Origin of the sequence: Nocardioides sp. cx-173, from assembly GCF_021117365.1 — a bacterium.
In the GTDB taxonomy this organism is placed as follows: domain Bacteria; phylum Actinomycetota; class Actinomycetes; order Propionibacteriales; family Nocardioidaceae; genus Nocardioides.
On the sequence record NZ_CP088262.1, the window covers coordinates 2,345,610 to 2,401,620 of the forward strand.

The 56,011-nt window shown below is 71.5% G+C and carries 57 protein-coding genes (2 of these 57 only partly in view); 23 read left to right on the plus strand and 34 right to left on the minus strand.

Annotated elements, in window-relative coordinates:
* Together LQ940_RS11380 and LQ940_RS11385 are read right to left on the minus strand one after the other, a co-directional pair.
* Positions 1-280, minus strand: partial view of a metallophosphoesterase family protein gene (locus LQ940_RS11380; protein ID WP_231243571.1) — the 5' portion only. It extends 227 nt beyond the left edge of the window; only the first 280 of its 507 coding nucleotides appear in the window; the start codon lies at positions 278-280; its stop codon lies beyond the left edge, outside the window.
* The gene (locus LQ940_RS11385; protein WP_231243572.1) at positions 277-900 is read right to left on the minus strand and encodes an acVLRF1 family peptidyl-tRNA hydrolase; all 624 of its coding nucleotides are present in this window, start codon (positions 898-900) and stop codon (positions 277-279) included. The genes LQ940_RS11380 and LQ940_RS11385 overlap by 4 nt, the downstream gene beginning before the upstream one ends.
* Before the next feature lie 57 nt (positions 901-957).
* On the opposite strand from LQ940_RS11385, the gene LQ940_RS11390 reads away from it, so the two are divergent.
* Together LQ940_RS11390 and LQ940_RS11395 are read left to right on the plus strand one after the other, a co-directional pair.
* A complete protein-coding gene (locus tag LQ940_RS11390; RefSeq protein WP_231243573.1) occupies positions 958-1,470 on the plus strand; it encodes an RNA polymerase sigma factor in 513 nt (170 codons plus the stop codon).
* Entirely contained in the window at positions 1,467-2,537 is a 1,071-nt protein-coding gene (locus tag LQ940_RS11395) for a hypothetical protein (RefSeq protein ID WP_231243574.1), read from the plus strand. The genes LQ940_RS11390 and LQ940_RS11395 overlap by 4 nt, the downstream gene beginning before the upstream one ends.
* A gap of 149 nt (positions 2,538-2,686) precedes the next feature.
* On the opposite strand, the gene LQ940_RS11400 is transcribed toward LQ940_RS11395, so the two are convergent.
* The 10 genes from LQ940_RS11400 to LQ940_RS11445 form a co-directional block, all read right to left on the minus strand.
* A complete protein-coding gene (locus tag LQ940_RS11400) occupies positions 2,687-3,073 on the minus strand; it encodes a metal-sulfur cluster assembly factor (protein WP_269214789.1) in 387 nt (128 codons plus the stop codon).
* Positions 3,073-3,540 (minus strand): Fe-S cluster assembly sulfur transfer protein SufU, encoded by a 468-nt coding sequence (sufU, locus tag LQ940_RS11405; RefSeq protein WP_231243575.1) that lies wholly within the window; start codon positions 3,538-3,540, stop codon positions 3,073-3,075. The genes LQ940_RS11400 and sufU overlap by 1 nt, the downstream gene beginning before the upstream one ends.
* Positions 3,541-3,543: 3 nt before the next feature.
* On the minus strand, positions 3,544-4,800 hold the full coding sequence (locus LQ940_RS11410) for a cysteine desulfurase (RefSeq protein WP_231243576.1): 1,257 nt from the start codon (positions 4,798-4,800) through the stop codon (positions 3,544-3,546).
* 64 nt (positions 4,801-4,864) lie between these two features.
* Positions 4,865-5,620 (minus strand): Fe-S cluster assembly ATPase SufC, encoded by a 756-nt coding sequence (sufC, locus tag LQ940_RS11415; protein ID WP_231243577.1) that lies wholly within the window; start codon positions 5,618-5,620, stop codon positions 4,865-4,867.
* A 36-nt stretch (positions 5,621-5,656) separates the two neighbouring features.
* Positions 5,657-5,992 carry a non-heme iron oxygenase ferredoxin subunit gene (locus LQ940_RS11420; RefSeq protein WP_231243578.1) on the minus strand — a complete coding sequence of 112 codons (336 nt, stop codon included), beginning with the start codon at positions 5,990-5,992 and terminating at the stop codon, positions 5,657-5,659.
* Entirely contained in the window at positions 5,992-7,224 is a 1,233-nt protein-coding gene (gene sufD / locus LQ940_RS11425) for a Fe-S cluster assembly protein SufD (protein WP_231243579.1), read from the minus strand. Before sufD ends, LQ940_RS11420 begins: the two co-directional genes overlap by 1 nt.
* Before the next feature lie 128 nt (positions 7,225-7,352).
* Entirely contained in the window at positions 7,353-8,771 is a 1,419-nt protein-coding gene (gene sufB / locus LQ940_RS11430; protein WP_231243580.1) for a Fe-S cluster assembly protein SufB, read from the minus strand.
* Positions 8,768-9,493, minus strand: coding sequence for a helix-turn-helix transcriptional regulator (locus tag LQ940_RS11435; RefSeq protein ID WP_231243581.1), 726 nt, complete (start codon positions 9,491-9,493; stop codon positions 8,768-8,770). The genes sufB and LQ940_RS11435 overlap by 4 nt, the downstream gene beginning before the upstream one ends.
* Positions 9,494-9,541: 48 nt before the next feature.
* Positions 9,542-9,949: a hypothetical protein gene (locus LQ940_RS11440; RefSeq protein WP_231243582.1), complete on the minus strand. Its 408-nt coding sequence runs from the start codon at positions 9,947-9,949 to the stop codon at positions 9,542-9,544.
* Complete coding sequence (locus tag LQ940_RS11445) at positions 9,942-10,307, minus strand: hypothetical protein (protein ID WP_231243583.1); 366 nt, start codon at positions 10,305-10,307, stop codon at positions 9,942-9,944. Before LQ940_RS11445 ends, LQ940_RS11440 begins: the two co-directional genes overlap by 8 nt.
* 23 nt (positions 10,308-10,330) lie before the next feature.
* Between LQ940_RS11445 and LQ940_RS11450 the strand changes: the two genes are divergently transcribed.
* From LQ940_RS11450 to LQ940_RS11460, 3 genes are read left to right on the plus strand one after another with little or no spacing between them, the layout of a single operon-like run.
* A complete protein-coding gene (locus tag LQ940_RS11450) occupies positions 10,331-11,266 on the plus strand; it encodes an ABC transporter ATP-binding protein (RefSeq protein ID WP_231243584.1) in 936 nt (311 codons plus the stop codon).
* Positions 11,263-12,027, plus strand: a complete 765-nt coding sequence (locus tag LQ940_RS11455) for an ABC transporter permease (RefSeq protein WP_231243585.1) — start codon at positions 11,263-11,265, stop codon at positions 12,025-12,027. Before LQ940_RS11450 ends, LQ940_RS11455 begins: the two co-directional genes overlap by 4 nt.
* Complete coding sequence (locus tag LQ940_RS11460) at positions 12,018-12,944, plus strand: COX15/CtaA family protein (protein ID WP_231243586.1); 927 nt, start codon at positions 12,018-12,020, stop codon at positions 12,942-12,944. The genes LQ940_RS11455 and LQ940_RS11460 overlap by 10 nt, the downstream gene beginning before the upstream one ends.
* On the opposite strand, the gene LQ940_RS11465 is transcribed toward LQ940_RS11460, so the two are convergent.
* The gene (locus tag LQ940_RS11465; protein ID WP_231243587.1) at positions 12,874-13,221 is read right to left on the minus strand and encodes a winged helix-turn-helix transcriptional regulator; all 348 of its coding nucleotides are present in this window, start codon (positions 13,219-13,221) and stop codon (positions 12,874-12,876) included. The two genes, LQ940_RS11460 and LQ940_RS11465, sit on opposite strands and share 71 nt — an antisense overlap.
* Before the next feature lie 64 nt (positions 13,222-13,285).
* On the opposite strand from LQ940_RS11465, the gene LQ940_RS11470 reads away from it, so the two are divergent.
* Entirely contained in the window at positions 13,286-15,532 is a 2,247-nt protein-coding gene (locus LQ940_RS11470; RefSeq protein WP_231243588.1) for an LLM class flavin-dependent oxidoreductase, read from the plus strand.
* A 6-nt stretch (positions 15,533-15,538) separates the two neighbouring features.
* On the opposite strand, the gene LQ940_RS11475 is transcribed toward LQ940_RS11470, so the two are convergent.
* The 4 genes from LQ940_RS11475 to LQ940_RS11490 form a co-directional block, all read right to left on the minus strand.
* On the minus strand, positions 15,539-16,033 hold the full coding sequence (locus LQ940_RS11475; RefSeq protein ID WP_231243589.1) for an SRPBCC family protein: 495 nt from the start codon (positions 16,031-16,033) through the stop codon (positions 15,539-15,541).
* 135 nt (positions 16,034-16,168) lie between these two features.
* Positions 16,169-17,119 carry a class II glutamine amidotransferase gene (locus tag LQ940_RS11480; RefSeq protein ID WP_231243590.1) on the minus strand — a complete coding sequence of 317 codons (951 nt, stop codon included), beginning with the start codon at positions 17,117-17,119 and terminating at the stop codon, positions 16,169-16,171.
* A gap of 201 nt (positions 17,120-17,320) precedes the next feature.
* Positions 17,321-18,823 carry an amino acid permease gene (locus tag LQ940_RS11485; protein WP_231243591.1) on the minus strand — a complete coding sequence of 501 codons (1,503 nt, stop codon included), beginning with the start codon at positions 18,821-18,823 and terminating at the stop codon, positions 17,321-17,323.
* Between the two features lie 61 nt (positions 18,824-18,884).
* Positions 18,885-19,841 (minus strand): heme o synthase, encoded by a 957-nt coding sequence (locus tag LQ940_RS11490; protein WP_231243592.1) that lies wholly within the window; start codon positions 19,839-19,841, stop codon positions 18,885-18,887.
* A 181-nt stretch (positions 19,842-20,022) separates the two neighbouring features.
* Between LQ940_RS11490 and tkt the strand changes: the two genes are divergently transcribed.
* The 6 genes from tkt (at position 20,023) to pgl (ending at position 28,088) form a co-directional block, all read left to right on the plus strand.
* Complete coding sequence (tkt, locus tag LQ940_RS11495; RefSeq protein ID WP_231243666.1) at positions 20,023-22,077, plus strand: transketolase; 2,055 nt, start codon at positions 20,023-20,025, stop codon at positions 22,075-22,077.
* Between the two features lie 37 nt (positions 22,078-22,114).
* Positions 22,115-23,221 carry a transaldolase gene (tal, locus tag LQ940_RS11500; RefSeq protein ID WP_231243593.1) on the plus strand — a complete coding sequence of 369 codons (1,107 nt, stop codon included), beginning with the start codon at positions 22,115-22,117 and terminating at the stop codon, positions 23,219-23,221.
* On the plus strand, positions 23,218-24,864 hold the full coding sequence (locus LQ940_RS11505) for a glucose-6-phosphate isomerase (protein ID WP_231243594.1): 1,647 nt from the start codon (positions 23,218-23,220) through the stop codon (positions 24,862-24,864). The genes tal and LQ940_RS11505 overlap by 4 nt, the downstream gene beginning before the upstream one ends.
* A complete protein-coding gene (zwf, locus tag LQ940_RS11510) occupies positions 24,861-26,384 on the plus strand; it encodes a glucose-6-phosphate dehydrogenase (protein ID WP_231243595.1) in 1,524 nt (507 codons plus the stop codon). The genes LQ940_RS11505 and zwf overlap by 4 nt, the downstream gene beginning before the upstream one ends.
* Positions 26,385-26,454: 70 nt before the next feature.
* A complete protein-coding gene (locus LQ940_RS11515; RefSeq protein ID WP_231243596.1) occupies positions 26,455-27,360 on the plus strand; it encodes a glucose-6-phosphate dehydrogenase assembly protein OpcA in 906 nt (301 codons plus the stop codon).
* Positions 27,357-28,088: a 6-phosphogluconolactonase gene (pgl, locus tag LQ940_RS11520; RefSeq protein WP_231243597.1), complete on the plus strand. Its 732-nt coding sequence runs from the start codon at positions 27,357-27,359 to the stop codon at positions 28,086-28,088. Before LQ940_RS11515 ends, pgl begins: the two co-directional genes overlap by 4 nt.
* An 82-nt stretch (positions 28,089-28,170) precedes the next feature.
* Here the strand turns inward: pgl and LQ940_RS11525 are convergent, their stop codons facing one another.
* From LQ940_RS11525 to uvrC, 9 genes are all read right to left on the minus strand, one after another.
* Positions 28,171-28,530, minus strand: a complete 360-nt coding sequence (locus LQ940_RS11525; protein ID WP_231243598.1) for an RNA polymerase-binding protein RbpA — start codon at positions 28,528-28,530, stop codon at positions 28,171-28,173.
* A gap of 15 nt (positions 28,531-28,545) precedes the next feature.
* A complete protein-coding gene (gene secG / locus LQ940_RS11530) occupies positions 28,546-28,782 on the minus strand; it encodes a preprotein translocase subunit SecG (RefSeq protein WP_231243599.1) in 237 nt (78 codons plus the stop codon).
* A gap of 31 nt (positions 28,783-28,813) precedes the next feature.
* Complete coding sequence (gene tpiA / locus LQ940_RS11535; protein WP_231243600.1) at positions 28,814-29,620, minus strand: triose-phosphate isomerase; 807 nt, start codon at positions 29,618-29,620, stop codon at positions 28,814-28,816.
* Positions 29,621-29,623: 3 nt separating this feature from the next.
* Positions 29,624-30,847 carry a phosphoglycerate kinase gene (locus LQ940_RS11540; RefSeq protein WP_231243601.1) on the minus strand — a complete coding sequence of 408 codons (1,224 nt, stop codon included), beginning with the start codon at positions 30,845-30,847 and terminating at the stop codon, positions 29,624-29,626.
* A 1-nt stretch (position 30,848) separates the two neighbouring features.
* A complete protein-coding gene (gene gap / locus LQ940_RS11545; protein ID WP_231243602.1) occupies positions 30,849-31,844 on the minus strand; it encodes a type I glyceraldehyde-3-phosphate dehydrogenase in 996 nt (331 codons plus the stop codon).
* Positions 31,845-32,002: 158 nt separating this feature from the next.
* Positions 32,003-32,989, minus strand: a complete 987-nt coding sequence (whiA, locus tag LQ940_RS11550) for a DNA-binding protein WhiA (RefSeq protein ID WP_231243603.1) — start codon at positions 32,987-32,989, stop codon at positions 32,003-32,005.
* Between the two features lie 56 nt (positions 32,990-33,045).
* Positions 33,046-33,999: a gluconeogenesis factor YvcK family protein gene (locus LQ940_RS11555; RefSeq protein ID WP_231243604.1), complete on the minus strand. Its 954-nt coding sequence runs from the start codon at positions 33,997-33,999 to the stop codon at positions 33,046-33,048.
* A gap of 6 nt (positions 34,000-34,005) precedes the next feature.
* Positions 34,006-34,893 carry an RNase adapter RapZ gene (gene rapZ / locus LQ940_RS11560; protein ID WP_231243605.1) on the minus strand — a complete coding sequence of 296 codons (888 nt, stop codon included), beginning with the start codon at positions 34,891-34,893 and terminating at the stop codon, positions 34,006-34,008.
* Positions 34,893-36,899 carry an excinuclease ABC subunit UvrC gene (gene uvrC / locus LQ940_RS11565; RefSeq protein ID WP_231243606.1) on the minus strand — a complete coding sequence of 669 codons (2,007 nt, stop codon included), beginning with the start codon at positions 36,897-36,899 and terminating at the stop codon, positions 34,893-34,895. The genes rapZ and uvrC overlap by 1 nt, the downstream gene beginning before the upstream one ends.
* Positions 36,900-36,980: 81 nt before the next feature.
* Here uvrC and LQ940_RS11570 point away from each other — a divergent pair, with 81 nt between their 5' ends.
* Positions 36,981-38,279, plus strand: a complete 1,299-nt coding sequence (locus tag LQ940_RS11570; RefSeq protein ID WP_231243607.1) for a pyridine nucleotide-disulfide oxidoreductase — start codon at positions 36,981-36,983, stop codon at positions 38,277-38,279.
* On the opposite strand, the gene LQ940_RS11575 is transcribed toward LQ940_RS11570, so the two are convergent.
* Positions 38,276-38,710: a Rieske (2Fe-2S) protein gene (locus tag LQ940_RS11575; RefSeq protein ID WP_231243608.1), complete on the minus strand. Its 435-nt coding sequence runs from the start codon at positions 38,708-38,710 to the stop codon at positions 38,276-38,278. The two genes, LQ940_RS11570 and LQ940_RS11575, sit on opposite strands and share 4 nt — an antisense overlap.
* 25 nt (positions 38,711-38,735) lie before the next feature.
* Positions 38,736-39,209 (minus strand): Rieske (2Fe-2S) protein, encoded by a 474-nt coding sequence (locus LQ940_RS11580; protein ID WP_231243609.1) that lies wholly within the window; start codon positions 39,207-39,209, stop codon positions 38,736-38,738.
* Between the two features lie 114 nt (positions 39,210-39,323).
* Here LQ940_RS11580 and LQ940_RS11585 point away from each other — a divergent pair, with 114 nt between their 5' ends.
* The 3 genes from LQ940_RS11585 to LQ940_RS11595 are packed head-to-tail and all read left to right on the plus strand — an operon-like array spanning position 39,324 to position 42,381.
* Positions 39,324-40,532 (plus strand): hypothetical protein, encoded by a 1,209-nt coding sequence (locus tag LQ940_RS11585; RefSeq protein WP_231243610.1) that lies wholly within the window; start codon positions 39,324-39,326, stop codon positions 40,530-40,532.
* Positions 40,529-41,176 carry a hypothetical protein gene (locus LQ940_RS11590; RefSeq protein ID WP_231243611.1) on the plus strand — a complete coding sequence of 216 codons (648 nt, stop codon included), beginning with the start codon at positions 40,529-40,531 and terminating at the stop codon, positions 41,174-41,176. The genes LQ940_RS11585 and LQ940_RS11590 overlap by 4 nt, the downstream gene beginning before the upstream one ends.
* Positions 41,173-42,381, plus strand: coding sequence for a hypothetical protein (locus tag LQ940_RS11595; RefSeq protein WP_231243612.1), 1,209 nt, complete (start codon positions 41,173-41,175; stop codon positions 42,379-42,381). The genes LQ940_RS11590 and LQ940_RS11595 overlap by 4 nt, the downstream gene beginning before the upstream one ends.
* Here LQ940_RS11595 and uvrA read toward each other — a convergent pair.
* Positions 42,378-45,404 (minus strand): excinuclease ABC subunit UvrA, encoded by a 3,027-nt coding sequence (uvrA, locus tag LQ940_RS11600; protein WP_231243613.1) that lies wholly within the window; start codon positions 45,402-45,404, stop codon positions 42,378-42,380. The genes LQ940_RS11595 and uvrA overlap by 4 nt on opposite strands.
* Positions 45,405-45,560: 156 nt before the next feature.
* Between uvrA and LQ940_RS11605 the strand changes: the two genes are divergently transcribed.
* Both LQ940_RS11605 and LQ940_RS11610 read left to right on the plus strand, forming a co-directional pair.
* On the plus strand, positions 45,561-46,265 hold the full coding sequence (locus LQ940_RS11605; RefSeq protein WP_231243614.1) for a maleylpyruvate isomerase family mycothiol-dependent enzyme: 705 nt from the start codon (positions 45,561-45,563) through the stop codon (positions 46,263-46,265).
* Positions 46,259-46,939 carry an MBL fold metallo-hydrolase gene (locus tag LQ940_RS11610; protein WP_231243615.1) on the plus strand — a complete coding sequence of 227 codons (681 nt, stop codon included), beginning with the start codon at positions 46,259-46,261 and terminating at the stop codon, positions 46,937-46,939. Before LQ940_RS11605 ends, LQ940_RS11610 begins: the two co-directional genes overlap by 7 nt.
* Positions 46,940-47,223: 284 nt before the next feature.
* On the opposite strand, the gene LQ940_RS11615 is transcribed toward LQ940_RS11610, so the two are convergent.
* From LQ940_RS11615 to LQ940_RS11635, 5 genes are read right to left on the minus strand one after another with little or no spacing between them, the layout of a single operon-like run.
* Positions 47,224-48,327: a 2Fe-2S iron-sulfur cluster-binding protein gene (locus LQ940_RS11615; RefSeq protein ID WP_231243616.1), complete on the minus strand. Its 1,104-nt coding sequence runs from the start codon at positions 48,325-48,327 to the stop codon at positions 47,224-47,226.
* A 5-nt stretch (positions 48,328-48,332) separates the two neighbouring features.
* Positions 48,333-48,635, minus strand: a complete 303-nt coding sequence (locus tag LQ940_RS11620) for a hypothetical protein (protein ID WP_231243617.1) — start codon at positions 48,633-48,635, stop codon at positions 48,333-48,335.
* A complete protein-coding gene (locus LQ940_RS11625; protein ID WP_231243618.1) occupies positions 48,635-49,798 on the minus strand; it encodes a Rieske 2Fe-2S domain-containing protein in 1,164 nt (387 codons plus the stop codon). Before LQ940_RS11625 ends, LQ940_RS11620 begins: the two co-directional genes overlap by 1 nt.
* A 51-nt stretch (positions 49,799-49,849) precedes the next feature.
* A complete protein-coding gene (locus LQ940_RS11630) occupies positions 49,850-50,710 on the minus strand; it encodes an SDR family NAD(P)-dependent oxidoreductase (protein ID WP_231243619.1) in 861 nt (286 codons plus the stop codon).
* Complete coding sequence (locus LQ940_RS11635) at positions 50,707-51,471, minus strand: SDR family NAD(P)-dependent oxidoreductase (RefSeq protein ID WP_231243620.1); 765 nt, start codon at positions 51,469-51,471, stop codon at positions 50,707-50,709. Before LQ940_RS11635 ends, LQ940_RS11630 begins: the two co-directional genes overlap by 4 nt.
* A 57-nt stretch (positions 51,472-51,528) precedes the next feature.
* On the opposite strand from LQ940_RS11635, the gene LQ940_RS11640 reads away from it, so the two are divergent.
* The 5 genes from LQ940_RS11640 to LQ940_RS11660 all read left to right on the plus strand — a co-directional run.
* The gene (locus tag LQ940_RS11640) at positions 51,529-52,863 is read left to right on the plus strand and encodes a flavin-containing monooxygenase (protein ID WP_269214791.1); all 1,335 of its coding nucleotides are present in this window, start codon (positions 51,529-51,531) and stop codon (positions 52,861-52,863) included.
* Positions 52,860-53,471: a TetR/AcrR family transcriptional regulator gene (locus LQ940_RS11645; RefSeq protein WP_231243621.1), complete on the plus strand. Its 612-nt coding sequence runs from the start codon at positions 52,860-52,862 to the stop codon at positions 53,469-53,471. Before LQ940_RS11640 ends, LQ940_RS11645 begins: the two co-directional genes overlap by 4 nt.
* A complete protein-coding gene (locus LQ940_RS11650; protein WP_231243622.1) occupies positions 53,468-54,400 on the plus strand; it encodes an alpha/beta hydrolase in 933 nt (310 codons plus the stop codon). Before LQ940_RS11645 ends, LQ940_RS11650 begins: the two co-directional genes overlap by 4 nt.
* Positions 54,401-54,410: 10 nt before the next feature.
* Positions 54,411-55,598, plus strand: coding sequence for an acyl-CoA dehydrogenase family protein (locus LQ940_RS11655; RefSeq protein ID WP_231243623.1), 1,188 nt, complete (start codon positions 54,411-54,413; stop codon positions 55,596-55,598).
* 76 nt (positions 55,599-55,674) lie between these two features.
* A protein-coding gene (locus tag LQ940_RS11660; protein WP_231243624.1) for an acyl-CoA dehydrogenase family protein crosses the window boundary here: on the plus strand, positions 55,675-56,011 show its beginning. 767 nt of this gene lie beyond the right edge of the window; the window shows 337 of its 1,104 coding nt (coding positions 1-337); it begins with the start codon at positions 55,675-55,677; the stop codon falls past the right edge of the window.

Consider the following 56,011-nt stretch of genomic DNA (forward strand, 5'->3'; position numbering starts at 1 on the left):
GGGCGCTCCCCGTCTCGTGGACCACAGCCAGGCGGACGCCGTCGACGACGGCGCGGGCGACCTCGGGCAGCCGGCGACGCAGCTCGACCCCGTCGTTGTTGCCGTAGCACGCCAGCAGCCGGCGCGACCGCGCCTCGAGCGCGTCGAGCAGGGACGGCTCCACCCAGTCGCCGGCGTGGACGACCAGGTCGGCCGCCTCGACCTCGGCCCACACCCGCTCCGGCAGGTCGCGGGCCCGCTTCGGGACGTGGGTGTCGGCCAGCAGCAGCAGCCGGGTCACGGCTCCTCCCCCGCGTTGCGTACGTCGAAGCGCGCGGCACAGGCGTCGCGCACGGCCTGCTCGAGGATGCCGCGCCGTGGGTCCGGCACCGGCAGCCACGGCTCGACGACCGTCAGGCCGCGCAGCCGCGGGTCCGCCAGCACCTCGTCGACCGCCGCCCGGTCGCCGCCCACCACCACCGGCCGCGAGCCGGAGCCGAGGATCCGGGCGGCGTGGTCGGCGGCCGCCTCGTAGGCCTGCCGCGCCTGGTTGTCCCGGCGACGGGCGAAGCGCTGCTGCGACTGGCCGCCGGCCTTGGTGCGCCCCTGGACGTGCCGCTGGCCGGTCTTGGACTCGACGAGCGACTCCCCTGCCAGCCGCGCGACCGCGAAGCCGCCCTTGCGCACCAGGAGCACCCCCCAGTCGGCCGGGACCCCGGACGCCACCGCGGCCGCGAAGGACTCCGGGTCCGCGCTGCCGGCGTAGGGCGCGTCGAAGGGCAGCACCGCGGTGAAGTCGGAGCCGTCCTCGGCCGCGCCGACCAGGACTCCGTGCGCCACGCTGAGCGTCGCGCCGCCGTGTCGCTCGGCGAAGTTGGCGATCCACCGCTCGACGCGGGCGGCAGGCACGATGATCGACACGTGGCCGACGGTAGCGAAGCGACGGAACCGGACCGTCACCTGGCGCGTGTCAGTGGTGTGGAGACGGACGCGGAGAGCCGCGAGAGCCGGGTCGCGGGGGTCTACGCGCGCGCCTGCGGCCCACTGGTCGGGCTGCTGACGGTGATGGGCGGCTCGCGGGCCGACGCCGAGGAGATCGCCCAGGACTCCTTCGTCAAGCTCCTGGAGCACTGGGACAAGGTCCGCGCCTACGACGACGTGGACGCGTGGCTGCGCACCGTCGCCGTGCGGATGCTGGTGTCCCGGCACCGGCGCCGCCAGGTCGCCGTACGCGGGCTGCGCCGCCTCACCTCGCGTACGCCGCTCGCGTCACCGCCGCCCGACGCGACCCGCCTCGATCTGGGCGACGCCCTGGCGACCCTGCCGCTGGGCAGCCGCGCCGTCCTCCTGCTCCACCACGTCCACGACCTGCCCGTCGACGAGGTCGCCACCCTGCTGCGGGTGCCGCCCGGCACGGTCAAGTCCCGCCTCTCGCGAGCCCGCGCCGCCCTGGCGCCGTTGCTCGCCGACCCCGAACGGAGCACTCCGTGAGCGAGCTCGACCGACGCCTGGCCTCCGAGGTCGAGGCCGCCTCCCCCACCAACCTGCCGGCGTACGGCGAGGTGCTCACCCGCCGCCGGCGTCGGCGCCAGCGCCGCCGTGCGCTCCTCACCTCGGCGGCCGCGGTGGTCCTCGTCGCCGGGGTCGTCGGCGGCACGGCCGCGCTGCGCACGGACGAACCCGACGGCGCCCGGCCCGCCATCGACCCGACGCCGACCGAGCCTCCGTCACCGGGCGGGATTGCCGACGTGCCCCCGGAGTGGGACGACCGGCAGGCTCCGCCGGTGGTGCTCCAGCTCGACGGCCGCGAGGTCCGCCTGGAGCCGTGGACGTCGTGCTACACCGCACCGGCGGGCCCCGACGGCACCGCCCAAGGCATGTGCTCCGACGGCTTCGCGCAGCCGCCGTTCGAGGACGTCGGCGAGCGGAGCACGGTGCCGTTCGCGTTCCCGCTGAAGGGCTGGGAGTTCGAGGCGACGTTCTCGCCGTCCGGCGAGGCCGAGTGCGAGCGCACCTTCACGGTCCCGGTGGAGCGGACCGGCACCTACACGTTCGCGATCCCGTCGGCCGGCCCCCCGGGTGACTATGAGGTGGAGGTGTTCGGCCGCGGCCCCGAGGGCGACGTCATCACGACGTTCGCGTGGGCGACCACGGAGCGCGGCCACGTGCCCGAGCCGAGCGGCTACCTGGGCCTGGTCTCCGACGACGACGAGGGCTACATCGCCTACGGACTGGAGATGAGCGTGCGGGATCTCCCCACGACGCCGAGGCGCGCGTCGCTCCGGGTCGTGGTCACCGCCGCCGACGGCGCGTCGCGGGTCTACGGCCCGATGTCTCCCGACCGCGGCTGTTACGGCGGTGGCCAGGTCGTCTTCACCGAGGAGCAGGGCTCCACCAAGCCCTTCGACCTGGGCCCGGCGCCCTTCACCTACCGCGCCGAGCTCACCCTCGACGGCACGCAGTACGTCGGCACCGCCGTCTGGCCGCGCGACGAGAACGACCAGCCGCCGTACACGGACCTGACCTTCGACCCGCCCTTGCCGGTCTACGGTGGTTGAGGAGGGACGAAGTCCCGTCTCGAAACCAGCCTTCCGCGCGCACGCCTCAGGTCTCGACCCGCCCGTCGCGGCTTCGCTTCGCTCAGCCGCGGGGCTTGCTCGACCTCTTCGGGTCGCGAGTCCCCTCGCTGCGCTCGGGGACTCGCGCCTCAGACATTGAAACCGAGGGCGCGGAGCTGCTCGCGGCCGTCGGGGGTGATCTTGTCGGGGCCCCAGGGCGGCATCCAGACCCAGTTGATGGCGACGTCGTTGACGAGGCCCTCCAGGGCGGAGTTGGTCTGGTCCATGATCACGTCGGTGAGCGGGCACGCGGCCGAGGTGAGGGTCATGTCGAGGACGACGTTGCTGCCCTCGTCGACGTGCACGTCGTAGACCAGGCCGAGGTCGACCACGTTGATCCCGAGCTCGGGGTCGACGACGTCCTTCATGGCCTCGGTGACGTCGTCGATCGAGACCGTCGACACCCCTCCGCCGCTCTGGCCGGCCTCGGGTACGTCGGGCAGGTCGCCGTGGTCGATGGAACGAGTGTCAGCCATCAGATCTCCTTCGATGCGGTCACGTCGGACGGGACCGCCTGGGTGGTGGCGTCTTTCCACGCCATCCAGGACAGCAGGGCGCACTTCACGCGCGCGGGGAACTTGGCGACACCGGCGAACGCGATGCCGTCCTCGAGGACGTCCTCGTCGGGCACGACGGTGCCCTTGCCCTGCATGAGGGTGAGGAACTCCTGGTGGATGCTCATCGCCTCGTCGACCGGCTTGCCGATCACCAGGTCGGCCATCACCGAGGTGGAGGCCTGCGAGATGGAGCAGCCCACCGCGTCGTAGGACACGTCGCTGACGACGCCGTCGTCGACGTGGACGCGCAGCGTCACCTCGTCGCCGCAGGTGGGGTTGACGTGGTGCACCTCGGCCCCGAAGGGCTCCCGGAGCCCCGCGTGGAGCGGGTTCTTGTAGTGGTCCAGGATGATCTCCTGGTAGAGCGCGTCGAGTTCGTTGGTCATCTCTCAGCCCAACTTGAAGTAGGACCGGGAGTATTCCAGGCCCTCGACGAGCGCGTCGATCTCGGAGGGGGTCGTGTACAGGTACGACGACATCCGGGTCGAGCTCTGCACGCCGAAGCGGGCGTGGGCGGGCTTGGCGCAGTGGTGACCGGCGCGCACGGCGATGCCGCGCGAGTCGAGCACCTGGGCGACGTCGTGGGGGTGCACGCCCTCGAGCTCGAAGGAGATCGCTCCCCCACGCTCACGGGCCTCCAGCGGACCGAGGACCGTGAGTCCCGGGACGGTGGCCAGCCCCTCGAGCGCGTAGGCCGTGATGGCCTGCTCGTGGGCGTGCACGGCCTCCATGCCGATGTGACCGAGGTAGTCCACCGCCGCGCCGAGGCCGATGGCCTCGACGATCGGCGGGGTGCCGGCCTCGAACTTGTGCGGGATCCCGGCGTACGTCGAGACGTCCATGCGCACCGTCTCGATCATCTCGCCGCCACCGTGGAACGGCGGCAGCTGGTCGAGCACGGCCCGCTTGCCCCACAGCACGCCGACGCCGGTCGGCCCCACGACCTTGTGTCCGGTGAACGCCAGCAGGTCGGCGCCCGAGGCCACGACGTCGACCGGCAGCTGCGGCACGGCCTGCGAGGCATCCACGACCACGATCGCGCCGACCTCGTGGGCGCGCCGCGCGATCTGGGTGATCGGGTTGATGGTGCCGAGCATGTTGGACACCCAGGTCAGCGAGACCACCTTGGTGCGCTCGTTGACGAGCTCGTCGAGGTTCGACAGGTCCAGCCGGCCGTCGTCGGTCAGCCCGAACCAGCGCAGCGTCGCACCCTTGCGCTGCGTCAGCAGCTGCCACGGCACGATGTTGGAGTGGTGCTCCATCTCGGTGATGACGACCTCGTCGCCCTCACCGATGGCCAAGTCACCCGTGGCCCACGCGAGAGTGTTGGCGACCAGGTTGAGCGCCTCCGTGGCGTTCTTGGTGAAGATCACCTCGTCGCGGTCCGGCGCGCCGATGAACGCCGCGACCTTGTCGCGCGCCGACTCGAAAGCCTCGGTCGATTCCGCCCCGAGCTGGTGCATCGCGCGGGCGATGTTGGCGTTGTGGCGCTCCAGGTGGTCGACCATCGTGTCGATGACGACCTGCGGCTTCTGCGAGGTGTTGGCGCTGTCGAGGTAGACCAGTCGCTGCCCGTTGTCGAGCGTGCGCTCGAGGATCGGGAAGTCCTTGCGGATGATGTCGAGCTCGGGGAGGAGACCTTCCATCAGCGTTCCTTTCGGCTTACGGGGTCTCGTCACGGACTGGCTCGTCCGGCTCGACCGGCGAGGGTCAGACCTTGGTGAGGTACTTGTCGTAGCCCTCGGCCTCGAGCTGGTCGGCGAGCTCGGGGCCGCCCTGGTCGGCGATCTTGCCGTCGACGAAGACGTGGACGCGGTCGGGCGTGATGTAGCGCAGGATCCGGGTGTAGTGCGTGATCAGCAGGACGCCCTTGCCCTCCTGCTCGCGAAACCGGTTGACGCCGGCCGAGACGACCTTGAGCGCGTCGATGTCGAGCCCGGAGTCGGTCTCGTCGAGCACCGCGATCTTGGGGTTCAGCAGCTCGAGCTGGGCGATCTCGTGGCGCTTCTTCTCACCACCGGAGAAGCCCTCGTTGACCGAGCGGGTGCCGAACGACGGGTCCAGGTTGAGGTCCTCGAGCGCCTTGTTGACGTCCTTGACCCAGTGACGCAGCTTGGGCGCCTCGCCGTCGATGGCGGTCTTGGCGGTGCGCAGGAAGTTCGAGACCGAGACCCCGGGCACCTCGACGGGGTACTGCATCGCCAGGAACAGCCCCGCGCGGGCCCGCTCGTCGACCGACATCGCCAGGACGTCCTCGCCGTCGAGCGTGACGCTGCCGCCGGTCACGGTGTACTTGGGGTGGCCGGCGATCGAGTAGGCCAGCGTGGACTTACCCGAGCCGTTGGGGCCCATGATCGCGTGCGTCTCGCCGTCGTTGATCGTCAGCGTGACGCCCTTGAGGATCTGCTTGGGACCGTCCTCGGTGTCGACCGAGACGTGCAGGTCGGTGATCTCGAGCGTGCTCATGTGTGTGTCTCCTAGGTTCTGCGGAAAGTCAGGGGGTCAGCTGGGGCGAACGCCGTTGAGGGGCGTGGCGACGTCGACGTAGACGCCGTCCTCACGGACGTCCACCGGGAAGGTGGCGACCGGCTCGGTGGCGGGAAGGCCGCTGGGCTTGCCGGTGCGGAGGTCGAAGCGCGAGCCGTGCAGCCAGCACTCGACCGTGCAGTCCTCGACCTCCCCCTCGCTCAGCGCGACCGCGGCGTGGGAGCAGAGGTCCTGCAGCGCGAACACCTCGTCGCCGTCGCGCGCGATCGCGACGTCCATGCCGCCGACGGTGACCCCGAGGGCCTCGTCGGTCGGTACGTCGGACAAGGCGCAGGCGAGCTCGAAGGCCATCAGAGGATCTCCTTCAGGACGGTTCCTGAGGAGCCGAGGGACGAGGCGTCTCGAAGGACGTTCTTCGACAGCTCTTCCTCGACGGTGGCCATCAGCTTCTCCTCCAGGGAGGGGACGCCGATCTTGCGGATCAGGTCGTTGAAGAAGCCGTGCACGACCAGGCGGCGCGCCTCGGCCTCCGCGATGCCGCGGGCCCGAAGGTAGAACAGCTGCTCGTCGTCGAAGCGGCCGGTCGCCGACGCGTGGCCGGCGCCCTCGATCTCGCCGGTCTCGATCTCGAGGTTCGGCACCGAGTCGGCCTGGCAGCCGTCGGTGAGCACCAGGTTGCGGTTCTCCTCGTAGGTCTCGATGCCCTCGGCCACCTTGCGGATCAGGACGTTGCCGACCCAGACCGTGTGCGCGCCCTGGCCCTGCAGCGCGCCCTTGTAGACGACGTTGCTCTTGGTGCGCGGCTCGTTGTGGTCGGCGAAGAGCCGGTGCTCGAGGTGCTGGCCCTCGTCGGCGAAGTACAGGCCGAGCAGCTCCGCGGCGCCGCCGGGACCGGCGTACCTGACGTTGGCGTCCATGCGCACGACGTCGCCGCCGAAGCTGATCGCCACGTGCTTGTACGCCGCGTCGCGACCCACCAGCGCCTCGTGGTGGGTCAGGTGCACCGCGTCGTCGTCCCAGTCCTGCAGCGAGACGACCGTGACGTCAGAGCCGTCGCCGGCGACGACCTCCACCACCTGCGCGAGCGAGGCGTGGCCGGTGTGGTCGAGCACGACGAGGCCGCGGGAGTGGGCGCCGAAGCGCAGCACGACGTGCTCGGCCTCGGTGACCGACGCGTCGGTCCCGCGCAGGCGGACGACCACCGGGGCGGTGAGCTCGCTCTCGGCGGGGACGTCGACCAGCAGCGTCGAGGGCACCTCCGCCAGCACCCGCGCGGCGAACCGCGTGTTGGGCACCAGGCCGCTGACGCCGCGCAACGCGCGGGCCTCCTCGCCCTCGACGACCCGGACCGCGACCCCCTCGGGGGCCTCCCACTCGGTCGCGATCACCGGGGCGAGGAACTCCGCCTCGGCGTGCAGGCCGCGCAGGCGCTTCAGCGGGGTGAACCGCCAGATCTCCTCACGGCCCGTCGGCACGGGGTGGTCGGCCAAATCGAAAGACCCGGGCGGGTTCAGGTGGCTCTCGATCTTGGGCGTCTCGAGCATCGACTCCACGCTCTCGCGTGCAGCATCGGTCACAGTCACTACGTCGTCTTTCCTTGGTTCGGGTGATGGCTTCGAGGCTTCGCTCGCACCTCGACCACCGTGGCGGGGTGGTTTCGAGGCTCGCTTCGCTCGCACCTCAACCACCGTGGGGCCGGGGGCCGTGGCTGCTAGCCGACGGCCCCTTCCATCTGCAGCTCGATCAGTCGGTTGAGCTCGAGGGCGTACTCCATCGGCAGCTCCTTGGCGATCGGCTCGATGAAGCCGCGCACGATCATCGCCATGGCCTCGTCCTGCTCCATGCCGCGCGACATCAGGTAGAAGAGCTGGTCGTCGGAGACCTTCGAGACGCTCGCCTCGTGGCCCATCGACACGTCGTCCTCGCGGATGTCGACGTACGGGTAGGTGTCGGAGCGGCTGATCTGGTCGACCAGCAGGGCGTCGCACAGCACGTTGGACTTGGAGCCGTGGGCGCCTTCGTTGACCTGGATCAGGCCGCGGTAGGACGTCCGGCCGCCGCCGCGCGCCACCGACTTGCTCAGGATCGAGCTGGAGGTGTGCGGCGCCGCGTGCACCATCTTGGCGCCGGCGTCCTGGTGCTGGCCCTCGCCGGCGAAGGCGATCGACAGCGTCTCGCCCTTGGCGTGCTCGCCCATGAGGTAGACCGCGGGGTACTTCATCGTGACCTTGGAGCCGATGTTGCCGTCGACCCACTCCATGGTCGCGCCGGCCTCGCAGACGGCGCGCTTGGTCACGAGGTTGTAGACGTTGTTGGACCAGTTCTGGATGGTCGTGTAGCGGCAGCGGCCGCCCTTCTTCACGATGATCTCCACGACCGCGGAGTGCAGCGAGTCCGAGGAGTAGATCGGCGCGGTGCAGCCCTCGACGTAGTGCACGTAGGCGTCCTCGTCGACGATGATCAGCGTGCGCTCGAACTGGCCCATGTTCTCGGTGTTGATCCGGAAGTAGGCCTGGAGCGGGATGTCCACGTGGACGCCCTTGGGCACGTAGATGAACGAGCCGCCGGACCACACCGAGGTGTTGAGCGCGGCGAACTTGTTGTCACCGACGGGGATGACGGTGCCGAAGTACTCCTGGAACAGCTCCGGCTGCTCGCGCAGCGCGGTGTCGGTGTCCAGGAACAGCACGCCCTGAGCCTCGAGGTCCTCGCGGATCGAGTGGTAGACGACCTCGGACTCGTACTGCGCGGCCACCCCGGACACGAGGCGCTGCTTCTCCGCCTCGGGGATGCCCAGCTTGTCGTAGGTGTTCTTGATCTCCTCGGGGAGGTCGTCCCACGTCGCCGCCTGCTTCTCGCTGGAGCGGACGAAGTACTTGATGTTGTCGAAGTCGATCGCGCCGAGGTCCGAGCCCCAGGTCGGCATCGGCTTGCGGTGGAAGAGCTTGAGGCCCTTGAGGCGCAGGTCGAGCATCCACTGCGGCTCGTTCTTGAGCGCGGAGATGTTGCGCACGACGTCCTCGCTGAGGCCGCGCTGCGCCGTCGCGCCGGCGACGTCGGTGTCGGCCCAGCCGAAGTCGTAGCGGCCGATTCCCTTGAGCTCGGGGTTGAGCTCTTCGATGGAGGTCATCTGGTGACCCTCTCCTTCTCGTTGGCCTGCTCGTTGCTCGAGCGTGGGCTGGTGGGCGCGGTGGCGGGGATGCAGGTGGTGCAGACCCCGTCGCCGTGGGCGATGGTGGCGAGCCGCTGCACGTGGTGGTCGAGGACCCGGCTGATCGCCGCGGTCTCGGCCTCGCACAGCTGGGGGAACTCGTGGGCGACATGGGAGACCGGGCAGTGCTGCTGGCACAGCTGCTCCCCCACGACCGGGAGCTGGCGCACCGAGGCGGCGTACCCCTCGTCGGTGAAGATCCGGGCGAGCACCTCGGCCGGGCTGAGGTGCGGCTCAGCGGCGGACAGCGCCCCGAAGCGCTCCTCGACGAACGCCACCCGGCGCTCGGCGAAGGCGCGGACGGCGTCCTCGCCCCCGGTCTCGGCGAGGAAGCGCAGGGCCTGCGCCGCCAGGTCGTCGTACTTCTGGTCGAAGCCGTCGCGGCCGGTCTCGGTGAGCGCGAAGAGCTTGGCGGGGCGACCCCGACCGCGGACGGCCTGCGAGCGCGGCTCGCGTGCCTCCACCGCGCCGTCCTCGACCAGCTGGTCGAGGTGGCGGCGTACGGCGGCCGGCGTCAGGTCGAGCCGCTCCGCGAGCGCCGCGGCGGTGGACGGACCGTCGACGAGGATCGACCGCACGACGCGCTGGCGCGTCGTCTGGTCGGGCCCGGGCACGGGCGTGGCCACCTCGTCGAATTCCACAACAACATTGTGACGTTAATACCCAACCCGGTTCAAGCAAGGTGAGCCTTACCCAGGGTCGGGGGGTGACCCGGGTCTCGTCGCGCGCAGCCAGGCCAACCCGGCGAACGGCAGCACGAGCGGCAGGAAGGCGTAGCCCTGGCCGAAGTGCGACCACACCGTCCGGTCCGGGAACCAGTCGGTCACCGCGTAGCTGAGCACGCCCACCACCAGCACCCCGGCCAGCTCGACCGAGCACGCCACCGCGGCGACCCACCAGCCCCGTCGGCCGCCGAGCAGCAGGCAGGTCGTGGCCACGAGGTAGACGACGGCCGCGAACAGCGAGAGCGAGTACGCCACCGGCGCTCGGTCGGCGTGCGCCCCCAGCTGCACCAGCGAGCGGCCGGTCGCGGCGACCGCGAACACGCCGTAGACGAAGACGAGCACCCGACCGGGGCCCGAGGCGAGGTCACGCACCGGCACCACTCCAGATCGACCACAGGCGAACCTCGAGGGCGACCACGGTGAGCGCCGCCACCGCCAGGACGGCGGTGCCGGCCCGCGAGCGCTCGGCCAGCGACCAGAACGCTCCCACCGGCAGCGCCAGCGCCACGCCCACGAGATAGCTGACGAACAGCACACCCGAGACGTCGCGGTCGGTGCCCGACAGCTGCACCACGCCCACCACGAGCTGCACCAGCAGGACGACCTCGACGAGCGCCAGCAGCGCGAACTCCCGGTCGTTGGCGGGCTCGTCGCGCACCAGCAGCACCGCGACCGCGATCAAGGTCACGGCGCTCAGCACGAGCACCGCACCCATGACCCAGACGTTCACGGCCGCAACCCTAGACTGCCCAGGTGCCTGACATTCCCGCCGTCTCCGTCGACGGCCTGGTGATGAGGTACGCCGACAAGCTCGCGGTCGACGGCCTCAGCCTCACCGTGGAGCAGCACACGATCACGGCCGTGCTGGGTCCCAACGGCGCGGGCAAGACCACCACGCTCGAGACCTGCGAGGGCTACCGCAGCCCCCAGCAGGGGACCGTCCGGGTGCTCGGGCTGGACCCGGTGCGCCAGCGCAAGGAGCTGCACCCGCGCATCGGCGTGATGCTGCAGGGCGGCGGCGCGTGGAGCGGCGTACGCGCGATGGAGATGCTGCGCCACATGGCCCGGCTGCACGCCCACCCGCTCGACGTCGAGCCGCTCGCGGAGCGCCTGGGGCTGGGCGAGTGCGGCCGCACGCCGTACCGGCGCCTCTCCGGCGGCCAGCAGCAGCGCCTCGCGCTGGCCCTGGCGCTGGTGGGACGCCCGGAGGTGGTGTTCGTCGACGAGCCCACCGCGGGGATGGACCCGCAGGTCCGGCGTACGACCTGGGAGCTGCTGCAGGAGCTGCGCGAGGACGGCGTCACCGTCGTGCTCACGACGCACTACATGGACGAGGCCGAGCAGCTCGCCGACATGATCCACATCATCGACCGCGGCCGCCTGGTCGCGTCCGGGACGCCGCTGGAGCTGGTCCGCGGCGGCACGGTCACCACGATCCGCCTGGTCGTCACCAAGCCCTTCCCTCCCGGGGCCCCCGACTCGCTGCGCGAGGCGCTCGGGCCCGAGACCGTGGTCGCCCAGCTCGACGGCGTCAGCCTGCTCGTGACCGGCCCCGCCGACGCCTCGACGCTGGCCAAGGTCTCGCGGTGGTGCGACGTCAACGGCGTCCTGCCGGAGTCGCTCACGCTCGGCCAGCGCAACCTCGAGGACGTGTTCCTCGACCTGACCGGAGGCGAGCTGACCCCGTGACCGGCACCTTCACCCCGATGCCCGGGGCCGCACCGCTCCCCCGCCAGATCCTCGCCCAGGCCGGCATGGAGGCGCGGCTGATGCTGCGCAACGGCGAGCAGCTGCTGCTCGCCGTCGTGATCCCCGCGATCGTCCTCGTCGGCGGCGTGATGGGCTCCGACCGCATCGGACTGGACTTCTCGCGCCCGGCGGTCGACGTCATCACGCCCGGGGTGCTGGCGCTCGCGATCATGTCCACGGCGTTCACGTCGCTGGCCATCGCGACCGGCTTCGAGCGGCGCTACGGCGTCATCAAGCGGCTCGGCACCTCGCCGCTCTCCCGCACCGGCCTGCTCGCCGGCAAGGTGGGCGCGCTGCTGCTCGTCGAGGTGCTCCAGATCGCGGTCATCTCCGGCGTCGGCCTCGCCCTCGGGTGGGAGCCCTCCGTCGACGCGCTCGGCGCCGTCCTCGCCGTGGTCCTCGGCACCGCGGCGTTCGCCGGCCTCGGCCTCGCTCTCGCCGGCTCCCTGCGCGCCGAGGCGACGCTGGCCGCCGCCAACCTGGTCTATCTGCTGCTGCTCGCCGGCGGGGCCGTCGTGCTCCCGACCTCGGCGTACGGCGACTTCGGCGAGGTCGTCCGTTGGCTGCCCTCGGGCGCCCTCGGCAACGCCATGCGCGACGCCCTCACCGACGCCGCCGTCGCCTGGCGCGAGCTGGGCGTCCTGCTCGCCTGGGCCGTCGGCGGCGCCGCACTCACCGCAAGGACGTTCACATGGGAGTAGCCCGCTTCGTCCGGCCCCTCGGCTGGGCCACCCTCGTCGCCAACGTGATGCTCGTCGTCACGGGCGGTGCCGTACGGCTGACGGGCTCCGGGCTCGGGTGCCCCACCTGGCCCCGCTGCACCGAGGAGTCGTTCCGACCGCACGGCGAGCTCACGCTCCACGCCGCGATCGAGTTCGGCAACCGGATGCTGACCTTCGTGCTGGTCGCCATCGCCGTGGCGACGTTCGTCTCGGCCTGGCAGACCGGGCGCCGCGACCTGCGGCGGCTGTCGGTGATCCTGGCGCTCGGCATCCCCGCCCAGGCCGTGATCGGCGGCATCACCGTCCTCACCGACCTGAACCCCTGGGTGGTCTCGTTCCACCTGCTCTGCTCGATGGCCATCATCGGGCTCGCCGTCGTGTTCCTGCGCCGCATCGACCACCCGGACCCCACGCGCGCTCGCGGCGGGCTGGTCGGCCTGGCGTGGGTGACCTTCGCCGCCGCGTGGGCGGTCCTCTACCTCGGCACCGTCGTCACGGGCTCCGGCCCCCACGCCGGCGACATCGACTCCCCCCGCAACGACCTCGACCCGCTCCAGGTCAGCCAGCTCCACGCCGACTCGGTGTTCCTGTTCCTCGGTCTCACCATCGGGCTGCTCTTCGCGCTGATCGCGACCGGGGCGCCCCGCGAGGCGCGGCGGGCCGTCCTCGTCCTGCTCGCCGTCTCGCTGGGCCAGGGCGCCATCGGCTTCGTGCAGTACTTCACCGACCTGCCCGAGATCCTCGTGGGCTTCCACATGCTCGGCGCAGCGCTGGTGTCGGCGTGCGTCACCTGGGCGCTGCTCACGGTCATCCACACGCCGGCGATCAGCCCCAGCGCAGGTGGTAGGCCACCAGCGGCTGCATCGCCACCAGCAGGTCGCGACCGCGTGGGGTGAGCCGGTAGCGCACCGAGACCGGCGTCGTCGCGATCACCTCGCGGGCGACGAGGTCGTGGGCCTCCAGCTCGCGCAGCCGGGCGGAGAGCAGGCGGGCGGAGAGGCCGTCGACGGCCGCCTCGATCTCTCCGAACCGCGTCGCGCCCCGGCCGAGCGCGAGCATGATCGCGCCGGTCCAGCGGCGTCCCACGAACTCCAGCCCCGCGGTGGCCTCCCGGCAGGTGGCGTCGTCGATCAGGTGGTCCTGGCGTCGGTTCGTCGGGCTCGTGGAAGTCACTTACTCACAGTAACCCTCTTACCCGCGGTTGGCATCATGCTCCCATCCGGCGGATGCTGGTGGCATGCCCGACTACGGTCACCCTCTCCGCTTCGGATCCTTCGTCACCCCCTCGGCCGCCTCGCCTCAGCGACCGGTCGAGCTCGCGGTCCTCAGCGAGGAGCTCGGCTACGACCTCGCGACGTTCCAGGACCACCCCTATCAGCCGTCCTTCCTCGACACCTGGACGCTGATGTCCTACGCCGCCGCGCGCACCGAGCGCATCCACCTCGCCGGCAACGTGCTCAACCTGCCCCTGCGCCCACCGGCGGTGCTGGCGAAGTCGGTGGCCAGCCTCGACCTTCTCTCCGGCGGCCGGGTCGCGCTGGGGCTGGGCGCCGGCGGGTTCTGGGACGCGATCGAGGCCTACGGCGGCACCAGGCTCACCCCCGGTGAGGCCGTGGACGCGGTGGCCGAGGCGATCACGGTCATCCGCGGCATCTGGGACACCTCCGACCGCTCGGTGCTCGCCGTCGACGGCGCTCATCACCGGGTGCGCGGCGCCAAGCGCGGGCCGGCGCCGGCGCACGCGGTGCCGATCTGGCTGGGTGCCCTGAAGCCACGGATGCTGCGCCTGATCGGCCGCGCGGCCGACGGCTGGCTGCCGTCGATGTCGTACCTGCAGCCCGGCGACCTCGAGCGCGGCATGCGGGTGATCGACGAGGCCGCCCGGGAGGCCGGCCGGGACCCCGCCGAGGTGGTGCGGCTGCTCAACATCGCTCCGGACACCGCCGCCGACGAGCTGGTGCGTCTCGCCGTCGAGGACGGGGTGAGCACCTTCATCGTGATGGGCGACGACGAGGGCGGGCTGCGCCGCTTCGCGGACGTCTTCGGCGAGGTGCGCGACCGGGTCGCCGAGGCCCGCGCGGGCGCCGGAGTGCGCGAGCGGGCGCGGGTCCGGGGCGCCACGGCCCTGGCCAGAAGACTGCCGGGGATCGGCTACGACGACCTGCCGACGGAGCTGGCCGAGCGCGCGGTCGAGCCCGGCGACCCGGCGTACGCCCGCTACACCTCGAGCTACCTGCGCGGCGGCGCCCCCGGCCTGGTGCTCCGCCCGCGCACCGTCGCCGAGGTGCAGGCCGCGGTCGCCGTCGCCCGTGAGCACCGCGAGCTGCCGCTCGGCGTCCTCAGCGCCGGGCACGGCATCTCCGGACGCTCGCTCAACCGCGGTGGGCTGGTCATCGACGTCGGCGCGCTCGACACCGTCGAGGTGCTCGACGCCGAGACCGGCCGGGTCCGGCTCGGGCCGGGTGCCCGGTGGGTCGACGTCGCCCGCACGCTCGCGCCGTACGGGCTCGCGGTCAGCAGCGGCGACTACGGCGGCGTGGGCGTCGGCGGGCTCGCCACCGCCGGCGGCATCGGCTGGTTCGCGCGCAGCCATGGCTTGACCATCGACCACCTGAGCGCGGTCGAGCTGGTCCTGGCCGACGGCCGGGTGGTGCGCACCAGCGCCGAGGTGCAGCCCGACCTGTTCTGGGGCGTGCGCGGTGCCGGGGCCAACTTCGGCGTCGCCACCTCCTTCGAGCTCACCGCCGCCCGGGTCGGCACGATCGCCTTCGCCCAGCTCGCCTTCGATGCCACCGACACCGCGGCCTTCCTAGAGCGGTGGGGACGCGAGATCGAGTCCGCGGACCGCAGCGTCACCGGGCAGGTCATCCTCGGTGCGCGGCGGGGCGGGCAGCGGGTCGCGCAGGCGATGCTGGTGGTCGACGCAGGCGACCCCGACACCGTCGTCGAGCGTCTGCAGCCGATCGCCGAGATCGCCCCGCTGCTGCAGCAGCACGTCGCCCTCACCACCTACGACCAGGTCATGGGCGCGTTCAGCAGCGACGCGCCGCAGCAGGGCCGCGGCGAGCCGCACACCCACTCCGGCCTGGCCGATCATCTCTCCCCCGAGCTCGTGGCCGAGATCGCGGACCTGCTCGACGCCGGCACGTCGTACTTCTTCTCGATCCGTGCCGTCGGCGGCGCGGTCACCGACGTGCCGAGCGAGGCCACGGCGTACGCCGGCCGCAGCGCGGCGTTCTCGCTCTCCGGCTTCGGCACCGGCCCGGCGTTCGACACGGCCTGGGAGCGGCTCGTCCCCCACCTGTCCGGCAGCTACCTCAGCTTCGAGACCGGCACCGGACCCCTCTGGCTGGAGCGGGCCTTCCCACCTGCCCACCTCGCCCGGCTGCGCGACCTCAAGCGTCGCTACGACCCCACCGGCCTGTTCCGCGACAACTTCTTCATCGACCCTGGGGCCGACGCGGTCGAGGGGCCTGCGGCGTGAGGTCCTCTACGCCGGCGGACGAGACCCGAGGGCGGCCTCCACCACGTCGGGGTTCTCGCAGGCGCGGGCGAAGGCCGCGATCCGAGCCCGGATCTCGCGGCCCAGCAGCCACCGGCCGATGCGGTCGGCCAGCGGGCTGAGCCACGAGGGTCGACCCGACCAGGTGTACTTCCACACCGCGCGGGTGCCGGCGACCCCGTCGCGCTCCTCGGGGGTGAAGCGCCAGCCGCCGCCGAAGGTCGCGAAGAACCACGGTCCCTTCTCCATCGTCATGCCGACCGAGGTCGGTGGACGGTAGGAGACGTAGCGGCTGATCATCGTCGGCCCGACCCGCGCCTTGGTCAGCGTGCGGACCCCGGTGCCCGGCCGCTCGGCCTCGATCAGGTGCTGGTGCCGGATGAACGGGTCCCAGCCCAGCCTGACCTCGCCGGTCGTCTGGGAGACGGCGAACGCCGTGTCGGGCGGCACCCCGACCCACGCGTCTGCGGTGACTTGGGGCATAGGCGGCAGCATGTCACGCCCGGGCGCGGGCCGACTTCAAGCGGGCCGACCTGGGCGCCCGGCGACTGGAGGACTGAGGACCCGGTCCTCGTCCGCAGTCCCGGTTCCTGGACCGGCCAGGCTCACGGCGTCCGGCTACACCTTCAACCGGTCGACCGTCCTGGTGATGGTCTCGCCGTCCCTCTCGAGGAACACGATCTCGCCGAACTCCAGCGTCGACCAGTCGTCGGTGCGCTCGGTCAGCGGCTCGGAGGCGAAGATGACGGACGTCGCCTCCTCGATGCTGCAATCCTCGAAGTCGTAGGTCGTGTCGTCATGCTGGAAGTTTCGACCCGACAACAGGTACATCGGCTCCAAGAGCATGGAGAGGGCGAAGTCATCGGTGCCCGGGCCGGACTTTCGCAGCTCTCGCCAGTCACCAGCCGGTTCGGTCTCACCCTGGTGGCCGGTTCCGACGTTGACGCCGATGATTCGGTTCGGGGCGACCAGGGCCATCTTCAGCTTGGTCAGTGCTGGCAGATCGAGATCCTTCATCGCCTGCACGAGGAGGCGCATCATCTCCTCGAACGCTCGTTTCACATCCTCGTCGCTGTCGCTCTCGAGCAGGGACAGGAGGAGCACGTAGAGGAACTCCGTGTCCGTGTTGCCCCTCATCTGCTCCAGGTACTCGTCCTTGCAGTGGCGCAGCAGCTCGCGCTGCAGGAGCTTCCAGTTCGGCAGATCACCGTTCTGCGCGATGATCCACGGGGTTCCTCGGTAGGAGAAGGGGTGACAGTTCTCGTCGGCCAGCACGGTCTTGGCGTTGTAGTCCGCCGCCCTTACGTGAGCCAGCATGGTGCTGACCTGAAGACTCGGCACGATGCCGCCGACGTTGTCGTCGTAGAAGGCAGCCATGGGCCGGTGGTAGAGGAACGGCTCGTCGGGCTTGAGCAGGTGCTCGCTCCACGCTGCGAATCCCCACCCGGCCAGCTGAAGCTGGGGGTGACGCTCGGGGTCGAGGGCCTGGTTGACAAGACTGTTCTCAGGCTTGAGCAGGAGGTTCTCCAGCGGTACTTCCGACCCGATATAGGCGAGGACTCGGCACATAGGTTTCCTTCACTGATGGGTCTTCGATCCGCGATCGATCGCGGCGCGCGAGTGCCGCTGCGCCGGCGTCGTGGCGGCAGCTCAACGGTGCTCGTCGTGGACGAACAATCAAGCACGCATCCACGTCCCGAGCAGCATCCCGGCGATGCGGGAAGTGTCACCCACCGCCACTGGCAGGCGCGTCCAGCCCGACGCGACCCCCTAGCCCACGTCAGGGCTGGACTCGGGGGCGGGCTGGCTCCGTCCGAGGCGGGAGTGGCGGTAGCCGTACCCGGCGTAGACGACCAGGCCGATGCCCATCCACGCCAGGAAGCGGACCCAGGTGCCGCCGGTGAGGTTCAGCATCAGGTAGAAGCACAGCAGGACCGAGGCGGTGGCCACGACGTACACGGCCGGCGTCCGGAAGGACCGGTGCAGCTCCGGTCGGCTACGGCGCAGGATCACGACGCCGACGCTGACCAGCATGAACGCGAAGAGGGTCCCGATGCTCACCAGGTTGACCAGGGTGGCGAGGTCGACGAAGCCACCGATCAGCGCCACGGCGACGCCCGTGATGATCGTCATGACGTACGGCGTGCCGAAGCGTGGGTGCACCTTGGCCAGCCCCTTGGGCAGCAGCCCGTCGCGAGCCATGGCGAAGGCGACGCGGGTCTGGCCGAGGATCAGGATCATCACCACCACGATCAGCCCGATGCAGGCGCCGATCGAGATCAGCCGGCCCATGAACTCCAACCCGACCGCGTCGAACGCGGTCGCGAGCGGGGCGGGGTCGCCGGCCTCGATGTCGCGGAAGTTCTGCATGCCGGTGAGGACCAGGCTCACGGCCATGTAGAGCAGGGTCACGATGACGAGGGAGCCGAGGATGCCGCGGGGCACGTCGCGCTGGGGGTTCTTGGTCTCCTCCGCGGTGGTGGCGACGACGTCGAAGCCGATGAAGGCGAAGAACACGATCGAGGCACCGGCGATCACGCCGGCGAGACCGTAGACGGCAGGCTCGACCCCCAGCAGCGAGCTGATCAGCGTGACGTCCAGGAAGCCGCCGCTCGCCTCGGGGGTGGGCTCCGAGGGTGGGATGAACGGCGTGTAGTTGGCGGCCTTGATGTGGCCCACGCCGAAGATGATGACCACGGCGATGACCAGCAGCTTGACCGCGACGATGACCTGGTTGAGCCGGCTGGAGAGCTTGATGCCGCCCACCAGGACCGCCGTCACCAGCAGCGAGATCACGACCGCCGGCAGGTCCACCACGCCGTCCGCGGCCGATCCCAGGGCCTCCGGCACCTCGAGGAACGTGCCGTGGAAGACCTCCTGGAAGTAGCCCGAGAAGCTCGTGCTGAGCGCCGCGGCCCCGATCGTGAACTCCAGCGCCAGGTCCCACCCGATGATCCAGGCGAGCAGCTCGCCGAACGAGGCGTAGCTAAAGGTGTAGGCGCTCCCGGCGACCGGGAGCGTGGAGGCGAACTCCGCGTAGCAGAGCGCCGCCAGCCCGCAGGCGAGGCCCGCGATCGCGAAGGAGATGGTGATCGCCGGTCCGGAGTTGGTCTTGGCCACCGTGCCGGTCACCACGAAGATCCCGGCACCGATGATGACCCCGACGCCGAAGATCAGCAGGTCCAGGACCCCGAGATCCTTCTTCAGCCGGTGCTCCGGCTCGTCGGTCTCGGCGATGGACTGCTCGACCGACTTCGTACGAAAGAGGTCCATCACAGCACCGTAGTGACGCATGCCACTCCACGCCACCGCGCCGCCACGGCCTCGGCCGGCCTCAGATCTTGAGCAGCGGGTCCAACGCGACGGCGACGAAGAGCAGCGACAGGTAGAGGTTGGAGTGGTGGAACAGCCGCATCGGCTGGATCACGCTCAGGTCCTCGGTGCCGCGGGCGCGCCGCATCAGCTTGTGGGCCTCGACCAGGAACACGGCGCCGAGGACCGCCGCCGCGATCGGGTAGAACGGCCCGGTGCCGGCCACCGGCCACAGCAGCAGGGACGTCGCGACCATGACCCAGCTGTAGAGCACGATCTGGCGGCCGACCTCGCGGGCGGGCACCACGACGGGCAGCATGGGCACGTCGACGTTGGAGTAGTCCTCGCGGTAGCGCAGGGCCAGCGCCCAGGTGTGCGGCGGCGTCCAGAAGAAGACCACGGCGAACAGGATCACCGGGACCCACGACAGCTCGCCGGTGACGGCGGTCCAGCCGATGAGCGCCGGGAAGCAGCCGGCCAGTCCGCCCCACACGATGTTCTGCGTCGTGCGGCGCTTGAGGACGATCGTGTAGACCAGCACGTAGAACGCGTTGGCCCCGAGCGACAGGCCCGCGGACAGCAGGTTGACCTCGGCCACCAGGACGACGGTCGAGAGCACCGCGAGCACGGTGGCGAAGACCAGGGCGGCGACCGGGCTGACGATGTGGCGCGGCAGCGCGCGGCGCCGGGTCCGACGCATCTGCTCGTCGATGTCGCGGTCGTAGACGCAGTTGTACGCCGACGCGGAGCCGGCGGAGAGCGCGCCGCCGACGACCGTGGCGAGGACCAGGCGCAGCTCGGGCACGCCCCGCTGGGCGAAGAACATCACCGGGACGGTCGTGAGCAGCAGCAGCTCGATGACCCGGGGCTTGGTGAGCCCGACGTAGGCGGCGACGACGTCCTTGAAGGACGGTCGCTTGCTCGGGTCCACCCGCTCCGGCTGCTGGGCAGCCGCAGGCGTTTGGCCGACGTAGGTCACGGAGATCCTCGGGAATGGGAAAGGCTGCCTCGGGCAACCGGTGCGAGTGCGAGTCTAACGCCTCGCCTGAGTAGGCTCGGACTGGCGCAACCCCCCGGAGAGGAACGACGTGACGACACGCACAGGGCTGGACTGGAACGAGATCGACGACAAGGCGGTCGACACCGCCCGAGTGCTGGCCATGGATGCGGTGCAGAAGGTCGGCAACGGCCACCCCGGCACGGCGATGAGCCTCGCACCAGCGGCGTACCTGCTCTTCCAGAAGGTGATGCGTCACAACCCGGCCGACCCGGCGTGGCCGGGACGCGACCGCTTCGTCCTGTCGTGCGGCCACAGCTCCATCACCCTCTACACCCAGCTCTTCCTGGGTGGCTTCGGCCTCGAGATCGAGGACCTGATGGCGCTGCGCACCTGGGGCAGCAAGACCCCGGGCCACCCCGAGCACGGCCACACCGCGGGCGTGGAGACGACCACCGGCCCGCTCGGCCAGGGCGTCGCCAACGCGGTCGGCATGGCGATGGCCGCCCGCCGCGAGCGTGGGCTCCTCGATCCCAACGCGGCCGAGGGCGAGTCGCCCTTCGACCACCACGTCTACGCGATCTGCTCCGACGGCGACCTGGAGGAGGGGGTCAGCGCCGAGGCCTCCTCGATCGCCGGCACCCAGCAGCTCGGCAACCTCACGGTGATCTACGACGCCAACCGGATCTCCATCGAGGGCGACACCGACGTGGCGTTCACCGAGGACGTCGCCAAGCGCTACGAGGCCTACGGCTGGCACGTCCAGACCGTCGACTGGACCCAGGACGCCACGACGTACGTCGAGGACGTGCCGCAGCTGTACCGCGCGATCGTCAAGGCCGACGAGGTCACCGACCGGCCGAGCCTGATCGTGCTGCGCACCGTGATCGCCTGGCCGGCACCCAAAGCGCAGGGCACCGGCAAGGCCCACGGCTCCGCGCTCGGCGACGACGAGGTCGCCGCCACCAAGGAGATCCTGGGCTTCGACCCGACGCTGAAGTTCGAGGTGCCGCCCGCGGTGCTCGAGCACACGCGCAGCCTCGTGGAGCGCGGCCGCGCCGCCGAGGCCGCCTGGCACGAGGACTTCAAGCGCTGGACGAGGAAGCCGTCCGCGGACGTCGACCTCTACGAGCGGCTGCAGACCCGCACGCTGCCCGCCGGCTGGGCCGACGACCTGCCGACGTTCCCCGCCGACCCGAAGGGGATGGCGACCCGCAAGGCCTCGGGCGCGGCCATCAACGCGATCGCCGGCCGGGTGCCGGAGCTCTGGGGCGGCTCGGCCGACCTCGCCGAGTCCAACAACACCACCATCGAGAACGCGCCCTCCTTCATCCCCCAGGACCGCTCGACCGACCAGTGGAAGGGTGACCCGCTCGCCGGCCGAGTGCTGCACTTCGGCATCCGCGAGCACGGCATGGGCGCGATCATGAACGGCATCGCGCTGCACGGCGGCACCCGCGTCTTCGGCGGCACGTTCCTGACGTTCTCCGACTACATGCGCGGCGCGGTCCGGCTCGCGGCCCTCATGGGCCTGCCCGTGACCTACGTGTGGACCCACGACTCGATCGGTCTCGGCGAGGACGGGCCCACGCACCAGCCGATCGAGCACCTGGCCGCGCTGCGCGCGATCCCGGGCCTGGACGTCGTCCGCCCGGCCGACGCCAACGAGACCACGGCCTGCTGGCAGGCCATCCTGGAGCGCACCGACCGGCCGGCCGGCCTGGCCCTGTCCCGCCAGAACGTCCCGGTCTTCCCGCGCGGCGAGGACGCCGACGGTCAGCACTGGGCCGACACGAGCAACGTCCGCCGTGGCGGCTACGTCCTGCTGGACAGCCCCGCCGAGCTGGAGGGCGGCCAGCCCGACGTGGTCCTGATCGGCACCGGCTCCGAGGTCCAGGTCGCCGTCGCGGCGCGCGAGCTCCTCGCCGCCGACGGCATCCGGGCGCGGGTGGTCTCCATGCCGTGCCTGGAGTGGTTCGAGGAGCAGGACATGGCCTACCGCGAGACCGTCATCCCCCCGACCGTGAAGGCCCGTGTCTCGGTCGAGGCCGGCGTCAAGCAGGGCTGGCGCGAGCTGGTCGGCGACCACGGCCGGATCCTGTCGATCGACACCTACGGGGCCTCGGCGGACTTCCAGCGCATCTACACCGAGTACGGCATCACCGGCGAGGCCATGGCCAACGCGGCCCGCGACAGCATCCGGACCGTCACCGGCTGACGATCCTCCGGCACCACCGACGAGCACAGGAGCAACCATGAGTGACCGACTGAAGGCCCTGGCGGACGCCGGGGTGTCCATCTGGCTCGACGACCTGTCGCGGGAGCGGATCGAGAGCGGGAACCTCGCCGACCTGGTCAAGGAGAAGTCGGTGGTGGGCGTGACCACCAACCCGACGATCTTCGCCGGCGCGATCGCGGACGGCGAGCGTTACGACGACCAGGTCAGGCGCCTGGTCGCGAGCGGCGCATCCGTCGAGAAGGTGATCTTCGAGCTCACCACCGACGACGTCCGCAACGCCTGTGACATTCTCAAGCCGGTCGCCGACGGGAGCTCATCGGACGGCCGGGTCTCGATCGAGGTCGAGCCGGACCTCGCCAACGACACCGACGGCACCATCGCGTCGGCCGAGGCGCTGTGGAAGGCGGTGGACCGCTCCAACGCGCTGATCAAGATCCCGGCCACGAAGGAGGGCCTGCCCGCGATCACGCACGCGATCGCCCACGGCATCAGCGTCAACGTCACGCTGATCTTCAGCCTCGAGCGCTACCGCGAGGTCATGGACGCTTACCTCACCGGCCTCGAGCAGGCCCGAGAGGCCGGGATCGACCTGTCCACCATCCAGTCCGTCGCCTCCTTCTTCGTCTCGCGCGTCGACACCGAGGTCGACAGCCGCCTCGACGAGCTCGGCATCGACGAGGCCAAGGCGCTCAAGGGCAAGGCGGCAATCGCCAACGCCCGCGTGGCCTACGGGGCGTTCCAGGAGGTCCACGCAGGCAAGCGCTGGCAGTCGCTGGCCGACTCCGGCGCCGTCGTGCAGCGCCCCCTCTGGGCGTCCACCGGCGTCAAGAACCCCGACTACCCCGACACCCTCTACGTGAGCGAGCTGGTCGTCGCCGGCACCGTCAACACGATGCCGGAGAAGACGTTGGAGGCGTTCGCCGACCACGGGAAGGTCACCGGCGACCAGGTCACCGGCCGGGCTGAGGAGGGGCAGGCGGTCCTCGACCGGCTCGCCGACGTCGGCGTCGACTTCGAGGACGTGCTGCTGAGCATCGAGCACGAGGGCGTGGAGAAGTTCAAGAAGTCCTGGACCGAGCTGGTGGAGACGGTCCGCGGCCAGATGGAGAAGGCCCAGGCATGAGCGAGACGGCTTGGAACGCTGTCGAGGGGGACGGTTTCGAGCTGTTCTTCGGCTACCCCGACGAGGCGGCGTACGCCGCGACGGTGGAGGCGCTGGTCGCCGACGGCGTCGCGAGCGGCATCGCCGGCCGGGACGCCACCTTGTGGGGTCCCGAGGCCGAATCCGAGTCCGGCAAGCGGCTCGGCTGGGTCGACCTGTCCGAGCGCTCCCGCGCGCTCGTCTCCGACGTCGCCGCCCTGCGGGCCGAGCTCGCGGGCAGCGGTCTGTCGCGGGTCGTGCTCTGCGGCATGGGCGGCTCCTCGCTGGCACCCGAGGTGATCTGCGAGTCCTACGGCGTCGCGCTCGACGTACTCGACTCCTCCGACCCGGACTTCGTGCGCACCGCGCTCGAGAGCCGCCTCGACGAGACCGTCGTGGTGGTGTCCTCGAAGTCCGGCGGAACCGTCGAGACCGACAGCCAGCGGCGCGCCTTCGAGAAGGCGTTCCGCGATGTAGGGATCGACCCGGCGCAGCGCATCGTCGTGGTCACCGACCCCGGCTCGCCGCTGGAGGAGTCGGCGCGCGAGGCCGGCTACCGGGTGTTCCTGGCCGACCCCGAGGTGGGTGGACGCTACTCGGCGCTGACCGCGTTCGGGCTGGTCCCCAGCGGCCTGGCCGGCGCCGACATCGCCACGCTCCTCGACGAGGCGGAGGCGATCCGCCCGGCCCTCGAGGCGGACTCCCCCGACAACCCCGGACTCCGGCTCGGCGCGCTGCTCGGCGCGGCCAACCTGGCCGGAGCCGACAAGCTCGTGCTGGCCAACGCCGGCGCCCCGTTCGCCGGCTTCGGCGACTGGGCCGAGCAGCTCGTCGCCGAGTCCACCGGCAAGGACGGCAGGGGCATCCTCCCGGTCGTCGTCGACTCGATCGACTCCCCCGGCTTCGCCCCCAGCACGCCTGACGAGGTGCTCGTGACGATCGGGCCGGAGCGGGTCTTCGAGCGGGTCCGGCCCGCCTCCGGCTGGGGCGCCGCCGTCGACGCCGCGCTGGGCGCCCAGATGCTGCTGTGGGAGTACGCCACCGCGGTCGCCGGCCGGGTCATCGGCATCAACCCCTTCGACCAGCCCGACGTCGAGAGCGCCAAGGCCGCCGCCCGCGAGATGCTCGACGGCGGCGGCAACCAGCCCACCCCCGTGTTCGTCGACGGGGCGGTCACCGTCTACGCCTCGCCCGGCTGGCTGCCCGAGGGCACCGACACCGTCGCCGGCGCCGTGGACGCGCTGCTCGCGGAGCTCGATCCCCGCACCGGCTACGTCGCCGTGCAGGCCTACCTGGACCGCCACCGCGACGCCGCGCTGTCCGCCGTACGCGACCGCCTGGCGGCGCGCACGGGCCGGCCGGTCACCTTCGGGTGGGGGCCGCGCTTCCTGCACTCGACCGGGCAGTACCACAAGGGCGGCCCCAACACCGGCGTCTACCTCCAGGTCACGGGCCAGCCCGTGGCCGACCTGGCCGTGCCCGACCGGCCCTTCACCTTCCATGAGTTCCTCACCGCGCAGGCCGTGGGCGACGGGCAGGTGCTCGCCGACAAGGGCCGGCCGGTCCTGCGGCTGCACGTGAGCGGACCGGACGACCTGGACGCCGTACGAGGGGTGCTCGCATGACCTACGTCAACCCGCTGCGCGACCCGCGGGACCGGCGCCTGCCCCGCATCGCCGGTCCCTGCGGGATGGTGCTGTTCGGCGTCACCGGCGACCTCTCGCGCAAGAAGATCATGCCGGCGATCTACGACCTCGCCAACCGCGGCCTGCTGCCACCGGGCTTCAGCCTGGTGGGCTTCGCCCGTCGCGACTGGGCCGACCAGGACTTCGCGCAGATCGTGCACGACTCGGTGAAGGCCTACGCCCGCACGGAGTTCCGCGAGGAGGTCTGGAAGCAGCTCTCCGAGGGGTTCCGCTTCGTCCAGGGCGACTTCGACGACGACGAGGCGTTCGAGCTCCTGCGGCAGACCATCGAGGAGCTCGACCGCAGCCGGGGCACGGAGGGCAACCACGCGTTCTACCTGGCGATCCCGCCGGCCTTCTTCGGCACCGTCGCCTCCCAGCTCAAGGAGCACGGCCTGGCCGACCCGCACGGCGACTCGTGGCGCCGGGTGGTGGTCGAGAAGCCGTTCGGCCACGACCTGCAGTCGGCCCGCGAGCTCAACGCGTCGCTGGACGAGGTCTTCCCCCCGGGCTCGATCTTCCGGATCGACCACTACCTCGGCAAGGAGACGGTCCAGAACATCCTGGCGACGCGCTTCGCCAACATGATGTTCGAGCCCCTGTGGAACGGCAACTACGTCGACCACGTCCAGATCACCATGGCCGAGGACGTCGGCATCGGCGGCCGGGCCGGCTACTACGACGGCATCGGCGCCGCCCGCGACGTCATCCAGAACCACCTGCTGCAGCTGATGTCGCTCGTGGCGATGGAGGAGCCGACGTCGTTCGACGCCGACAGCCTGCGGATGGAGAAGGAGAAGGTCCTCGCCAGCGTCCGGCTCCCCCGGCGGCTGGACCTGACCACGGCCCGCGGGCAGTACGCCGCCGGCTGGGCCGGGGGCGAGAAGGTCGCGGGTTTCCTCGAGGAGGAGGGCATCCCCAAGTCCTCCACCACGGAGACGTTCGCGGCGATCACGCTGCACGTCGAGACCCGCCGCTGGGCCGGCGTCCCCTTCTACCTGCGCACCGGCAAGCGCCTGGGGCGCCGGGTCACCGAGGTGGCGGTGGTGTTCAAGCGGGCGCCGCACCAGCCGTTCAGCGCCAGCTCCGTCGAGGAGCTCACCCAGAACGCCCTGGTGATCCGGATCCAGCCCGACGAGGGCATGACCCTGCGCTTCGGCTCCAAGGTGCCGGGCACCGCCATGGAGATCCGCGACGTCAACATGGACTTCGCCTACGGCGGCTCGTTCACCGAGGACAGCCCCGAGGCCTACGAGCGGCTGATCCTCGACGTGCTGCTGGGAGACCCGCCGCTGTTCCCCCGTCACGAGGAGGTCGAGCTCTCGTGGAAGATCCTCGACCCGATCCTGGAGGCCTGGGAGCGCAAGGGCAAGCCCGAGCAGTACGGCTCCGGCACTTGGGGCCCGGCGTCGGCCGACAAGATGCTGGCCCGCGACGGACGCGTCTGGAGGCGACCCTGATGTCACCCCACGGCACCGTGAATCTCCCCCGCTGCGCTCCTGCGACCCACGCTCTCGAGGGGGCCCCGACATGATCGAGCTCACCAACACCACGTCCTCCAAGATCGCCGCGGAGTTCGTCCGCGGGCGCAAGCGGGCCGGCAGCCCCGCAATGGGCATGGTGATGACGTTGGTCATCGTCGCCCCCGAGGACGACGCCGAGGACGCCATGAGAGCGGCCCGCGAGGCCTCCCACGAGCATCCGGCCCGCGCCCTCGGCGTGATCCTGGGCGAGGCGCGGGGCGCCGGCGAGATCAACGCCCAGGTCGGCACCGGAGCCGGCTGGACCGGTGAGACCGCGGTAATCCGGCTCAAGGGCGAGGTCGTCAAGCACGCCTCCTCGGTCGTGCTGCCGCTGCTGCTGCCCGACTCCCCCGTGGCCGTCTGGTGGCCCACCGACGCCCCCGCGGACCCCGCGGCGGACCCGCTGGGCGCGCTCGCCCAGCGGCGGATCACCGACGCCGCGGCCGCCCCGCGGGGCAAGGGCAAGGCGTTGCAGGTGCAGTGCTCGTCGTACGTCAAGGGCAACACCGACCTGGCCTGGACCCGCACCACGCCCTGGCGCGCCCTGCTCGCCGCGGCGCTCGACCAGCACCACGTCAAGGTGACCGGCGCCTCGGTCACCGCCGAGCGGATCAGCCCGAGCGCCGACCTGCTGGCGGCCTGGCTCGCCACCCGGCTGCGGGTGCAGGTCGAGCGCGCCAACTCCGGCGGCCCCGGAATCACCGAGGTGGTCCTGGACACGCCCGAGGGCCCGATCCGGATCAGCCGGCCCGACGGCAAGCTGGCGACCTACGAGTCGCCGGGCAAGCCCGACCGGCCGATCGCGCTGAAGCGCCGCAGCCTCCCGGAGCTGCTCGCCGAGGAGCTGCGCCGCCTCGACGAGGACGACGTCTACGCCGAGGTGACCAAGCGACTGCGGAAGGCCGCCTCGTGACGGCGGCGAGCGCCCCGCTGATCGAGGTGCACCCGGACGCCGGCGCACTGGCCACCGCGGTCGCCGGGGAGCTGCTGTCCCGGCTCGCGGACGCCCAGGAGGCCGGGAGGGAGCCGCAGATCGCCCTCACCGGCGGCAGCATCGCCGAGGCGCTGCACCGCGAGCTGGCCCGGCTGTCCCCCGGCTCGGGCGTCGACTGGACCCGCGTCGTCGTGTGGTGGGGGGACGAGAGGTTCGTGCCCGCCGACGACCCGGACCGCAACGCCGGTCAGGCGCGGCGCGCCTTCCTGGACGAGGTCGGCGCCACCCAGGTGCACGAGATGCCCGCCAGCGACTCCGGTGCCGACGTCGCGGCCGCGGCGCAGGCCTTCGAGGACGCGGTCCAGGCCCACGGCGCCGGCGAGTTCGAAGTGGTCATGCTCGGCATCGGACCGGACGGCCACGTCGCCTCGCTCTTCCCGGGTCGCCCCGAGCTCGCGGTCGAGGACCGGATCGCGGTCGCTGTGACCGACTCCCCCAAGCCGCCCCCGGAGCGGATCACCTTCACCTTCCCCGCCCTCAACCGCAGCCGGTCGGTCTGGCTGGTCGCCAGCGGCGAGGGCAAGGCCGAGGCCGTGGCCCGCGCGCTCGCCGACGCGGGCTCCGTCGAGGAGACCCCCGCTCGCGGCGTACGCGGCCAGGTCGACACCGTCTGGTTCCTCGACCGCGAGGCCGCCTCCCGCCTCTGAGCCCATCGACCCGTCACCAACTTCCCCGAAATGCCGCTGACCCGTCAGAAAGTTTCTGACGGGTCAGCGGGGAGGGCGGGGATCAGAAGATGATGTCGCCGGACTTGCGGCGGGAGCGGAGCAGCTGGATGGCCTCGTCCAGGATGTCGGCCGCCTCGGTGTCGGAGCGGCGCTCCTTCACGTAGGCCAGGTGCGTCTTGTAGGGCTCGATCTTGCTGGCCGGCGGGGCGTTCTCCGAGTCCCGCCCGGCGGGCAGTCCGCACTTGGGGCAGTCCCAGGAGTCGGGGGCCACCGCCTCCACGGCGAACATCACGACCGACGTGTGCTCGCGGGAGCAGAAGTACGTCACCGCCTGACGCGGCGCCGACTCCCCGCGCTCCGCCTCGCCCATCGGCCCGGCGCCGACCCGGCTACCGCGAATGGCGCTACCTCCACCAGCCATGTGTCCTACCTTCTTTCAGTTCTGGTAAGCGAGCAACAGGCCTAGCGCGATCACGCAGGCGAACCAGATGACACCGATCCCGATCGTGAACCGATCGAGGTTGCGCTCGGCGACGGATGAGCCGCCGAGGGAGCTGCTGACACCGCCGCCGAACATGTCGGAGAGCCCACCGCCACGTCCCTTGTGCAGCAGCACAAGGATGATCAGCAATGTGCTCGTGATGACGAGCAGAACAGTGAAGAGCGTTGTCACAGCGAGGAATCCTACGGCAGAGGGCGGAGAGTCAGAGGACCGGCATGTCGTAGAACCGGCAGATGCCGCCGAACTCGTCGACCTGGAGACTCGCGCCCCCGACCAAGGCGCCGTCGACGTCGTCCTTGGCCATGATCCCGGCGACGTTGTTGGCCTTCACCGAGCCGCCGTACAGGACGCGCACGCCGTCGGCCGCCGCGTCCCCGTGGACCTCGCGGATCCGCGCCCGGATGGCGGCGCAGACCTCCTGCGCGTCCTCGGGCGTGGCGACCTCGCCGGTGCCGATCGCCCACACGGGCTCGTAGGCGACCACCAGGCCGGCGACCTGCTCGGCGGTGAAGCCGGCCAGCGACCCGTCGACCTGGGCCAGTGTGTAGGCGACGTGCTCGCCGGACTGGCGGATCTCGAGCCCCTCCCCGACGCACACGATGGGGGTCATGTCCGCGCGGTGGGCCTGGTGCGCCTTGGCGTTGACGATCTCGTCGGACTCGGCGTGGTACTCGCGGCGCTCGGAGTGGCCCACGACGACGTAGGAGCAGCCGAGCTTGGCCAGCATCCCCGCGGAGATCTCACCGGTGTAGGCGCCGGAGTCCTTGGTCGAGACGTCCTGGGCGGCGTACTTGACCGAGAGCCGGTCGCCGTCGACGAGGGTCTGGACCGAGCGCAGGTCGGTGAACGGCGGGCAGACCACCACCTCGACCTTGCCGTAGTCGTGGCGCTTGTCCGACAGCGTCCACGCGAGCTTCTGGACGAGCACCACCGCTTCCTGGTGGTTGAGGTTCATCTTCCAGTTGCCCGCCATGAGCGGCGTGCGGCCGGGAGCCTTCGAGTCAGCCATGGGTCAGTCCTCCAGGACGGTGATGCCGGGCAGTTCCTTGCCCTCGAGGTACTCCAGGCTGGCCCCACCACCGGTGGAGATGTGCCCGAAGGCGGCTTCGTCGAAGCCCAGGGTGCGGACGGCGGCGGCGGAGTCGCCACCACCGACCACGGAGAGTCCGTCGATCTCGGTCAGCGCCTGGGCCACCGCGCGGGTGCCGTCGGCGAAGGCCGCGACCTCGAAGACCCCCATCGGCCCGTTCCAGAAGACGGTGCGAGCCGACTGCAGGGCGGCGGCGAACGCCGCGCCCGACTCGGGACCGATGTCGAGTCCGAGCGCGTCGGCCGGGATCGCGGTGGCGGGCACGACCTGCGGGTGCGGCTCGACGTCGCCCGAGGGGAACGCGGTGTCCACGACGATGTCGGTGGGCAGCACGATCTCCACGCCGGACTCCTCGGCCCGGGCAAGGTAGGACCGGCACACGTCCAGCTGGTCCTCCTCGAGCAGACTCTTGCCGACCTCGTGGCCCTGGGCCTTGAGGAAGGTGAAGACCATGCCGCCGCCGATGAGCAGCTTGTCGGCCTTGCCGAGCAGGTTGTCGATGACACCGAGCTTGTCGGAGACCTTCGAGCCGCCGAGCACGACGACGTAGGGCCGCTCGGGGTCGACGGTCAGCCGGCGCAGGACCTCGATCTCCTGGGCGACCAGGCCGCCCATGGCGTGCGGCAGCCGCTGGGCGACGTCGTAGACGCTGGCCTGCTTGCGGTGGACGACGCCGAAGCCGTCGGAGACGAACGCGTCGGCCAGGGCCGCGAGCTGGTCGGCGAAGGCGCCGCGCTCGGCCTCGTCCTTGCTGGTCTCGCCGGCGTTGAAGCGGACGTTCTCGAGGAGCGCGACCTCGCCGTCACCGAGCCCGGCGACGGTCTCCTGGGCCGACTCGCCCACCGTGTCGGTGGCGAACGCGACCGGGGCGCCGAGCAGCTCGCCGAGCCGGTCCGCGACCGGGCGCAGCGAGTAGGCGGGGTCCGGGGAGCCCTTGGGCCGTCCCAGGTGGGCGGTGACGACCACCCGCGCGCCGGCCTCGGCCAGCGCGCGGATGGTCGGGACGCTCGCCCGGATCCGGCCGTCGTCGGTGATGACTCGGTGATCATCGGGGCCGTCGAGGGGCACGTTCAGGTCCGAGCGGACCAGCACGCGCCTGCCGCGAACGTCACCCAGCACGTCGATCGGCGAGGAGAGGTCGCTCACGTCAGAGGGTCTCGCCGACGTAGTTGACCAGGTCCACCAGACGGTTGGAGTAGCCCCACTCGTTGTCGTACCAGCCGACGACCTTGACCTGGTTGCCGATGACCTTGGTCAGGGGCGCGTCGAAGATGCACGACGCCGGGTCGGTGGTGATGTCGCTGGAGACGATCGGGTCCTCGCTGTAGCGCAGGATCTTGCCGTCGGCCGCCGCCTTCATCAGCGCGTTGACCTCCTCCACGGTGGTCTCGCGACGGGCCTCGAAGGTGAGGTCAGTCGCCGAGCCGGTGGGCACCGGGACGCGGAGCGCGTAGCCGTCGAGCTTGCCCTTCAGCTCGGGCATGACCAGGCCGATCGCCTTCGCGGCACCGGTGGACGTCGGGACGATGTTGGTCGCCGCCGCGCGGGCGCGCCGCAGGTCCTTGTGGGGGCCGTCCAGGAGGTTCTGGTCGCCGGTGTAGGCGTGGATGGTCGTCATCAGGCCCTTGACGATGCCGAGCTCGTCGCTGAGCACCTTGGCCATGGGGGCGAGGCAGTTGGTCGTGCACGACGCGTTGGAGATGATCGTGTGGCTCGCGGCGTCGTAGTCGCCCTCGTTGACGCCCATCACGATCGTGACGTCCTCGTTCTTGGCCGGGGCCGAGATGATGACCTTCTTGGCACCGCCGTCCACGTGGGCCTTGGCCTTGGTGGCGTCGGTGAAGAAGCCGGTGGACTCGATGACGATGTCGGCGCCGAGGTCGCCCCACGGCAGGGCGGCGGGGTCGCGCTCCTCGAAGACCTTGAACGTGTGGCCGGCAGCGGTGATGTCGGTGTCGGTGTGGGTCACGTCGCCGTCGAGACGCCCGAGGATGGAGTCGTACTTCAGCAGGGTGGCGAGCGTCTTGTTGTCCGTCAGGTCGTTGACGGCCACGATCTCGATGTCGGCTCCGGAGGCCACGACGGCCCGGAAGAAGTTGCGTCCGATGCGGCCGAAGCCGTTGATGCCTACGCGTACGGTCACTGCGATTGCTCCTAGCGGTGCGCGGGTGGTGCGGCTCCCAGCTCGTGGAGCCGCGTCGTGTCCGACCCTATCGGTTCGGGGTGTACGACCAGACTGTCGTCCCTCGGTACGTACCGGTAACCCACGTAGGTCCCGAAGACACGGGACCTACGCCGGGCTCAGCCCTCGTCGGCGAGCATCTCCGGGGTCAGCGAGGACTCGGTGTCGGGGATCCCGAGCTCCTCCGCGCGCTTGTCGGCCATGGCCAACAGCCGCCGGATGCGGCCGGCGATCGCGTCCTTGGTGAGCACCGGCTCGTGCAGCTGGCCGAGCTCCTCGAGCGAGGCCTGCTTGTGCTCGAGGCGCAGGGACCCGGCCAGCTTGAGGTGGTCGGGGATCTCGTCGCCGAGGATCTCCAGCGCGCGCTCGACGCGGGCCCCGGCGGCCACGGCGGCGCGTGCGGAGCGGCGCAGGTTGGCGTCGTCGAAGTTGGCCAGGCGGTTGGCCGTGGCTCGCACCTCGCGCCGCATCCGGCGCTCCTCCCAGGCCATGAGCGACTCGTGGGCGCCCAGGCGCGTCAGCAGCTGCCCGATCGCGTCGCCGTCGCGGATCACGACCCGGTCGACCCCGCGCACCTCGCGCGCCTTGGCCTGGATGCCGAGACGACGCGCGACGCCGACCAGGGCGAGGCCGGCCTCGGGTCCCGGGCAGGTCACCTCGAGCGAGGAGGACCGGCCCGGCTCGGTGAGCGAGCCGTGGGCGAGGAAGGCGCCGCGCCAGGCGGCGACGGCGTCGCAGCCCCCGCCGGACACGACGGCGGGCGGCAGGCCGCGCACCGGTCGCCCGCGCTGGTCGATCAGTCCGGTCTGGCGCGCGAGCGCCTCGCCGTCCTTGGTCACGCGCACGAGGTAGCGGCTGCCCTTGCGGATGCCCGCGCCCTGCACCATCACCACGTCGGAGCTGTGGCCGTAGACCTCGGCGATGTCCTTGCGCAGCCGCCGCGCGGCGGCGCCGGTGTCCAGCTCGGCCTCGACGACGATCCTGCCGCTCACGATGTGGAGCCCGCCGGCGAACCTCAGCATGGAGGCGACTTCCGCCTTGCGGCAGCAGGTCTTCGTGATCGGGGTGCTGGACAACTCCGCCTTCACCTGGGCCGTCATCGCCATGCGCCGATCCTTGCACGCGAGTCAATCACCCTCGGGGGCAGGCCTCGTCGCGCCGCTCAGGCCCCGCTCATGATCCGGGCGTAGGCCGCGGCCAGCTTCTCCGGGTCGTGGCGGGCGGTGCCGTCGTCGAGCATCACGTCGTCCAGCACCAGGCGGGCGCCGTACGAGGTCACGGCCCGCTCGAGCTCGTCGGCCTCGTCCCCCAGCGACCGGGGGTCGGCGAGCACGACGTGGGGCCGCAGGTCCGGGGCGTGCTCGACGAGCACCGCGAGGTGCTCGGCCGGGCCGAACCCGTCGGTCTCCCCCGCCTGCTCCTCGAGGTTGAGCACCACGATCAGCCGGGCGTCGCTGGTGACGATCGCCTCGCAGAGCTCGCGGACCATCAGGTGCGGGATGACGGAGGTGAACCACGAGCCCGGGCCCAGGACCAGCCAGTCGGCGGCCCGCACCGCCGCGACGGACTCGGGGCACACCTGGGGGTCCGGGGGCTCCAGCGCGATCGAGGCGATGCGGCCGGCGGTCGAGGCGACCTCGACCTGGCCGCGCACCGTCACGAGGCGGTCCGGCTCGAGTCCCTCCACCTCGGCGGTGATGACCAGGGGTGTCAGAGCCATGGGCAGCACCCGGCCCTTGGCCCCGAGCAGCCGGCCCACCCAGTCCAGCGCGTCGACATGGTCGCCGAGCAGCTCCCAGAGGCTGACGATCAGCAGGTTGCCCACGACGTGGCCGCGCATCTCGCCGGCACCCTGGAACCGGTGCTGGAGCACGCGCGACCAGGTGACGTCCCAGGCGCCCTCGCCGCAGAGCGCGGCAAGAGCCATCCGCAGGTCTCCGGGCGGCAGCACCCCGAACTCACCGCGCAGCCGCCCCGACGAGCCGCCGTCGTCGGCCACGGTCACCACCGCGGTGAGGTCGTCGACGGTCAGGTCGTCGACGAGGAGCCGCAGCGCCGTGAGCGAGGCGAACAGGCCGTGGCCGCCCCCGAAGGCCACCACCGACTGGGCACGCACGCCCCCTCACTCCCGGCCGAGGTCGCGGTGGGTCACGCGGACCTCGAGCCCCTCGGCGGCCAGGCGGCGGCCGATCTCCTCGCTCATCGCGACGCTGCGGTGCTTGCCGCCCGTGCAGCCGACCGCGACGCGCATGAACCGCTTGCCCTCGCGCAGGTAGCCCTCGGCCACGCCCGCGAGGACCGGGACGTAGCCGTCCAGGAACTCCTCGGCGCCCTTCTGGGCCCGCACGTAGTCGGAGACCGGGGCGTCGCGCCCGGTGCTCGCGCGCAGCTCGGGCACCCAGAACGGGTTGGGCAGGAAGCGCATGTCGGCGACGAAGTCCGCGTCGACGGGGATGCCGTACTTGAAGCCGAAGCTGATGACGTTGACGCTCAGCCGCATGGTCACCGGCGAGCCGAACGCCTCGCCGATCCGGTCGGTCAGCTGGTGCACGTTGAGGCTGGTGGTGTCGATCACCAGGTCGGCGTCGCTGCGCAGGTCGGCGAGCACCTGCCGCTCGCGTTGCAGGCCGTCCAGCAGCCGGCCGCTGCCCTGCAGCGGGTGCGGGCGGCGCGCGGCCTCCTGGCGACGGACGAGCACGTCGTCGGCCGCGTCCAGGAACACCAGCGTCGTACGCCGCCCGATCGCGCCCTGGGCGAGGTTGGCGTGCAGCGTGTGGAAGAAGGACCCGGAGCGCACGTCGACCACGACCGCGATCCCCTGCGCGGCGCCGACGCCGTCGTCGACGAGCTTGACCACGTCGGGCAGCAGGCTCGGGGGCAGGTTGTCGACCACGTAGAAGCCGAGGTCCTCCAGCTCCTTGGCCGCGGTGCTGCGCCCCGCGCCGGTCATCCCGGTCACGACGACGAGCTCACCCGGGTGGGCCGCGTCCACGTCACCTGCGTGCGTCATCAGGACTCCTCGATCTCGCCGGTGGCGGTGTTGACGGAGACAGTCTTGCCGGTCGCCGGCCCCTGGGCCACGGCGTCCTTGATCGCGGTCGCGGTGCGCTCCCCGATGCCCGGCACCATCGCGATCTCCTCGACCGACGCGAGCCGGAGCTTCTTGAGCGACCCGAAGTGCTTGAGCAGCGTCTTGCGGCGCACCTCGCCGAGGCCGGGTACGTCGTCGAGGAGGCTCTCCACCATCGTCTTGGAGCGCCGCGAGCGGTGGTGGGTGATCGCGAACCGGTGCGCCTCGTCGCGCACCCGCTGGAGCAGGTAGAGCCCCTCGGAGGACCGCGCCAGGATGACCGGGTCCTCCTGACCGGGCACCCACACCTCCTCCAGACGCTTGGCGAGCCCCACGACCGGGATGTCCACGATCCCGAGCTCGTCGAGCGCCTGCTGGGCCGCGGCGACCTGCGGTGGCCCGCCGTCGACGACCACCAGGCCGGGCGCATAGGCGAACTTGCGGGGCCGGCCGGTCTCGGGGTCGACCAGCATCGGCCCGTTCTCGGTGGCGACCTCCTGGCTGCGGGCCTGCTCGTCGAGGAGCCGGCGGAAGCGTCGGGTGATGACCTCGTGCATGGACGCGACGTCGTTCTGGCCCTCGACGCCGCGGATCACGAAGCGGCGGTACTCGCCCTTGCGTGCCAGCCCGTCCTCGAAGACGACCATCGAGGCGACCACCTCGGTGCCCTGCAGGTTGGAGACGTCGTAGCACTCGATGCGCAGCGGCACCTCGTCGAGGTCGAGCGCCTGCTGGATCTCCTCCAGTGCCCGGTTGCGGGTCGTCAGGTCGCTGGCCCGCCGGGTCTTGTGCAGCACGAGCACCTGGCCGGCGTTGCGGGCGACGGTCTCCTGCAGCGTCTTCTTGTCCCCGCGCTGCGGCACCCGGATCTGCACCCGGCTGCCGCGCAGGTCGCTGAGGAGCGCCTCGAACGTCGCCACGTCCGGCGGCAGCGCCGGCACCAGGATCTCGCGCGGGATGGTGCTCGCCCCCTCATCGGGCAGCGTGCCGGCATAGAGCTGGAGCAGGAAGTCCTCGACGAGCTCGGGGGTGCCGCCCTCGTCGACGCGGTCGGCGACCCAGCCTCGCTGGCCACGGATCCGGCCGCCGCGGACGTAGAAGATCTGCACGGCCACCTCGAGCGGGTCCTCGGCCAGGGCGATCACGTCGGCGTCGGCACCGTCGCCCAGGACGACGGCCTGCTTCTCCAGCGCCTTCTCCAGCGCCCCGAGGTCGTCGCGCAGCCGGGCCGCACGCTCGTAGTCCTGCGCGTCCGAGGCGGCGTACATCTCCTTCTCGATGCGGCGGACGAACGGCCGGGTCTGCCCGCCCATGAAGTCGCAGAAGTCGTCGACGATCGCGCGGTGCTCCTCGGCCGACACCTGCCCGACGCAGGGCGCGGAGCACTTGCCGATGTAGCCGAGCAGGCACGGCCGCCCGATCTGCGCGGAGCGCTTGAAGACCCCGTTGCTGCACGAGCGCATCGGGAAGACCCGCAGCAGGACGTCGACGGTCTCGCGGATCGCCCACGCGTGGCTGTAGGGACCGAAGTAGCGGGTGCCCTTGCGCTTGGCGCCACGGCCGACCATGACCCGCGGGAACTCCTCGCCGACCGTCACCGCGAGCCAGGGATAGGACTTGTCGTCGCGGTACTTGACGTTGAAGCGCGGGTCGAACTCCTTGATCCAGGAGTACTCCAGCTGCAGCGCCTCGACCTCGGTGTTGACGACCGTCCACTCCACGCTGGCGGCCGTGGTCACCATCGTGGCGGTGCGCTGGTGCAGGTTGCCGACGTCCTGGAAGTACGACGACAGCCGGGCGCGCAGGTTCTTCGCCTTGCCGACGTAGACGACCCGCCCCTGGGCGTCGCGGAAGCGGTAGACCCCCGGCTGGGTCGGGATCGAGGCCGGCTCCGGCCGGTAGGACAGCGGCCCGCGGGAGGCACGGGACGGGCGGGGCGGTGGCACGCCCCAACCCTACGGTCCGCCGGGGACATGCCGTCGGAGTGGCAACTTCCTCAGCATTGTCGCCTGACTTACTATGCTTTCATGCACTGTCGTGACCGCTACGGGCTCCGGCTCACCACGTCGGACGTCGCCGCCGACTCCTACAACCGCGGTGTGGGCGACCTGCTGCGGCTGCGCGCAGGCGCCGTGGCGGCCATCGCGAGCTCCGTGGTGCACGACCCGACCTTCGCGCTGGGCCACGCGGCGCTGGCGCTGCTCGGGCACGACCTGTGCGCACCCGTCGACGTCCAGGGCCGGATGCGCGACGCCGAGCGGCACGCCGCCCGGGCGACCGAGCGCGAGCGCAGCCACGTGCACGCGATCCTGTCGCACCTGCGCGGTGACTCCACGCCGGTCGTGCGCCACCTCGCGACCTACCCCGTCGACGCACTGCTGCTCTCGGCGGCGGTGCCGACCATCGCCTTCGCCGGGGTGACCGAGGTCCCGCAGCAGGCCTGGAACATCGTCGAGCGGGCGGCGCCGGCCTACGGCGACGACTGGTGGTACGCCGGCCTGCTGGCCTTCGTCCGCCAGGAGCAGGGCCGCTTCGACGAGGCGATGGAGCTCTCCTGCCGGTCACTGGAGGTCGAGCCGGGCGCCGGCCACTCCGCCCACGCCCGCGCCCACGCCCACTACGAGACCGGCGACCACCTGGCCGGCCTGACGTGGATGGACGCCTGGGTGACCGGCGACGGCGCCAGCATCGACAGCCTCAGCCACTTCTCCTGGCACGCCGCGCTGCACGAGCTGTCGCTCGGCAACCTGGACGCCGTCCGGGCGAGGTACGACGCCCAGCTGCGACCCGAGCACGGACTGGGCTGCCGGGCGCTGGTCGACAGTGGCTCGCTGCTGATCCGCTGGGCGATGACCCCCGACGCCGAGGACGTCCCGGACCTCGACCGGGTCGCGCAGGTCGTCGGTCGTGACGTGCTGGAGCGGCCGTCCACGCCGTTCCTCGCCATGCACAGCGCGGTGACGCTGCTGGCGCTCGGCGACGGGGCCGGCCTGGAGCGCCTGGCGCGCTTCGCCGCCCGTCACCCGCACGCCACCCAGCGTGAGGTCGTCGCCCCCCTGACCGATGCACTGCGGGCGATGCACGCCGGGCGCCACGCGCGTGCGGCCGCCGCGCTCGGGACGCTCTCCCCCGCCATCGCGCGACTGGGTGGCTCGGACGCGCAGCGCGAGATCGTCGAGGAGGTGCGGATCGCGGCGCTCATCCGCGCGGGCCGGCTCGACGAGGCGCGCGAGCTCCTGGACCGGCGACTGGACCGCCGCACCTCCCCGCGCGACGAGCGCTGGCGCGAGGACTGCCTCCAGCCGGCGGCGGGCCGGTCCGGCTAGGCGGCGAGGATCTTGTCGCCCTGCACGTCGATGCTGACCTCGGCGAGGCCGGACCCGGCCGGCCCACCCTCGACCTTGCCGCTGTCCGCGGAGAACTCGCTGCCGTGGAAGCTGCAGTGGATGACGCCGTCCTCGACCGAGGTCACGACGTTGTTCTGGTGGGTGCAGACGGCACTGAAGGCCTTGAAGTCACCCTCGGTGGGCTGGGTGATCACGACCTTCTCCGCGGTGAGGATGAGCCCGCCCCCGACCGGCACCTCGGAGGTGCTGGCCAGCTCCGCCCCGGCCTCGGGCTGGGCGCCGCCGTCTCCACCGCCGCCGCCGTCGTCCGAGGAGCCGCCGCAGCCGGCGAGCGCGGCGGCGATCCCGATGGCGCCGAGACCGTGGAAGACGATGCGGCGGGTGGGCTGGAACGTGGGCCTGTCGGACATGGGTGACTCCGGGTGCTGGAAGGGGTCAGGCAAGGCTGATCTGGTCGCCCTCGACGTTCAGCTCCACCGTGCCGAGCGGCTCGCTGGCCGGGCCTCCCTGAGGGGATCCGTCGGTGATCGAGAACGTGCTGGCGTGGCACGGGCAGTTGATGGTCTCGGTGACCTCGTTGACCGGGCAGCCGGCGTGGGTGCACTGGATGCTGAAGCCCTGGAAGGTGCCCGCGGTCGGCTGGGTGACGACGACACCCTCGTCGAGGAAGACCGCGCCACCTCCGACCGGGATGTCCGCGGCGGTGGCGAAGGCACCGGCGGACGAGGCGGACCCGCTGGGCGTGGGCGTCGGGCTGGGTGAGCCCGGCGGGGACGGGGTGCTCGACCCGGCCGGGTCCCCCGCCGACGTACTGCCGTCGTTGCCGCACGCAGCGAGCACTGGCAGCGCCAGACCCACTCCTGCGGCTCCGGTGAGTGCCCGGCGCCTGCTGAGTCCCGATGCGGCCATGAGAGGTACCTCCGAGAGCGGGGAGTAGTTGAAAGACACACTACTCACCAAGATGAGAAGAGCATGAGAACGAGCCGCTACCTCCCTGTGAATCCGGAACGGTAGCCTGAGCCGGTGGGGGCATGGGGAGCCGACGGGACCGTCGACGCGTACGTCGACGACCTCGACGCCCTCGTCGCTGCGCTCCGCGAGGATCCCGTCCACGTCCAGCAGGTCCGCGGCAACGGCCACACCGCCGAGGTGGACGCGGCGCTGACCCGGATCGTGGAGTCCTCCGACATCCCCGTCTACGTCGCGCTCGTCGGCAACCTGCCAGACCTCGCCGTCGACGACCCCACCGAGGACCTGGGCATCCGGCTGCAGTCGCAGCTCGACCCCGACGCGGTCTACGTGGTCGCCGTCGGCAGCCGCGGCACGGACTTCCACTACGGCGGCTCCGACCCGGACCTCGCCCACGCCATCTACGAGGGGCTGAAGCCCACCTACCCCGACTGGGAGGACGAGGACGCGCCGCGCGCCAGCGACGCCGGCCGGGCCGCGATCCTCGCCTCGATCGTGGCCGACGAGGACCACACCGTGTCCGAGGAGCTCGTCGACACCTACACCTCCTCGGCCACCTGGACGCAAGCGGGCTACCGGGAGAGCAAGCAGCCCTACCTGCATGTGGAGGTCGTCTCGGCGTCGGTGTTCGTGGGCGTCCTCGTCGCCCTCGTCGGGTGGCGGCTCACGCGCACCTGGGCGCTGCGGGCGGTCACCGCCGCTCCCCCGGCACCCCAGCGCGGTCGGAAGCCGCCTGCGTCGACCGTCGAGGCAGCCATAGACCGGCCCGGGGCGGACCTCGAGACCGTGCGCCGCGACGCGACCTCGACGCTCGACAAGCTCGCGGCCGAGCTCACCGCACGTCCGAACGGTCCCGGCGTCGATGACGCCCTGGGCTGTCGGGTTGCGGCCGAGCAGGTCCTCGGCTCGCACGACCTGCTCGACGTGGTCGGTGCGCTGGTCCTGGCCCGGACCGGGCGGGCCCTGCTCAAGGACCACGACCGGCCCTACCGGCCGTGCTTCGTCAATCCGCTGCACGGCCGCGGCTACCTCGAGATCGACCTGCCCGCCGGCGGCGGGTCGGTCGCCGTCCCGGTGTGCCGCCGGTGCAGCGAGGCCCGGTCGTCATCACGCCGCCGCCCGGACGCACTGCTCGAGCCGCGCTCGTCCTGGCTGCCCATGCCGGATCGTCCCTACTACGAGGGGGACACGGTATGGGCGCGGACCGGCTACGGCAGCCTCGACCCGGACCTGTGGCGGCACGTGACGCAGGAGCGGCGATGAAGGGCCGGCGGCTGTGGGTCGGCCTCGCGGTCTCGGTCCTGCTCGGCATGGGCGCGGCCGTCTGGCCGGCCGTGAGCATGGAGACCTCGAAGCATCAGACGATCGACCCGCCCGGCGACCGGGTGCGCGCGGCGATCGAGGAGCTTCGTGTCGACCGCGTCCACGTCCCGCCCGACGGCAGGTCCATGCTCGACGAGGCCGCGGAGGAGCGGGTCGAGGAGCTGATCGCGGACGCGGACCCCGCTATCTACGTGATCGTCTGGGCCGAGACCAGCGACGCCGGCTACGGATCGCCGTACGACGTCGTCGACCAGGTGGGGGCGGCGATCGACCCGCGGGCGGTCATCGTGGTGTGGGAGGGCCCGGGGCGCGGCGACGTCGACGTCTTCGAGGGCTACGTCTACTCGTCGATGGAGTTCGAGGGGGAGCCCGAGGCCCGCATCCGCGAGCTCGTCGAGGAGCTCGACGGCGATTCCGTCGAGCCGCCCGAGGGCGAGGACGCCGGCGACATCATCGCGGGGGTCCTCCTGGGCTCCATGACCGCGGGCACCGCCTACGGTCTGCTCATGATGGTCGTCGGCTTCGTACGGCTCCCGTTCGGCCGACCGTTCCTCGTGCCCGGACCCAAGCAGGGAGACCGATGACCCCGACCGACGACCAGGTCGCACAGCTGCTGGCCACCATCCAGGAGAGCCTCGACGCCACCGGGGTCTACGTGTCGCCTGCCATGCACCGGCTGGTCGACGAGGCCGACGTGGCGCGGATCGAGGCCGCCGTCGCCCGCTCCCCCGAGCCGCTCTACGTCGTGGTGCACCCCTTCGACTACGACGACGCCTTCAACGGCAACCCGGGCGACCTGTTGAGCCGGCTGCACGACGCGTCGGGCGACCCCGGTCTGTACGTCGCGAACGCCCAGATCTACCGAGGGCAGGAGTCGTTCCGCATCGACGCACGCGCCTGGGGCGACTCCGCGGGCGGCCGCTCGGACACCTACACCCTCTCCACGGTCGCGGAGAGTGCCGGCCCGGACGACCTGGGAGCCCAGCTCGTCACCGCGGCGGAGGCGGTCGCGGACGGCACGGTCGACGAGCAGTACCGCACGCTCGTGGAGGCCGAGGAGGAGCGCGACTCCCCGGCTCCGTCCGGGAGCGGCTCCGGCGCCTCCGACGACGGCGGCGGGGTGGCCCCGGTGCTCACCGTCGTGGGCGTCCTCGTGCTCGTCGTCGTGCTCTACGTGGCGATCAAGCGCGCCGCCCAGCGCCCCCGGTCCTCGCGCCCGCGCGAGTTCGCGCTCCCCGCCTCCGTGCTCGACCGGGTGCGCGAGGCCCACGACCAGCAGCTGACCCGTCGTGCGCACCGCGAGGTGCTGGCTCTGGGCGAGCGGATCGACGCGGCCGAGCTGGACGCCGACCGCGCGCCTGGTTCCTGGCAGGCCGCGCTCGACCACTACGACGCGGCGCGCCGGGTCCTCGGGGAGGAGGGCACGGAGACCGACGTGCTGGACGTGGTGGGGGCGCTCGTCCTGGCCGAGCGCGGGGACGAGGCGCTGAGCGCGGCCCTGGCCGGACGGCCGTTCACGCCGACCACGCCGTGCTTCCTCGACCCGCTGCACGGCGCGGCCACGACCGCGGGGGCCATCGAGCTCGTCGGCGACCGGGTCGAGGTGCCGCTGTGCAAGGCGTGCCGCGAGGACCTGCGCAAGAATCGACGCCCCGACATCCTCGACGTCGTGCGCGGCGGCAAGCCGGTGCACTACTTCGAGACCGACGACGAGCCCTGGGCCTCCACCGGGTACGGCGCCCTGGCGCCCGACCTGGTCGAGCGGCTGCACCGCCGGCGTCAGGTCTAGGCCTTCTTGGCGGCCGCCTTCTTGGTGGTGGTCTTCTTGGTCGCGGCCTTCTTGGTCGCGGCCTTCTTGGTGGTGGCCTTCTTGGTGGTCGCCGCCGCGGCGCTCTTCTTGCCGCGGGGCTCCGGAGCGGCCGAGGACGCCAGCATCCGCGCCGGCTGCTGGGCGTGGCGCCCGTCGAGGATCGGCGCCAAGAACTGACCGGTGTAGGAGTCGGGGTTGGCCGCCACCTGCTCGGGGGTGCCCTCCGCGACGACCATGCCGCCGCGCGAGCCGCCCTCGGGACCCATGTCGACCAGCCAGTCGGCGGTCTTGATCACGTCGAGGTTGTGCTCGATCACCAGCACCGAGTTGCCCTGGTCGACGAGGCGACCGAGGACCATCAGCAGCTTGCGGATGTCCTCGAAGTGCAGACCGGTGGTGGGCTCGTCCAAGACGTAGACGGTGCGCCCGGTGGAGCGCTTCTGCAGCTCGGAGGAGAGCTTGACGCGCTGAGCCTCGCCGCCCGACAGGGTGGTCGCGGGCTGGCCGAGCCGGACGTAGCCGAGGCCGACCTCGACCAGGGTCTTCATGTGGCGCGCGATCGGCGGGACGGCGGCGAAGAAGTCGACGGCCTCCTCGATCGGCATGTCGAGGACCTCGGCGATGGTCTTGCCCTTGTAGTGCACCTCGAGCGTCTCGCGGTTGTAGCGGGCGCCGTGGCACACCTCGCACGGGACGTAGACGTCGGGCAGGAAGTTCATCTCGATCTTGATCGTGCCGTCGCCCGAGCACGCCTCGCAGCGCCCGCCCTTGACGTTGAACGAGAACCGGCCCTGGAGGTAGCCGCGCATCTTGGCCTCGGGCGTCGAGGCGAAGAGCTTGCGGATGTGGTCGAAGACGCCGGTGTAGGTGGCCGGGTTGGAGCGCGGCGTGCGCCCGATCGGCGACTGGTCCACGTGGATGACCTTGTCGACGTGCTCCAGGCCGGTGATCTTCTGGTGCCGGCCCGGCACCGTGCGCGAGCGGTAGAGCTGCTTGGCCAGCGAGGTGTAGAGGATGTCGTTGACCAACGTGGACTTGCCCGACCCGGACACCCCCGTCACGGCGACGAACAGGCCCAGCGGGAAGGCGACGTCGACGTTGCGCAGGTTGTGCTCCCGTGCACCGTGCACCTTGAGCTCGCGGCCCTTGGTGCGGGGGCGGCGCACCTCCGGCACGGGGATCTCGCGGCGACCGGAGAGGTACTGGCCGGTCATGGAGTCGGGATGGTCGAGCAGGCCCTGGACTGAGCCGCTGTGGACGACCTGGCCGCCGTGCTCACCGGCGCCGGGGCCGATGTCGACGACCCAGTCGGCGGTGCGGATGGTGTCCTCGTCGTGCTCGACGACGATCAGGGTGTTGCCGAGGTCCTTGAGCCGGACCAGGGTCTCGATCAGGCGCTGGTTGTCGCGCTGGTGCAGGCCGATGGACGGCTCGTCGAGGACGTAGAGGACCCCGACCAGGCCGGCGCCGATCTGCGTCGCCAGGCGGATGCGCTGGGCCTCGCCGCCCGAGAGCGAGCCCGAGGGCCGGTCGAGCGAGAGGTAGTCGAGGCCGACGTCGAGCAGGAAGTTGAGCCGCTCCTGGATCTCCTTGAGCACGCGCTCGCCGATCTGGCGCTCGCGGGCGCTGAGGTCGAGGTCGCGCAGGAACTCGGCGGTCTCGTTGATCGGCAGCGAGCAGACCTCGGCGATGTTGCGCCCGCCGAGCAGGACGGCCATCGAGACCGGCTTGAGCCGACTGCCCTTGCAGGTCGGGCACGGGACCTCACGCATGAAGCCCTCGAACCGCTCCCGGCTGGTGTCGGACTCGGCCTCGCGGTGGCGCCGCTCGATGTAGGGGCGCACGCCCTCGAACGCCGCGTAGTAGGCGCGCTGGCGGCCGTAGCGGTTGCGCGTGACGACGTGGACCTTGGTGGAGTGCCCGTCGAGGATGGACTTCTGCGACTTGGCCGGGATCTGCTCCCAGGGGGTGTTGAGATCGAAGCCGAGCTCGTCGCCCAGTGCCCCGAGCAGCTTGAGGAAGTAGTCGGCGACGTGCGCCTGGCTCCACGGCTGGATGGCGCCCTCGCCGAGCGTGGCGCCGGGGTCGGGCACCACGAGCTCGGGGTCGACCTCCATGCGGGTGCCGAGACCGCTGCAGGCGGGGCAGGCGCCGAACGGCGAGTTGAACGAGAACGAGCGCGGCTCGAGCTCGTCGGTGTCGATCGGGTGGTCGTTGGGGCACGACATCTTCTCGCTGAACCGCATCTCGCGGTCGGGGTCCTTGGCGTCCAGGTCGACGAAGTCGAGCAGGACCAGGCCACCGGCGAGGTTGAGGGCGGTCTCCACCGAGTCGGTCAGGCGGCGCTTGGAGGTGTCCTTGACCGCCAGCCGGTCGACCACGACCTCGATCGTGTGCTTCTTCTGCTTGTCGAGCTTGGGGCCGTCGTCGAGCAGCGCGTCCAGGGAGTGGGTCTCCCCGTCGACCCGGGCGCGACTGAAGCCCTGGGTCTGCAGCTGGCGGAACAGCTCGAGGTACTCGCCCTTGCGGCCGCGGATCACCGGGGCCAGCACCTGGAACCGGCGGCCCTCCTCGAGGGAGAGCACCTTGTCGACGATCTGCTGCGGCGTCTGCCGCTCGATCGGGGCGCCGCAGGTGGGGCAGTGCGGGCGGCCGGCGCGGGCGTAGAGCAGGCGGAGGTAGTCGTAGACCTCGGTGATCGTGCCCACCGTCGAGCGCGGGTTCTTCGACGTGGACTTCTGGTCGATGGACACGGCGGGCGAGAGGCCCTCGATGAAGTCGACGTCCGGCTTGTCCATCTGGCCGAGGAACTGGCGCGCGTAGGCCGACAGCGACTCGACGTAGCGGCGCTGGCCCTCCGCGAAGATCGTGTCGAAGGCGAGCGAGGACTTGCCGGAGCCCGACAGGCCCGTGAACACGATGAGGGAGTCGCGGGGAAGATCGAGCGAGACGTCCTTGAGGTTGTGCTCCCGGGCTCCCCGGATGATGAGCTGATCCGCCACTGCCGTCCTTCGGGCTAGGTCCTGGTTCGAACAAGTGTTCGTCATCGGCCGGTGGGAATCAAGCCGACGCGACCGACATCTCAGACTCTCACGCGCCGCCGACAGTCCGGAATCACGGACTCCCGCCCGCACCACGTCATGCGCGAGGATGGAGGCATGACGACCCCTGACGCGACCGACGAGCTGGTCGTGGCCACCCAGCGCCTGGTGCGCAGCGTCGACGCGCTCCGGGACGAGCAGTACGGCGCACCGTCGCTGCTGCCGGACTGGTCGCGCGGCCACGTGGTGGCCCACCTCGCGCTCAACGCCGAAGGGCTGGCCGGGGTGCTCACCGGGGTGGTCACCGGCGAGCCGCGCACGACGTACGCCTCGGAGGCGAGCCGCGACGCGGACATCGAGCGGCTGGCCGCCGCCTCCCCCTCCGCTCTGCGCGAGCGCCTCTTCGCCTCCACCTCCGAGCTCGCCGAGGCGATCGCCGCGGTGCCTGACGGCGCCTGGGACACCGTCCTCGAGCGAACCCCCGGCGGGACGACGTTCCCCGCCGGCGCCGTCCCCGGGATGCGCCTGCGCGAGGTGGAGGTCCACCACGCCGACCTGGACGCCGGCTACACCGCCGCCGACTGGCCGCCCCGCTTCACGGTGCGGCTGCTGCGCTCGATGGCGCGCCGCACCCCCTCGGCGGAGCCGTTCACGGCCGACCCGCACGACCTCGACGGGACCTGGCAGTGTGGTGCCGTGACCGAGGGCTCCCCCGTCGTGCGCGGCAGCGCCGCCGACCTGGCGTGGTGGCTCGCCGGTCGCGGCGACGGAGCAGCACTCACGACGGACGGCGGCGCGCTGCCGAGGATCGAGGCATGGTGAGCGACGAGTACACCGGCGACGTGCAGGTCGGGGCCGGCCCCGACGTGCGCGAGCTGCCGCACCTGAGGATCACGAAGGTGGCCGTGGACGAGCAGATGAGCAACAACTGCTACGTCCTCACCTGCTTGGCCACCGGCGATCAGGTGCTCGTCGACGCGGCCGCCGAGCCCGAGACGCTGCTGCCCCTCATCGGGGACGCCGGCCTGACCACCGTCGTCACCACCCACCGGCACTGGGACCACCACCGCGCCCTCAAGGCCGTCGTCGACGCCACCGGGGCCCAGGTCGTCTCCGGCGAGCCGGATGCGGCGGCGATCACCGAGCAGACCGGCGTCCCGGTCACCCGCACGGTGGGCGACGGCGACACGGTCGCGGTCGGCGACTGCACGCTGGAGGTGATCGCGGTGGCCGGCCACACCCCCGGGTCGATCACGCTCGTCTACCGCGACCCCGAGGGGCACCCGCACCTCTTCACCGGCGACTCGCTGTTCCCCGGCGGCGTCGGCAGCACCTTCGGCGACGACGCGGCGTTCGCCCAGCTCATCGACCAGGTGGAGACCAAGCTCTTCGGCACCCTGCCCGACGAGACCTGGTTCTACCCCGGCCACGGCGACGACTCCACCCTGGGCGCCGAGCGCGCCTCGATCCCTCAGTGGCGCGAGCGCGGTTGGTGACCTCGCCAAGCCCCGGGGCGCGCTTCATCCCGCCCCGAGAGGCGGGATGAGTCGGCGACGCTGCCCCGAGACGTGGGGGGACGGACGGGACAGCTCGCGATGCCGCCTCGGAGGGCCAGCGGGAGGGGGGATTCCCCTGGCCGAGCACCGAGGCTGCTGGCCACGATTCAACCCGGGAACGGCGCCGCAGTCACCTGTTACCGACCATTTACTTTTGTGGACTAGACCAGGTATTTCCGGCCGTCTTTGTTACCGATCTGTGGATCTTGTGGATGTCGGGGTGCTCAGCTGTAGGTGACCTTGACGGTGTCGGTGACGGGGAGCGCCTGACAGGCGAGGCGGATGCCCTCGGCGAGGTCCTCGTCGTCGAGGACGTCGTTGTGGATCAGCTTGACCTCGCCCTCGAGCAGGCGGACGGCGCAGGCCGAGCACTCTCCCTCGCGGCACGAGTACGGCGCCTTGATGCCCTTCGCCTCCAGGTGGTCGAGCATCTTGGTGCCGCCCTCCCAGTCGTCGAAGGCGTACTGCTCGCCGTCGAGCTCGACCTCGAGGCGGGCCGGGCCGCGCGAGGTGCCCGCCGCGTCCTCGGCGGCATCCTGCTCGTCGGTCTCGGCGGCGCTGATCTCGCTCTCCGCGACCTCGACGTCGTGCAGGTCCCCGAACGGGTTGCCGCCGAGCGAGACGAACCTCTCCTGGTGGCGGCGCTCGCGCGGGAAGCCGAGCTCCTTGAGCGCGGCGACCGTCATCTTCATGAACGGCGCCGGCCCGCAGACGAAGGCGTCGTACGACGAGTGGGCGGCCGCGAACGCCGTGAGCTGCGCCTGGGTGGGCAGTCCCTGCACGGACTCCAGCCAGTGGACGACGTGGAGCCGGTCGGGGCGCTCGGCGGCGAGCCTGCTGAGCTCGCCGGCGAAGATCACCGACGACTCGTCGCGGTTGGCGTAGAACAGCACGATCCGGCCGGCGCCCTGCGCGAGCGCCGTACGGACGATCGAGACGATCGGGGTGATCCCCGATCCCCCGGCGAACAGCAGCAGGTCGGCGTCCAGCGAGGCGGGGGTGAAGATGCCGCTGGGCGGCAGCACGTGCAGACGGTCGCCCTGGCGCAGGTGGTCGCAGATCCAGTTCGAGGCGTAGCCCTCGACCGTGCGCTTGACCGTGATCGTCAGTCGGCCGGTCTCGGCGTAGGTCAGGGGGCTGCTGGACAGCGAGTAGCAGCGGGCCGCCACGCCGGTGCGGTCGCTGGGCACGGCGACGGTGAGGAACTGCCCCGGCGTGTAGGCGAAGTGGTCGGCGTGCTCGTCGGGCACCTCGAAGGTGATCGAGTGCGCGTCGGCCGTCTCCTCGACGACGTCGCAGACCGTGAGGTCGAACGATGCGGTGTCCATGTGGGTCAGTAGCCGTCCTCGGCGCCGATCGGGACCCGGCCCTCGCGCACCGCGGCGTCGATGCTGGCCGTCAGCCGCGGACAACCCTGGTGGTAGTCGCGACCGTCAGTCCCAGCGTCTCGCCTGGCGAGCTCGGGACACCCATCGCGGGCCTTACGGCTCCACTGGATCGAGGTGTGGTGCTCGCTGTTCTTCTTCACGCCCACCCGCGCCAGGCAGTCCAGGCAGGCCACCTCGGTGAGCCGGGCGCTGGTGTAGAGCCGCTGGTCCTCGAGGGTGTCGGCGCGGGTCGGGACGAAGGACGCCATCAGGTGCCCGTCATCACCGAGGGCGTGTCGCTGGAGCTCTCGGCCGAGTCGTCCTGGGCCTGCCGGGCGAGATTCTGCGCGACCTCCTCCTGCCAGTACTCGTTGGCCTTGGTGGTGTCGACCTCGAACTCGAAGCGGTCGACCATCTCGGGCTGCACGTCGGCCCGGTCGACGTAGAACTGCTCGTACCACCGGCGCAGCTGGTAGACGGGGCCGTCCTCCTCGCACAGCAGCGGGTTCTGCACGGGCACCTTGTTCTTCCAGATGTGCACGTCCTGCAGGAAGCCGCCGCCGAACATCTCGTTGTACTTCCTGCTGATGTAGGCGGCGGTCTTGTCGTCGATGCCCTCGGGCTTCTTGACCGTGATGCCGTACTGCAGCGTGAACGAGTCGGGCCCGGTCGGGATGTGGCAGTTGATCAGGATGACCTCGGTCTCGAAGCCCTTGTAGTCGACCTGCAGCCAGTTGACCATGTACGCCGGCCCGAAGTAGGTCGCCTCGGACTTCAGGAACAGGTCGACGTCGCCGTAGCCGCCGCTCATGTCGGGGCGGCCCTTGGACTCCATGAACTGGGTCGCCTGGTGGCCCTCGAAGACGTTGCGGAAGCTCGTGGGGAACGAGAAGTGCACGTAGTAGAAGTGCGCCATGTCGACGACGTTGTCGATCAGCTCGCGGCAGTGGGAGCCCTCGATCGGCACGACCTCCCAGCTCCAGTCGGTGTACGCGTCGGTGCCGACCCCGGGCAGCTCCGGCGGGAGGACGTCGTGGTCGGGCGCCGAGCCCTCGACGTCGTGCCAGATCAGGAGCTGGCCGTTGCGGACGGCCGTGTCGTACTTCTGGGTGCGGGCGCGCAGCGGCACCCGGCGGGCGTAGGGGATCGCCTTGCACTTGCCGTCGCCGCCCCAGCGCCAGTCGTGGAACGGGCAGGCGATCTCGTCGCCCTTGACCGTGCCCTGGGTCAGGTCGCCGCCCATGTGGCGGCAGTACCCGTCGAGGACGTGGAGCTCCCCCTTCGTGTCCTCCCACACGACCAGCTGTCCGCCGAACGCCTCGATCCGGTGCGGCAAGCCGTCGGTGAAGCTCTCGGCGAGACCGAGGCAGTGCCAGCCGCGGGCGAAGCGCTCCGGCGGCGTGCCCCGGTCGAGGATCCTCGTGTCGCTCATCGTGTGCCTCTCTCCGACCGTGACTGCGGGATGGAGCCGTACTAGAACAGGTTATAGTTTTCGGGGCGGAGAGGAAAGTGCCGCGGCGCGGGCCGCCTGGAGGGCGCGTTGCTTGGCCACGAACCGCACGGACATCCGCTGGGTCGTCACCGGCGCCAGCCGACCGATCAGCCAGGTCGCCCGTGCGGTCCGCGGCGTCACCAGCAGGCCGCGGTCGTCGCGGACCGCCCGCAGCACCTCCTGGGCGAGGACGTCCGGATCGTGCGGGCGGCGCACACCCTGTCCCTTGAGGAAGTAGTCACGGCCGTGGAAGCGCCCCACCGCACCCTTGTCCAGGATGGGGGTGTCGACGGCCGAGGGGCAGACCGCGGTGACCCCCACGCCCTTCGCCGCCGCCTCGGAGCGCAGCGCCAGCGACAGCCCGACGACCGCGTGCTTGGTCATGACGTAGCTGGTGAGCAGGCCCGCTGCCATCAGCCCGCCCATCGAGGCGGTGTTGACGATGTGGCCGGCCCCTTGCCGCACCATGACCGGGTACGCCGCCGCCACGCCGTGCACCACGCCGCGGATGTTGACGTCGATGATCGCGTCCCACTGGGCGAGCGTGAGCTCCTCGGTCTCCCCGCCGAGCGAGATCCCCGCGTTGTTGAACATCAGGTCCAGCCGGCCCGCGGCCGCGACCACCTCGTCGACCGCAGCCTGGACGCCCGCCGCGTCCGTCACGTCCAGCTCGAGCGGCCGCGCCGACCCGGGTCCGCGGACGCTGTCGGCCGTCCGGGCCGCGGCGGCCCGGTCCAGGTCGGCCACGACCACGTGGTCGCCGGCGGCCACCAGTGCCCGGCAGAGGGCGGCTCCGATCCCGGAGCCGCCGCCGGTGACGATCGCCTGCCGACCGGCCGCGGGCCCGCTCACGCGAACGCCCTCGTCACATGGCCGTGGATGTCGGGGTAACGGGCGAGGTGGGCGCCGCCGTTGAGGTCGAGCACCTCACCGGTGAGCCACTGCGCCTTGGCGACGTAGACGACCGCCTCGGCGACCTCCTCCGGAAGACCCGCCCGGCCCAGCGGGGTGTTGGCGAGGTAGTCGTCCTCGATGCCGGGGATGTCCATAGCGGGCGCCGTCAGCGGCGTGAGGACCAGGCCCGGCGAGATCGCGTTGACCCGTACCCGTCGCGGCGCCAGCTCGAGCGCCGCGACCTCGGTGAGCATCGCGAGGCCGGCCTTGGCGGCGCAGTAGGCACCCATGCCGGTGCCGGGCTGGCGGGCGTTGAGCGAGGTCAAGGAGACCAGCGCTCCCCCGTCGCTCACCACCCGGCCGGCGTGCTTGAGCACCAGGAACGCACCCGTGAGGTTGACCTCGATCACCCGCCGGAACTCCGCGGCGTCCAGCTCGGTGAGCAGCCCGAGCGTGCTAACGCCGGCGCTGTTGACCACGATGTCGACACCTCCGTGCTCGGCGGCGACCGCGGCGAACAGCGCCTCGACCTCCGCCTCGTCGGTCACGTCCACTGCGGGGTCGGTCGCCAGGTCGGCCACCACCACCGTGCAGCCGTCGGCCTCCAGCGCCCTCGCGGCGGCGGCGCCGATGCCGGACGCCCGCCACGACGACCGCGATCCGGTGCTCCTGCTCCATGTCTGCCACCCTTGCTCGGCGCCGCTGTTGACGCGTGTCAAATCTCGCCCTAGCGTGCCGCTGGTCACGTCCCGTGTCCAGCGTTCAGCGGAGGCCCCATGTCACGACGCAGCAACCGGCCACGCGCCGCGGTGATCGGCGCCGGCATCAGCGGGCTCACCGCCGGCAAGATGCTGGGCGACTACGGGGTCGACTACACCTGCTTCGAGGCCTCCGACCGGGTGGGCGGCAACTGGGCGTTCGGCAACCCCAACGGCCACAGCAGCGCCTACCGGTCGCTGCACATCGACACCTCCAAGCACCGGCTGTCGTTCAAGGACTTCCCGATGCCGGAGGACTACCCCGACTTCCCGCACCACACCCAGGTCAAGGCCTACCTCGACGACTACGCCGACGCGTTCGGGCTGCGGGAGCGGATCGAGTTCGAGAACGGCGTGCAGCACGCCGCGCGTCTCGACGACGGCGGGTGGGAGCTCACCGACCAGGTCGGCGACGTACGCCGCTTCGACCTGCTGGTCGTCGCCAACGGCCACCACTGGGACCCGCGGACGGCCGACTTCCCGGGCGAGTTCACCGGCGAGTCGATCCACTCGCACCACTACATCGACCCCACCGACCCGCTCGACTTCAAGAAGAAGCGGATCCTGGTCGTCGGCATCGGAAACAGCGCCGCCGACATCGCGGTCGAGCTGTCGAGCAGGTCACTGCAGAACGAGGTCACCCTCTCCACCCGGTCCAGCGCGTGGATCGTGCCGAAGTACATGGGCGGGCTGCCGGCCGACAAGTACTTCGTCACCATCCCCCAGATCCCGCTGCACTGGCAGCGGTGGGTGCTGCAGAAGATGCAGGTGATGGCCGGCTCCAACCCCGAGCTGTACGGCCTGCCGAAGCCCAACCACAAGTTCTTCGAGGCGCACCCGACCCAGTCCGTCGAGCTGCCGCTGCGGCTCGGCTCCGGCGACATCACGCCGAAGGGCGACGTAGCCCGCCTCGACGGTCGGACCGTCCACTTCGAGGACGGCACCGCGAGCGAGTTCGACATCATCGTCTACGCCACCGGCTACAACATCACCTTCCCGTTCTTCGACCCCGGCTTCATCAGCGCCCCGGACAACCGGATCCGGCTGTTCAAGCGGATGTTCAAGCCGGGCATCGAGGACCTGGTGTTCATGGGCTTCGCCCAGGCGACGCCGACGCTCTTCCCGTTCGTCGAGGCGCAGGCCCGGCTGCTCGCGGCGTACGCCGTGGGACGCTACGCGCTGCCGAGCACCGAGGAGATGGAGCGGATGATCGACGCCGACCAGGAGCGCTACACCGGGCACGTGCTCGACCGGCCGCGGCACACCCAGCAGCTCGACTACTTCGTCTACGAGCACGACCTGCGCGCCAAGGAGCTGCCCGCCGGCGTACGGCGTGCGGCGGCGGTCCGATGAGCACCCAGACCCGCGCCCACCGGGGCGACCAGCGCCGCGCCGCCCTGCTGGGATCGCTCGACGAGATCCTGCGCGAGCGCGCGGGCCTCGACGACTCGAGCCTGGACTCCATCAACATCGCCGAGATCTCCCGGCGGGCCGGGGTGACCCGCTCGGCCTTCTACTTCTACTTCGAGAACAAGCAGGCCGCGGTCGCGGCGCTGATGGAGGAGATGTACGAGGCGATCGCGACCGGCAACCGGCTGCGCACGGACGGCACCCCGACCGGGCGGATCACCGCCACGATCGTGGGGCTCTTCGACGCGTGGGAGGCCCACCGGCACCTGTTCCGCGCGATGCTCGACGCGCGGGCGACCAGCGCCGCCGTGCGCGAGCTGTGGGACAGCGACCGGCTGTCGTTCGTGGCGCCGGTCGCCGCGATGATCAGCGCCGAGCGGGCGTCCGGACGCGCGCCGAACGGGGCCGACGCGACGGCGGTGGCCAGCGTGCTGCTCGAGCTCAACGACCGGATGCTCGAGCGCCTCGCCCACGGCGGCGACCGGGCGGCGATCCAGGAGGCCGTCATCGAGATCTGGCTGCGCACGATCTACGGGCGGACCGAGCGGTGAGCGTCCGCGCCGACGTCCGCTTCGACTCAGCGGGCGTGGCCTGTGCGGCCTGGCACTTCCCCGGCGTGGGCGACGGGCTCGCCACCGCCGCCGGCCGTCCGGCGGTCGTGATGGCGCACGGGCTGGGCGGCACCAAGGACTCCGGGCTGGAGCCCTTCGCCACCCGGCTCGCCGCCGCCGGGCTGGAGGTGCTCGCCTTCGACTACCGCGGCTTCGGCGCCAGCGAGGGCAGCCCGCGCCAGCGGGTCTCGATGGCCGGCCAGCTCGAGGACTACCGCGCCGCGATGGCGGCGGCCGCCGCGCTGCCGGGCGTCGACCCGCGACGGCTCGTGTTGTGGGGGGTCTCGCTGGCCGGCGGGCACGTCCTGGCCGCGGCCGCGGGTCGCGACGACGTGGCGGCGGTCGTCTCGCTCACCCCGCTCGTCGACGGGCTGGCCGCCGGCCGGCACGCCCTGGCATCGCACTCCCCCGCCTCGATCGTGCGCTCGACGGTGGCCGGGCTGCACAGCCGCGCCGGCCGCGTCCCCGTGACGATGCCCATCGTCGGCCGGCTCGGGGAGACCGCCGCGCTCACGCTGCCCGGCCTCTACGAGGACTACACCGCGCTCGCCGGCCCCACCTGGGTCAACGAGGTCGACGCCGCGGTCGGGCTCAAGCTCGGCGGCCACCGGCCGGGACGGCTGGCCAAGCACGTGCGCTGTCCGATGCTGGTGCAGATCGCCGACTTCGACCGCAGCGCGCCGCCGCACGCCGCCGCGAAGGCGGCGGTCAAGGGCCGCGCGGAGGTCCGCCACTACCCGTGCGACCACTTCGACGTGTGGCCGGGCAAGGAGTGGTTCGAGGCGGCCGTCGCGCACCAGGTGCGGTTCCTCGGCCGGCACCTGGCGACGGACCGATCGACAGTGGACCGAAACGAGAACGCGTTCTAGTCTGGCGTGCATGCGCGTCGCCCTGAACGCCGACCAGGTCCGCCTGCGGGAGGAGCTCCGGGAGTACTTCGCCGAGCTCGTCACGCCTGAGCGCCGGGCCGGCCTCGCCTCGGCCACCGGCGAGTTCGGCGACGCGACGGTCTACCAGGACGTCATCCGCCAGGTCGGCGCGGACGGCTGGCTCGGCATCGGCTGGCCCCGGGAGTACGGCGGTCAGGCGCGCTCCATGGTCGAGCAGCTGATCTTCACCGACGCTGCGGCCGTCGCCGGCGTGCCGATCCCCTACCTGACGCTCAACACCGTCGGACCGACGATCATGCGCTACGGGACCGAGCAGCAGAAGGAGTACTTCCTGCCGCGGATCCTGCGCGGCGAGCTCCACTTCTCGATCGGCTACTCCGAGCCCGGGTCCGGCACCGACCTCGCGTCGCTGCGGACGAGGGCGGTGCGCGAAGGCGACGAGTGGGTCGTCAACGGCCAGAAGATGTGGACCTCGCTGATCCAGTACGCCGACTGGATCTGGCTGGCCTGCCGCACCGACCCCGACCTCCCGCGCCACCGGGGCCTGTCGATGATCCTGGTCCCGGCCGACGCGCCGGGTGTCTCCTACACACCGGTGCACACGGTGGCCGGCGTGGGCACCAGCGCGACGTACTACGAGGACGTGCGGGTGCCGGCGGGCAACCTGGTCGGCGAGCTCAACGGCGGCTGGGCGCTGATGACCAACCAGCTCAACCACGAGCGCGTGGCGCTCACCTCGGCGGCGCCGCTCGTGCACTCCCTGGCGTTGGTGCGCGAGTGGGCGCAGCAGACCAAGAACCCCGACGGGCAGCGGGTGATCGACTCGGAGTGGGTGCAGATCGCGCTGGGCCGGGCCCACGCCCGGATCGAGGCGCTGAGCCTGGTCAACTTCAAGCTCGCCGCCGACGCGGACGCCGGGGTCGCGCTGTCGCCGGCGGAGGCGTCGGCGACCAAGATCTACGGCTCGGAGCTGGCGACCGAGGTCTACCGCTCGCTGATGGAGATCGTCGGCCCCAACGCCGGCATCACCGGCGCGTCCGCGGGGGCGGTCCTCGCCGGTCGTCTCGAGCGCTCCTTCCGCTCCGCGCTCGTCATGACCTTCGGCGGCGGCACCAACGAGATCCAGCGCGACATCATCGGCTACGTCGGTCTCGGCCTCCCCGCCGCCAAGCGCTGACCACCATGTCCGGCGGTCGAGGTGCGAGGCCCGCCAGGGCCGAGCCTCGAGACCCGGTGAGACGAGAGGCAACCTGATGGACTTCACCTTCACCCCCGGGCAGGACGAGGCCGCGACGCTCGCCGCGCGGATCCTCGAGGACCGCACGAGCACCGACCGGTTGCAGGAGGTCGAGGCCGGCGGCGACCGGTTCGACCGGGCGCTGTGGGGCGAGCTGGCCTCGGCCGGGCTGCTCTCGCTCGCCGTACCCGAGGAGCACGGCGGCGCCGGTCTCGGGCTGGTCGAGCTGTGCCGGGTGCTGGTCGAGGTCGGGCGCACGGTGGCGCCGGTGCCGCTCGCCGTCCACGGTGCGGCGGCCCTGCTGCTGGCCGAGCTCGGCAGCGACGAGCAGCGGGCGGCCTGGCTGCCCGGCG

Excerpts from the sequence above, each read along its gene's own strand:
- LQ940_RS11400 (WP_269214789.1), bottom strand. The coding sequence starts at position 3,073 with ATGGCTGACACTCGTTCCATCGACCACGGCGACCTGCCCGACGTACCC.
- sufU (WP_231243575.1), bottom strand. The coding sequence starts at position 3,540 with ATGACCAACGAACTCGACGCGCTCTACCAGGAGATCATCCTGGACCAC.
- LQ940_RS11410 (WP_231243576.1), bottom strand. The coding sequence starts at position 4,800 with ATGGAAGGTCTCCTCCCCGAGCTCGACATCATCCGCAAGGACTTCCCG.
- sufC (WP_231243577.1), bottom strand. The coding sequence starts at position 5,620 with ATGAGCACGCTCGAGATCACCGACCTGCACGTCTCGGTCGACACCGAG.
- LQ940_RS11420 (WP_231243578.1), bottom strand. The coding sequence starts at position 5,992 with ATGGCCTTCGAGCTCGCCTGCGCCTTGTCCGACGTACCGACCGACGAG.
- sufB (WP_231243580.1), bottom strand. The coding sequence starts at position 8,771 with ATGACCTCCATCGAAGAGCTCAACCCCGAGCTCAAGGGAATCGGCCGC.
- LQ940_RS11460 (WP_231243586.1), top strand. The coding sequence starts at position 12,018 with ATGGGAGTAGCCCGCTTCGTCCGGCCCCTCGGCTGGGCCACCCTCGTC.
- LQ940_RS11470 (WP_231243588.1), top strand. The coding sequence starts at position 13,286 with ATGCCCGACTACGGTCACCCTCTCCGCTTCGGATCCTTCGTCACCCCC.
- LQ940_RS11475 (WP_231243589.1), bottom strand. The coding sequence starts at position 16,033 with ATGCCCCAAGTCACCGCAGACGCGTGGGTCGGGGTGCCGCCCGACACG.
- LQ940_RS11480 (WP_231243590.1), bottom strand. The coding sequence starts at position 17,119 with ATGTGCCGAGTCCTCGCCTATATCGGGTCGGAAGTACCGCTGGAGAAC.
- LQ940_RS11485 (WP_231243591.1), bottom strand. The coding sequence starts at position 18,823 with ATGGACCTCTTTCGTACGAAGTCGGTCGAGCAGTCCATCGCCGAGACC.
- tkt (WP_231243666.1), top strand. The coding sequence starts at position 20,023 with ATGGATGCGGTGCAGAAGGTCGGCAACGGCCACCCCGGCACGGCGATG.
- tal (WP_231243593.1), top strand. The coding sequence starts at position 22,115 with ATGAGTGACCGACTGAAGGCCCTGGCGGACGCCGGGGTGTCCATCTGG.
- LQ940_RS11505 (WP_231243594.1), top strand. The coding sequence starts at position 23,218 with ATGAGCGAGACGGCTTGGAACGCTGTCGAGGGGGACGGTTTCGAGCTG.
- zwf (WP_231243595.1), top strand. The coding sequence starts at position 24,861 with ATGACCTACGTCAACCCGCTGCGCGACCCGCGGGACCGGCGCCTGCCC.
- LQ940_RS11515 (WP_231243596.1), top strand. The coding sequence starts at position 26,455 with ATGATCGAGCTCACCAACACCACGTCCTCCAAGATCGCCGCGGAGTTC.
- LQ940_RS11525 (WP_231243598.1), bottom strand. The coding sequence starts at position 28,530 with ATGGCTGGTGGAGGTAGCGCCATTCGCGGTAGCCGGGTCGGCGCCGGG.
- tpiA (WP_231243600.1), bottom strand. The coding sequence starts at position 29,620 with ATGGCTGACTCGAAGGCTCCCGGCCGCACGCCGCTCATGGCGGGCAAC.
- whiA (WP_231243603.1), bottom strand. The coding sequence starts at position 32,989 with ATGGCGATGACGGCCCAGGTGAAGGCGGAGTTGTCCAGCACCCCGATC.
- rapZ (WP_231243605.1), bottom strand. The coding sequence starts at position 34,893 with ATGACGCACGCAGGTGACGTGGACGCGGCCCACCCGGGTGAGCTCGTC.
- LQ940_RS11570 (WP_231243607.1), top strand. The coding sequence starts at position 36,981 with ATGCACTGTCGTGACCGCTACGGGCTCCGGCTCACCACGTCGGACGTC.
- LQ940_RS11575 (WP_231243608.1), bottom strand. The coding sequence starts at position 38,710 with ATGTCCGACAGGCCCACGTTCCAGCCCACCCGCCGCATCGTCTTCCAC.
- LQ940_RS11580 (WP_231243609.1), bottom strand. The coding sequence starts at position 39,209 with ATGGCCGCATCGGGACTCAGCAGGCGCCGGGCACTCACCGGAGCCGCA.
- LQ940_RS11590 (WP_231243611.1), top strand. The coding sequence starts at position 40,529 with ATGAAGGGCCGGCGGCTGTGGGTCGGCCTCGCGGTCTCGGTCCTGCTC.
- LQ940_RS11595 (WP_231243612.1), top strand. The coding sequence starts at position 41,173 with ATGACCCCGACCGACGACCAGGTCGCACAGCTGCTGGCCACCATCCAG.
- LQ940_RS11605 (WP_231243614.1), top strand. The coding sequence starts at position 45,561 with ATGACGACCCCTGACGCGACCGACGAGCTGGTCGTGGCCACCCAGCGC.
- LQ940_RS11610 (WP_231243615.1), top strand. The coding sequence starts at position 46,259 with ATGGTGAGCGACGAGTACACCGGCGACGTGCAGGTCGGGGCCGGCCCC.
- LQ940_RS11615 (WP_231243616.1), bottom strand. The coding sequence starts at position 48,327 with ATGGACACCGCATCGTTCGACCTCACGGTCTGCGACGTCGTCGAGGAG.
- LQ940_RS11620 (WP_231243617.1), bottom strand. The coding sequence starts at position 48,635 with ATGGCGTCCTTCGTCCCGACCCGCGCCGACACCCTCGAGGACCAGCGG.
- LQ940_RS11625 (WP_231243618.1), bottom strand. The coding sequence starts at position 49,798 with ATGAGCGACACGAGGATCCTCGACCGGGGCACGCCGCCGGAGCGCTTC.
- LQ940_RS11640 (WP_269214791.1), top strand. The coding sequence starts at position 51,529 with ATGTCACGACGCAGCAACCGGCCACGCGCCGCGGTGATCGGCGCCGGC.
- LQ940_RS11645 (WP_231243621.1), top strand. The coding sequence starts at position 52,860 with ATGAGCACCCAGACCCGCGCCCACCGGGGCGACCAGCGCCGCGCCGCC.
- LQ940_RS11655 (WP_231243623.1), top strand. The coding sequence starts at position 54,411 with ATGCGCGTCGCCCTGAACGCCGACCAGGTCCGCCTGCGGGAGGAGCTC.